The sequence below is a fragment of the Burkholderia sp. BCC1998 genome (assembly GCF_905339875.1).
Classification (GTDB): Bacteria; Pseudomonadota; Gammaproteobacteria; order Burkholderiales; family Burkholderiaceae; genus Burkholderia.
This window is the reverse complement of record NZ_CAJPHE010000006.1, coordinates 56,731-114,401: the sequence shown is the minus strand read 5'-3', so window position 1 is coordinate 114,401 and position 57,671 is coordinate 56,731. Positions and strand designations below refer to the sequence as shown.

General features: G+C 67.0%; 44 protein-coding genes and 1 pseudogene (2 of these 45 only partly in view). 11 read left to right on the top strand and 34 right to left on the bottom strand.

The window, feature by feature from the left end:
* Positions 1 to 964, bottom strand: the 5' portion of a protein-coding gene (locus U5A56_RS13175; protein WP_321922743.1) for an amidohydrolase family protein. The gene continues 236 nt to the left of window position 1, outside the view; 964 of the gene's 1,200 nt are visible here — the first part of the coding sequence; it begins with the start codon at positions 962 to 964; its stop codon lies beyond the left edge, outside the window.
* 451 nt (positions 965 to 1,415) lie between these two features.
* On the opposite strand from U5A56_RS13175, the gene U5A56_RS13170 reads away from it, so the two are divergent.
* The 3 genes from U5A56_RS13170 (at position 1,416) to U5A56_RS13160 (ending at position 3,264) form a co-directional block, all read left to right on the top strand.
* Positions 1,416 to 2,030, top strand: a complete 615-nt coding sequence (locus U5A56_RS13170) for a glycine zipper 2TM domain-containing protein (protein ID WP_044844961.1) — start codon at positions 1,416 to 1,418, stop codon at positions 2,028 to 2,030.
* Positions 2,031 to 2,482: 452 nt separating this feature from the next.
* On the top strand, positions 2,483 to 2,761 hold the full coding sequence (locus U5A56_RS13165) for a hypothetical protein (RefSeq protein WP_321922740.1): 279 nt from the start codon (positions 2,483 to 2,485) through the stop codon (positions 2,759 to 2,761).
* Entirely contained in the window at positions 2,758 to 3,264 is a 507-nt protein-coding gene (locus U5A56_RS13160; protein ID WP_321922739.1) for a GNAT family N-acetyltransferase, read from the top strand. Before U5A56_RS13165 ends, U5A56_RS13160 begins: the two co-directional genes overlap by 4 nt.
* A 58-nt stretch (positions 3,265 to 3,322) precedes the next feature.
* On the opposite strand, the pseudogene U5A56_RS37165 reads toward U5A56_RS13160, so the two are convergent.
* Positions 3,323 to 3,502: pseudogene (locus U5A56_RS37165) on the bottom strand (hypothetical protein); the annotation flags it as partial.
* A gap of 341 nt (positions 3,503 to 3,843) precedes the next feature.
* Between U5A56_RS37165 and U5A56_RS13150 the strand changes: the two are divergent.
* Positions 3,844 to 5,202: an aspartate aminotransferase family protein gene (locus U5A56_RS13150; RefSeq protein WP_321798000.1), complete on the top strand. Its 1,359-nt coding sequence runs from the start codon at positions 3,844 to 3,846 to the stop codon at positions 5,200 to 5,202.
* Positions 5,203 to 5,468: 266 nt separating this feature from the next.
* Here the strand turns inward: U5A56_RS13150 and U5A56_RS13145 are convergent, their stop codons facing one another.
* The 5 genes from U5A56_RS13145 to U5A56_RS13125 all read right to left on the bottom strand — a co-directional run bounded on the left by U5A56_RS13145 (position 5,469) and on the right by U5A56_RS13125 (position 11,537).
* Positions 5,469 to 6,764: a serine hydrolase gene (locus tag U5A56_RS13145; protein ID WP_321922738.1), complete on the bottom strand. Its 1,296-nt coding sequence runs from the start codon at positions 6,762 to 6,764 to the stop codon at positions 5,469 to 5,471.
* Entirely contained in the window at positions 6,764 to 7,963 is a 1,200-nt protein-coding gene (locus U5A56_RS13140; RefSeq protein ID WP_321922735.1) for a serine hydrolase, read from the bottom strand. Before U5A56_RS13140 ends, U5A56_RS13145 begins: the two co-directional genes overlap by 1 nt.
* Positions 7,964 to 8,032: 69 nt before the next feature.
* Entirely contained in the window at positions 8,033 to 9,448 is a 1,416-nt protein-coding gene (gene hydA, locus U5A56_RS13135) for a dihydropyrimidinase (RefSeq protein WP_321922734.1), read from the bottom strand.
* A 10-nt stretch (positions 9,449 to 9,458) separates the two neighbouring features.
* Positions 9,459 to 10,187, bottom strand: a complete 729-nt coding sequence (locus U5A56_RS13130; protein WP_321922732.1) for an aspartate/glutamate racemase family protein — start codon at positions 10,185 to 10,187, stop codon at positions 9,459 to 9,461.
* Positions 10,188 to 10,238: 51 nt separating this feature from the next.
* Complete coding sequence (locus tag U5A56_RS13125; protein WP_044847365.1) at positions 10,239 to 11,537, bottom strand: MFS transporter; 1,299 nt, start codon at positions 11,535 to 11,537, stop codon at positions 10,239 to 10,241.
* Between the two features lie 172 nt (positions 11,538 to 11,709).
* Here U5A56_RS13125 and U5A56_RS13120 point away from each other — a divergent pair, with 172 nt between their 5' ends.
* Positions 11,710 to 12,423 carry a GntR family transcriptional regulator gene (locus tag U5A56_RS13120; RefSeq protein ID WP_124666302.1) on the top strand — a complete coding sequence of 238 codons (714 nt, stop codon included), beginning with the start codon at positions 11,710 to 11,712 and terminating at the stop codon, positions 12,421 to 12,423.
* Between the two features lie 59 nt (positions 12,424 to 12,482).
* Here U5A56_RS13120 and U5A56_RS13115 read toward each other — a convergent pair whose 3' ends face one another.
* Positions 12,483 to 13,667 carry a M20 aminoacylase family protein gene (locus U5A56_RS13115; RefSeq protein ID WP_321922729.1) on the bottom strand — a complete coding sequence of 395 codons (1,185 nt, stop codon included), beginning with the start codon at positions 13,665 to 13,667 and terminating at the stop codon, positions 12,483 to 12,485.
* A gap of 38 nt (positions 13,668 to 13,705) precedes the next feature.
* Complete coding sequence (locus U5A56_RS13110) at positions 13,706 to 14,992, bottom strand: diaminopropionate ammonia-lyase (RefSeq protein WP_321922727.1); 1,287 nt, start codon at positions 14,990 to 14,992, stop codon at positions 13,706 to 13,708.
* A 181-nt stretch (positions 14,993 to 15,173) separates the two neighbouring features.
* Here U5A56_RS13110 and U5A56_RS13105 point away from each other — a divergent pair, with 181 nt between their 5' ends.
* Positions 15,174 to 15,650, top strand: coding sequence for an Lrp/AsnC family transcriptional regulator (locus tag U5A56_RS13105; protein ID WP_044847368.1), 477 nt, complete (start codon positions 15,174 to 15,176; stop codon positions 15,648 to 15,650).
* Between the two features lie 10 nt (positions 15,651 to 15,660).
* Here U5A56_RS13105 and U5A56_RS13100 read toward each other — a convergent pair whose 3' ends face one another.
* The 9 genes from U5A56_RS13100 to U5A56_RS13060 form a co-directional block, all read right to left on the bottom strand.
* A complete protein-coding gene (locus U5A56_RS13100) occupies positions 15,661 to 16,278 on the bottom strand; it encodes a 3'-5' exonuclease (protein ID WP_321922725.1) in 618 nt (205 codons plus the stop codon).
* Between the two features lie 231 nt (positions 16,279 to 16,509).
* Positions 16,510 to 18,234, bottom strand: a complete 1,725-nt coding sequence (locus tag U5A56_RS13095) for a tannase/feruloyl esterase family alpha/beta hydrolase (protein ID WP_321922723.1) — start codon at positions 18,232 to 18,234, stop codon at positions 16,510 to 16,512.
* A gap of 28 nt (positions 18,235 to 18,262) precedes the next feature.
* Complete coding sequence (locus tag U5A56_RS13090; protein WP_321922721.1) at positions 18,263 to 19,402, bottom strand: porin; 1,140 nt, start codon at positions 19,400 to 19,402, stop codon at positions 18,263 to 18,265.
* Between the two features lie 67 nt (positions 19,403 to 19,469).
* Positions 19,470 to 20,675 (bottom strand): 3-(3-hydroxy-phenyl)propionate transporter MhpT, encoded by a 1,206-nt coding sequence (gene mhpT / locus U5A56_RS13085; protein ID WP_321922719.1) that lies wholly within the window; start codon positions 20,673 to 20,675, stop codon positions 19,470 to 19,472.
* A 273-nt stretch (positions 20,676 to 20,948) separates the two neighbouring features.
* The gene (locus U5A56_RS13080) at positions 20,949 to 21,443 is read right to left on the bottom strand and encodes a MarR family winged helix-turn-helix transcriptional regulator (protein ID WP_027790251.1); all 495 of its coding nucleotides are present in this window, start codon (positions 21,441 to 21,443) and stop codon (positions 20,949 to 20,951) included.
* Between the two features lie 117 nt (positions 21,444 to 21,560).
* Positions 21,561 to 23,309 carry an acyl-CoA dehydrogenase gene (locus U5A56_RS13075; RefSeq protein WP_321922717.1) on the bottom strand — a complete coding sequence of 583 codons (1,749 nt, stop codon included), beginning with the start codon at positions 23,307 to 23,309 and terminating at the stop codon, positions 21,561 to 21,563.
* 10 nt (positions 23,310 to 23,319) lie between these two features.
* Positions 23,320 to 25,224, bottom strand: coding sequence for a feruloyl-CoA synthase (locus tag U5A56_RS13070; RefSeq protein WP_321922715.1), 1,905 nt, complete (start codon positions 25,222 to 25,224; stop codon positions 23,320 to 23,322).
* A gap of 101 nt (positions 25,225 to 25,325) precedes the next feature.
* Positions 25,326 to 26,777, bottom strand: a complete 1,452-nt coding sequence (locus tag U5A56_RS13065; protein ID WP_321922713.1) for an aldehyde dehydrogenase — start codon at positions 26,775 to 26,777, stop codon at positions 25,326 to 25,328.
* A gap of 43 nt (positions 26,778 to 26,820) precedes the next feature.
* Positions 26,821 to 27,648 (bottom strand): p-hydroxycinnamoyl CoA hydratase/lyase, encoded by an 828-nt coding sequence (locus U5A56_RS13060; protein ID WP_021163522.1) that lies wholly within the window; start codon positions 27,646 to 27,648, stop codon positions 26,821 to 26,823.
* Positions 27,649 to 27,817: 169 nt separating this feature from the next.
* Between U5A56_RS13060 and U5A56_RS13055 the strand changes: the two genes are divergently transcribed.
* Positions 27,818 to 28,708: an amidohydrolase family protein gene (locus U5A56_RS13055; RefSeq protein ID WP_321922712.1), complete on the top strand. Its 891-nt coding sequence runs from the start codon at positions 27,818 to 27,820 to the stop codon at positions 28,706 to 28,708.
* A 72-nt stretch (positions 28,709 to 28,780) separates the two neighbouring features.
* Here U5A56_RS13055 and U5A56_RS13050 read toward each other — a convergent pair whose 3' ends face one another.
* The 8 genes from U5A56_RS13050 to U5A56_RS13015 form a co-directional block, all read right to left on the bottom strand.
* On the bottom strand, positions 28,781 to 29,683 hold the full coding sequence (locus U5A56_RS13050; RefSeq protein WP_321922711.1) for an SMP-30/gluconolactonase/LRE family protein: 903 nt from the start codon (positions 29,681 to 29,683) through the stop codon (positions 28,781 to 28,783).
* Positions 29,684 to 29,734: 51 nt separating this feature from the next.
* Positions 29,735 to 30,754, bottom strand: a complete 1,020-nt coding sequence (gene araH, locus U5A56_RS13045; protein WP_044847378.1) for an L-arabinose ABC transporter permease AraH — start codon at positions 30,752 to 30,754, stop codon at positions 29,735 to 29,737.
* 30 nt (positions 30,755 to 30,784) lie between these two features.
* Positions 30,785 to 32,347: an L-arabinose ABC transporter ATP-binding protein AraG gene (araG, locus tag U5A56_RS13040; RefSeq protein ID WP_044847396.1), complete on the bottom strand. Its 1,563-nt coding sequence runs from the start codon at positions 32,345 to 32,347 to the stop codon at positions 30,785 to 30,787.
* A gap of 20 nt (positions 32,348 to 32,367) precedes the next feature.
* Positions 32,368 to 33,381, bottom strand: coding sequence for an arabinose ABC transporter substrate-binding protein (locus U5A56_RS13035; RefSeq protein WP_321798033.1), 1,014 nt, complete (start codon positions 33,379 to 33,381; stop codon positions 32,368 to 32,370).
* Between the two features lie 87 nt (positions 33,382 to 33,468).
* Positions 33,469 to 34,398, bottom strand: coding sequence for a Gfo/Idh/MocA family oxidoreductase (locus tag U5A56_RS13030; RefSeq protein WP_321922709.1), 930 nt, complete (start codon positions 34,396 to 34,398; stop codon positions 33,469 to 33,471).
* A 24-nt stretch (positions 34,399 to 34,422) separates the two neighbouring features.
* Positions 34,423 to 35,352 (bottom strand): dihydrodipicolinate synthase family protein, encoded by a 930-nt coding sequence (locus tag U5A56_RS13025; protein WP_321922707.1) that lies wholly within the window; start codon positions 35,350 to 35,352, stop codon positions 34,423 to 34,425.
* Between the two features lie 50 nt (positions 35,353 to 35,402).
* The gene (locus U5A56_RS13020; RefSeq protein ID WP_321922705.1) at positions 35,403 to 36,761 is read right to left on the bottom strand and encodes an MFS transporter; all 1,359 of its coding nucleotides are present in this window, start codon (positions 36,759 to 36,761) and stop codon (positions 35,403 to 35,405) included.
* A 331-nt stretch (positions 36,762 to 37,092) separates the two neighbouring features.
* Positions 37,093 to 38,844, bottom strand: coding sequence for an IlvD/Edd family dehydratase (locus tag U5A56_RS13015; protein WP_124485999.1), 1,752 nt, complete (start codon positions 38,842 to 38,844; stop codon positions 37,093 to 37,095).
* Positions 38,845 to 38,958: 114 nt separating this feature from the next.
* Between U5A56_RS13015 and U5A56_RS13010 the strand changes: the two genes are divergently transcribed.
* Positions 38,959 to 39,909, top strand: a complete 951-nt coding sequence (locus U5A56_RS13010; protein WP_044847384.1) for a LysR substrate-binding domain-containing protein — start codon at positions 38,959 to 38,961, stop codon at positions 39,907 to 39,909.
* A gap of 165 nt (positions 39,910 to 40,074) precedes the next feature.
* On the opposite strand, the gene U5A56_RS13005 is transcribed toward U5A56_RS13010, so the two are convergent.
* From U5A56_RS13005 to U5A56_RS12980, 6 genes are all read right to left on the bottom strand, one after another.
* Positions 40,075 to 41,811 (bottom strand): ShlB/FhaC/HecB family hemolysin secretion/activation protein, encoded by a 1,737-nt coding sequence (locus U5A56_RS13005; RefSeq protein WP_321922703.1) that lies wholly within the window; start codon positions 41,809 to 41,811, stop codon positions 40,075 to 40,077.
* Positions 41,812 to 41,886: 75 nt separating this feature from the next.
* Positions 41,887 to 42,117, bottom strand: coding sequence for a hypothetical protein (locus tag U5A56_RS13000; RefSeq protein ID WP_321922701.1), 231 nt, complete (start codon positions 42,115 to 42,117; stop codon positions 41,887 to 41,889).
* A 198-nt stretch (positions 42,118 to 42,315) separates the two neighbouring features.
* Complete coding sequence (locus tag U5A56_RS12995) at positions 42,316 to 42,579, bottom strand: hypothetical protein (protein WP_321798044.1); 264 nt, start codon at positions 42,577 to 42,579, stop codon at positions 42,316 to 42,318.
* A gap of 206 nt (positions 42,580 to 42,785) precedes the next feature.
* The gene (locus U5A56_RS12990; protein WP_321922699.1) at positions 42,786 to 43,052 is read right to left on the bottom strand and encodes a hypothetical protein; all 267 of its coding nucleotides are present in this window, start codon (positions 43,050 to 43,052) and stop codon (positions 42,786 to 42,788) included.
* Positions 43,049 to 52,174, bottom strand: coding sequence for a hemagglutinin repeat-containing protein (locus U5A56_RS12985; protein ID WP_321922697.1), 9,126 nt, complete (start codon positions 52,172 to 52,174; stop codon positions 43,049 to 43,051). The genes U5A56_RS12990 and U5A56_RS12985 overlap by 4 nt, the downstream gene beginning before the upstream one ends.
* Positions 52,175 to 52,586: 412 nt before the next feature.
* Positions 52,587 to 53,063, bottom strand: a complete 477-nt coding sequence (locus U5A56_RS12980; RefSeq protein WP_321922693.1) for an OsmC family protein — start codon at positions 53,061 to 53,063, stop codon at positions 52,587 to 52,589.
* A 94-nt stretch (positions 53,064 to 53,157) separates the two neighbouring features.
* Here U5A56_RS12980 and U5A56_RS12975 point away from each other — a divergent pair, with 94 nt between their 5' ends.
* Positions 53,158 to 53,814 (top strand): GntR family transcriptional regulator, encoded by a 657-nt coding sequence (locus tag U5A56_RS12975; RefSeq protein ID WP_321922691.1) that lies wholly within the window; start codon positions 53,158 to 53,160, stop codon positions 53,812 to 53,814.
* Between the two features lie 54 nt (positions 53,815 to 53,868).
* Here U5A56_RS12975 and U5A56_RS12970 read toward each other — a convergent pair whose 3' ends face one another.
* Both U5A56_RS12970 and U5A56_RS12965 read right to left on the bottom strand, forming a co-directional pair.
* Positions 53,869 to 53,997 carry a hypothetical protein gene (locus U5A56_RS12970; RefSeq protein ID WP_321922690.1) on the bottom strand — a complete coding sequence of 43 codons (129 nt, stop codon included), beginning with the start codon at positions 53,995 to 53,997 and terminating at the stop codon, positions 53,869 to 53,871.
* A gap of 43 nt (positions 53,998 to 54,040) precedes the next feature.
* A complete protein-coding gene (locus U5A56_RS12965) occupies positions 54,041 to 55,075 on the bottom strand; it encodes a LacI family DNA-binding transcriptional regulator (RefSeq protein ID WP_039318647.1) in 1,035 nt (344 codons plus the stop codon).
* 190 nt (positions 55,076 to 55,265) lie between these two features.
* Here U5A56_RS12965 and U5A56_RS12960 point away from each other — a divergent pair, with 190 nt between their 5' ends.
* Together U5A56_RS12960 and U5A56_RS12955 are read left to right on the top strand one after the other, a co-directional pair.
* Entirely contained in the window at positions 55,266 to 56,414 is a 1,149-nt protein-coding gene (locus tag U5A56_RS12960; protein WP_321798057.1) for a sn-glycerol-3-phosphate ABC transporter ATP-binding protein UgpC, read from the top strand.
* Between the two features lie 9 nt (positions 56,415 to 56,423).
* A protein-coding gene (locus U5A56_RS12955; RefSeq protein WP_321922689.1) for a beta-galactosidase crosses the window boundary here: on the top strand, positions 56,424 to 57,671 show its 5' portion. 747 nt of this gene lie beyond the right edge of the window; 1,248 of the gene's 1,995 nt are visible here — the first part of the coding sequence; the start codon lies at positions 56,424 to 56,426; its stop codon lies off the right edge, out of view.

The window sequence follows — 57,671 nt, the reverse complement described above, 5'->3', positions numbered from 1 at the left end:
AGCCCGAGCGGTAGCCGACCATCATCGCGCGCTGCAGCATGTCGCCGTTGCCGTACGGCCACCACGCGTCGCGAATGTTGTCGTTGCCGGCGAACACGTGGACGCCCGCGTTGCGCAGTTGCTGAACCGGCGGGAATGCGCAGTCGCCCGGCGCGTTGGTCAGGATCGACACGCCGGCGTCGGCGAGTGCGGCGGCCGCACGCTCGACGTCGCCATGTTCGACCTGGCCGAGCGCATACGCGTGGCTCACGTTCACGCGGCCGCCGAGGCCGGCCGCGCGCGTGCGCGCCGCGATCCGCAGCAGTTGCGCGACGCCGGTCTCGCCCGGTTCGTGCAGGTGGATGTCGATCTTCGCGCCGCGCTTCTCGGCGATGCCGAACACGATGTCGAGCTGGCCGTCCGCGTCGCCGTCGAGCGTCGTCGGGTCGATCCCGCCGACCACGTCCGCGCCTTCGCGCACGGCCGCATCGAGGATCGCGGCGGTGCCCGGGCACGTCACCACGCCGGCCTGCGGAAACGCGACCAGTTCGATGTCGACGATCCCGCGCCACTGTTCGCGCGCGGCCATCACGGCGTGCAGGTTCGACAGGCCGGTCGTCGCGTCGACGTCGACGTGGCTGCGCATCGCGATCGTGCCGAACGCGGCGGCCTGCGCGATCAGCGCATTCGCGCGCTCGACGATCGGCGGCGCGGCCGCGAGCTGGCGCTTCTCGACCACGAGTCGCTCGCGCAGCGACTCGACCGATTGGTGCGGCACCCAGCGGTCGCCGACGAAACTCTTGTCGAGATGGATGTGGCCGTCGACGAAGCCGGACAGCACGACGCGGCCGCCGAGGTCGATCGTTTCGGCGCCGGGCGCGGCAGTGCAAGCGGCGCCGATCGCGACGAAGCGGCCGTCATGGACGACGAGGTTGACGGGCCGGCCGCCGGCATCGACGGCGTTGGTGAAGAAGCGATCGGTCATGAGTCGGAATGAGTGGGGCGGCCGCTGCGCGACGCCGACGCGGACAGGGGAAGGCACCGCAGCCGGCACGGCGCGACCGTTGGCAGGGATGTGCGGTCACGATATCGGACGGGGCGGCCAGTGGCCAATTAAATGTCGCGATGCCGGGCATTCGATTTCGCGATATGCGGGCGAGCTGCCTGTCGGGCGTGGCGCGAAGATGGGGCGTGATCACCGCGCGGGCGTGCGCCGGTGCCGATCGTCGCGCAATCGGCGCCCTCACGCGGCTGCCGGACGGCGAACCGCATCGTCGAATCTCGGCCGCGCCGCACCGCGATTTGCGCGGCAACAGACTTTACACGTTGTTACCCGGCCGCACCGGACGCGCATCCGCCCATTCCTTATACTCACGCCGAGTTCGCCACCCGTCCCGGTATTCGTCGGCGAACACGTTGCCGATGCAGGAAACATCATGATGCGCATGCCTTCCACGAAGACCGTTCTGTTCGCCACGCTCGTCGCCGTGGCGGCGCTTCCGCTGACCGCCTGTGTCGCGCCGGGCTACTACGGCGCGCAACCGGGCTATCCGCAGCAGCAGTACGCGACGCCCGGCTACGCGCAACCCGCGTATTCGCAACCGGGCTACGTGCAGCCGCAGCAGCCGGCCTATCCGAACCAGGCGCCGCAGTACGACCAGTACGGCAACCCGCAGCCTTACGGCGGCCAGTACGGCAACGGCTACGGCACGCAATACGGCACCGTCGCGAACATCCAGCCGATCAACGGCTCGGTCGGCACGTCGGGCGTCGCCGGCACCGTCGTCGGTGCGCTGGTCGGCGGCCTGGTGGGCAACCAGTTCGGCCGCGGCCACGGCCGCGATGCGGCCACCGTGATCGGCGCGCTCGGCGGCGCCGTCGCCGGCAACCAGATCGGTCAGCAGATGGGCGCGGCCCAACCGCCGAGCAGCTACCGGATCGACGTGCGGGTAAGCGACGGCTCGACGCGCTCGTTCGACGTGCAGTCGCCGGGCGACCTGCGTCCGGGCGATCGTGTGCAGATCAACGGGAATCAGTTGTCGCGGTATTGATGCGGGTCGCATGCGCCTGAGTTGATCGGGTGCATCACACGTATCGCGCGCACATCACGTCGCAGAGGCGGTATTGATGCGGGTCGCGTGCGCCTGAGTTGATCGGGTGCATCACACGTATCGCGGACACCTCACGTCGCAGAGGTGGTATCGATGCGGGTCGCATGCGCCTGAGTTGATCGGGTGCATCACACGTATCGCGGACACCGCACGTCGCGGAGGCGGTGTCGATGCGGGTCGCATGCGCCTGAGTTGATCGGGTGCATCACATATATCGCGGACACTTCACGTCGCGGACGTATTTCGCGTGCTCAGCGGTGCTTCGGCGCAACGGCGGGCACGCGCTTCACTTCATCCCCCTTCCACGAGTCGGCGCGGCATGCCTGTCGCGCACGGCACTGCGTCGTCACGTTCCTCACGTCGCGCGCCACCCGCGGTCGCGGTCGCATCCAATGCAACGGCAGGTGCGTTCGCATCATCCGGCTCATTTCCGCGTGCATGCGTTCGGCGCCGCGTGCGATTGCCCGCAGACTTCGCGAACACGCATCGATTCTCCACGCGTCATCCCCGCCATCATTCGCGCCTCGGTACAGCGCTTCACGCCTGTCGATGCGGCATGTCGAACGCACCAGCAAATGCGTGTGTTTCCGATTAGCATGGTCGATGCCCTGCCGCGCACCGCGCCGCAGATTCCGACCTTCCGGCACACCAACGACAACACCGACCGATGATCACGATCCGCCTGCTCGATGCCGCCGACGCGGCGCAATTCCAGTCCGTCCGCCTGCGCGCGGTCGCCACGTCGCCAACTTCGTTCCTGCCGACCCGCGACGAGGAAGCCGGCGTCCCGGTCGACGAATTCGCGACGCGCATCACGCCCACCCACGAGCGCGCCGTGTTCGGCGCATTCGCCGACGCATCGCTCGTCGGCATCACGGGCGTGCGCCGCGACGCGCGCGCCAAGGTCGCGCACAAGGCGACGATCTGGGGCGTGTTCGTCGACCCCGCGTACCGCGGCCGCGGCATTGCGCAATCGCTGCTCGATAGCGCGACCGTGCACGCGGTACAGGCTTGGGAATGCAGGCAACTGATGCTGTGCGTCAACGAGATCAACGGCACCGCGGAACGGCTGTATGCGTCGCAGGGGTTCGTCCGGTTCGGCACGGAACCGCGCTCGCTGTTCGTCGACGGCCGCTTCTACGATGAACACCACATGGTCAAGACGCTCGCATGATGCGTCGCGATCGCATGCATCGGCCGTCCGCACGCGATCGCACTCCTGCCCCGTCACGTCACCGCGTTTCGCCGATCGTCGTGTTGACCGCCTGCCCGGCGATCGACACGTTCGTCAGCGTCATCGCGCTCACGTTGAATGCATGGATCGGCCCCGGCGACGTGACGGTCGGCGAGCGCGCCGGTCCAGCCGATGAAGGCGCGACGCGAGCGATCGGACGGGTGAAGACGAAGGGCGGCGGCTTGCGGCCGTGGGTGCGACTCCTTCAGCGGTTCAGGTATCGACACGCCGGGCGGCATATCTCTACTCATACGTCGTCACACCACATTGCGAAGTCCAGACATGGTCGCCACCGCGTACATGACGGTCGTTTACCCCACTTTTACCGATACCTCGCCCCGTATGTGTGCGCACACTCACTTCCTGATCGGCCTACATAGATATCCGTTGTCGTATGTTTATGCGCAAAAACTCCACGTCTGACGGATACACGGTCGAGTCCGAATCGACCACGCGCATGGAATATGACAAGCTCGCGGAGACCTCACTCTTCCATTCAAACCGTCACAGGAGCCTCAATTGCAGACCCGCCACGGAGTCGACCTCATCCGCGCCCGCGCGCTGTTCGATCGCGAGCGCCGTGCATTCACCGAAGCCATGCCGATCTCCCGCGCGTTGTCCGCGGAAGCGTCCGAGCATTTGCTGTTCGGCGTGCCGCTGCACTGGATGCAGGACTGGTCGACCCCGTTCTCGCTGGTCGTGAAGGAGGCGCGCGGCGCGACCTTCACCGACGTCGACGGTCATCGTTACGCGGACTTCTGTCTCGGCGACACGGGTGCGATGTTCGGCCATGCGCCCGAGCCGGTCGCACGCGCGCTCGCCGAACAGGCGACGCGCGGCTACACGACGATGCTGCCGAGCGAGGACGCCGCCTGGGTGTCGCGCGAACTCGCGCGCCGCTTCAGGCTGCCGGTCTGGCAGTTCGCGCTGAGCGCGAGCGACGCGAATCGCTTCGTGCTGCGCTGGGCGCGCGCGGCCACCGGCCGCAACACGATCGTCGTGTTCAACGGCTGCTATCACGGTACGGTCGACGACGTGTTCGTCGATCTCGTCGACGGCCGCCCGGTGCAGCGCGACAGCCTGCTCGGGCAGTCCTACGACCTGCTCGCGAACACACGCGTGGTCGAGTTCAACGATCTGGCCGCGCTCGAGGCGGCGCTGAAGGATGGCGACGTCGCATGCGTGCTCGCCGAGCCGGCAATGACGAACATCGGGATGGTGCTGCCCGAGCCGGGCTTCTGGGAGGCGGCGCGCGACCTCACGCGCCGCTACGGCACGCTGCTCGTGATCGACGAAACCCACACGATCAGCAGCGGCCCGGGCGGCTACGCGGCCGCGCACGGTCTCGAACCGGACGCGCTGGTGGTCGGCAAGCCGATCGCGGGCGGCGTGCCGTGCGCGGTGTACGGGTTCAGCGCCGACTTCGCGGAACGCGCGAAACAGGCGAAGCTGAGCGCACCGCCCGGCCATTCCGGGATCGGCACGACGCTCACCGCGAACATGCTCGCGATGCATGCGATGCGCGCGACGCTCGCCGACGTCGCGACCGATGCCGCGTATGCGCATATGTTCGCGCTCGCCGCGCGGCTCGCGGCCGGGCTCGAACAGGCGATCGCAAAACACGGGCTGCCGTGGTGCGTGACGCGCATCGGCGCACGCACCGAGTTCCAGTTCACGCCGGTGCCGCCACGCAACGGCACGATCGCGGGCGAGCAGCTCGACAGCGAACTCGAGCACATCGTGCATCTGTATCTGCTGAACCGCGGCGTGCTGATCACGCCGTTCCACAACATGATGCTCGTATGTCCGCAGACGACAGCCGACGATGTCGACACGCTCGTCGCGCAGTTCGACGCGTGCCTGGGTGAACTGGTGTGATGTGAGACACGCGGTGCGTCCGGCTCGCCTGCATCGGGCCGACCGGACGCATGCCCGACGCTACTTCAGCAGATCCGTCGAATCGACCGGCGTGCCCAGCGCGCCCACGGAGCCCGCACTCACTTCCCGCTCCGCACGCAGCGCCCCACACGTATCGATGCGGCCACTTCAGCAAATCGGTCGAATCGACCTGCGCGCCCAGCACGCCCACGGAGCACGCACTCACTTCCCGCTCCGCACGCAGCGCCGCACACGTATCGACGCGCCTACTTCGGCAGATCGGTCGGATCGACCTGCGTGCCGGGCACGCCCGCGGTGCGCGCACTCACTTCGAGTTCGTCGCGCAGCGCCGCACGCGTATCGCCGCCGCCCTGCCCCGACACCGCACCGCCATCGAGCGACGGCAGGATGTAACCGTTCACCATCCGCCGGAACAGCTTCACGTTCTCCGCGTCGCGCAGGCCGCCGTCCACCGGCAGCACGCCCGTCATCACGATCACCGTATTGCGCTTCGGCAGCACCGTGATGAATTGCCCCTTGAAGCCCATCGCGTCGAATTCCGGCTCGCTGTCGACGATGTTGTTGATCCACCAGTAGTAGCCGAATTGCGGCGACACGCGCGGCGCCGTCATCTGCGCGATCCACGCCTGCGGCACCACCTGCCGCCCCTGCCAGCGCCCGCCGTCGAGCACGAGCATGCCGATCTTCGCCATGTCGACGGCACGCAGCCGCAGCCCCCAGCCGGCCGACACGAGCCCCGTGCGGTCCGCACGCTCCCATGCCGCGCGCCTCATGTCGAGCGGGCCGAACAGATTCGTGCGCGCATAGCGCTCGACGGGCTCGCCGGCCGCCGCGCTCAACATCGCCGACGCGAGAATCGGGTTCACGTCGGTGTACTCGAATACGGTGCCCGGCGCGACCTTCGGCGCGGCCGACGCGGCGAGCTTCAGCCGGTCCGGCGCCGTGTAGTAGATCGGATCGTCCTTCGGGCTGAAGTCGTAATGCAGGCCGCTCGACATCGACAGCACGTGTTTCAGCTCGATGCCGCGCTTGTCCGCGAGCGCGCCGCCGAGCTCGGGGCGCCACGCGGCGAGCCGCGCGGCCACCGGCTCGTCGAGCTGCACGGCGCCCTGTTCGACCAGGATGCCGGCGACGAGCGACGTCACGGCCTTCGTCACCGAGTACAGCTCGTAGGTCGAGTCGCGCGACGCGTTCGCGCCGTAGCGCTCGAAGATCAGCTTGCCGTCCTTCACGACGAGCAGGCTGTACACGTCGAGCTTCTGCTCGCGGATCCAGCGCGACAGCGCGACGAGCCTGCGCGAATCGACGCCGACGTCTTCGGGCGCGGCCGCCGCGATGCCGGTTTCATGCAGCGGCGGCAGCGGCAACGCGTCGGCCGCGTGCGCCACGGACAGTATCGGTGCCGATGCCGACGCCAGCGCCCCGCCGCCGATCAGCAACGCGGCAACCCGCGCGAGCAGCCGGCGCATGAACGGCGCAGCGGGCCGCCGCGCATCGGAACGCCACGCGGACGAATGGTCACTGAAGTTTGCAATCCTCATCAAATCTCCGGTGCATCGTTGAACGCGGTGGCGGTACCCGGCACTCCCTTCGTCTGCCGGCTGCGCTTGAGTTCGTCGCGCAGCGCCTGCGTGGCTGCCGCGCTTTCGACCGGCGGCCGCGGGGGCGTGAGCGCCGGCAGGATGTAGTCGCCGACCATCCGCCGATAGAGGTTCAGGTAGGTCGCGTCGCGCAAGCCGCCGTCGGTCGGCAGCAGGCTCGTCATCACGACGACTGCGCGCTGCGCGGGCAGCACCGTGATGAACTGCCCCTTGAAGCCCATCGCGCCGAATTCCGGCGTGCCGTGCTCGACGACATGGCCGATCCAGCAGTAGTAGCCGTAGTCGGCCGCGGCCGGCGATGGCGTCGTCATCTGCCGGACCCAGCCGGCCGGCACGACCTGCTTGCCGTTCCAGCGGCCGTTGTCGAGCAGCAGCATGCCGATCTTCGCCATGTCGACGGCACGCAGCCGCAGGCCCCAGCCGCCCGCCACCGCGCCGGTGCCGTCGGCGCCGCTCCAGCGGTAGTGCGCGAAGCCGAGCGGCTCGAACAGCCGCCTGCGCGCGAAGTCGTCCTCCCGCTCCCGCGCGGCGATCGACACGGCCGTGCCGACCAGCACCGGGTTCACGTCGATGTAGTCGAAGTGCGTGCCGGGCGGCTGCGCGGCGCGGCTCGTCACGGCAACCTGCAGCCGGTCGGGCGCGTCGTAGTACAGCGGATCGGTGCCTTCGCGCGTCGTGTAGCGCAACCCGCTCGACATCGACATCAGGTGCCGCAGCTCGATATCCTGCTTGTCCGCGAGTTCGCTCGCGAGATCGGGCCGCGCGGCCGCGATCAGCGGCGCGACCTTCGTCGACGGGCCAAGCTTGCCTTCGCCGTCGAGAATGCCGGCGAGCAGCGCGGTGATCGTCTTCGTCACCGAATACAGCTCGTAGTTGTTGTCGCGCGTGAGGCCGTCGCCGTAGCGCTCGAACACGATCTTGCCGTCCTTCACGACGACGAGGCTGCGCACGTCCATCCGGTCGCGGCGCAGCCATTCGGACAGCCGCACGAGCGGCGCCGAATCGACGCCGGCCGACTCGGGCACGACGCTTGGCGGGTCCTGCGGCGCGCCGCCGGCAGCCAGCGCCGGGCCGCCGCCGCATGACCCGGCGACGATCGCCGCGGCCGCGAGGCCGCGCATTGCGAGGGAAACGCTCATCGTAGCTCCTGTTGAAACGGCGCCCGCCGCGTCGCGCGGGCGCTCATATCGCAATCGCATCGCGCGACGTCAATCAAGACACGGCTTGCCGGCCGGCAGGAACTGCCCGCGCCCCGGCTCCGCGGCGAGCAGCCGGCCGTCCTCGACGAGCAGCTCGCCGCGCGACAGGCAATGACGCGGCCAGCCCGTCACCTCGGTCCCTTCATAAGGCGTGTAGTCGACCGCATGATGCAGCGACGCATTCGCGATCCGCACGCGCTTGTCCGGATCCCACACGACGATATCCGCATCGGCGCCGACCGCGATCGTCCCCTTGCGCGGATACAGCCCGTACAGCTTCGCGGGCCGCAGTGACGTCAGCTCGACGAACTGATGCAGCGACAGCTTCCCCTTGCGCACGCCATCGAACAACAACGGCAGCCGCGTCTCGAGACCGGGAATCCCGTTCGGGATATGGTCGAACGAGACGGCCTGCCCGCCCGGATGCTTGCCGCACGGATCGTCGTAGTTGAACGGCGCGTGATCGGACGAGAATACCGAGAACACGCCCTGCTTCAGCGCCTTCCACACCGCCTGCTGGTTGGCCGGATCGCGCGGCGGCGGGCTGCATACGCATTTCGCGCCTTCGTAGCCGTCGTGACCGTGATGACCGAGATCGGCGGCCGTCAGATACAGGTACTGCGGGCAGGTTTCGGCCAGGATCGGCAGGCCGCGCGATTGTCCCCAGCGGATCTGCTCGATCGCCTCGGCGCCCGACACGTGCACGATCAGGATCGGCACGTCCACGAGTTCCGCGAACGCGATCGCGCGATGCGTCGCCTCGCGCTCGACCACGGCCGGCCGCGCGTGCGCATGAAAATGCGGCGCGACGTGGCCGTCGCCGAGCAGCCGCTCGGTCAGCCAGCCGATGCAGTCCGAATTCTCCGCATGCACCATCACGAGCGCGCCGTGCTCGCGCGCGACCGACAGCACGTCGAGCATTTGCCGATCGTTCAGCTTCAGGTCGTCGTAGGTCATGTACACCTTGAACGACGTGTAGCCGTTCGCAATCAGCCGCGGCAGCTCCTCGGCCAACACGTGCGGCGTCGGATCGGCGACGATCAGGTGAAAACCATAGTCGATCAGCGCGCGCCCTTCCGCGCGCCGGTGATAGTCGTCGACGGCCGCCTGCAGCGACTGCCCCTTCGCCTGCGCGGCGAACGGCACGACGGTGGTCGTGCCGCCGCACAGCGCCGAGCGCGTGCCGGACAGGAAATCGTCGGCCATCTTCAGCCCGTCGGGCATCGGCTGGTCGAGATGGCAATGCGCATCGACGCCGCCCGGCAGCACGAGCATCCCGCTCGCGTCGAGCTCGCGCGGCGCGCGCGGCAGCCCGTGGCCGAGCATGGCCACGCGCCCCGCGCGAATGCCGATGTCGCACGAGAACCGGTCCGCCGCCGTCACGACGTCCGCGTGACGGATCACGAAATCGAGATCGTTCGACATGACTCGCGCCTCAGATCACGTCGCTGAAGAGACGCCCCCAGCCCTTCACCTGCCGCGTGTCGTAGTCGGCGAGCTGCAGCGACTTCCACACGACGGTCGAGATCGTGTCGTAGATCGGAATGCCCGTCTCTTCCTCGAGCGCCGGCACCAGGTGCGCGGCGTTCAGGTTCGTGCAGAAGATCGAGATCGCGCGCGGGCCGGCCTTCGCCACTTCGCGCACCATCCCGCCGATCTGGTCGCCCGTCACTTCGGAGAACGAGAAATTGACCTTCAGGTTCAGGTGGCGCTCGGCGATGCAGTTCAGCCCCGAGCGGCGATAGTTGTCGACGATCTTCGTCTGCACGTCGTCGAGATACGGCGTGACGAGGCCGAACTCGTGCGCGTTCGTCTTCTTCAGGATCTCGTTGAGCGCGAGCACCGACGTCGTGGCCGGAATGCCGGTCGCTGCGGTGATGCGCTCGCACAGCCGCTCGTCGGCCTCGAAGCCGAGCCAGCCGGACGACGTGCCGTTCCACGCGATCACGTCGACCTTCGCGTCGGCGAGCAGCATCGCGGCCTGGATGATCTTGTCGTCGTCGAACTGGCCGAGCGCCTGGCCCGTCAGCGAGATTTCGGTGACGGGAAAGCGCGCGAAGTGCGCGGACACGCCCGGCAGGCCGGCGACCATCGAGCTCGTCAGCGGTTCGAGCGACGTGTTGGACGAAGGGGTGAGCATGCCGAGCAGGGTACGTTTCTTCATGGTGGTTTTCTCTCTACCAGTAAATGCAGTCGATGCAGTGAAAGGGGTCGGTCAGACGGGGAGCTTGTTTTCGTAGTCGATCGCGCTGGAGCACACGAGCAGGCCGACGCCGGCCGCCGCGAACACCATCAGCGCAAGGAAGTAGGAACCGGTGAACTGCACGATCGCGCCGACGAGGATCGGCACGGTGATGCCGCCGATGTTGCCGCCGAGGTTCATGAGGCCGCCGAGGAAGCCGATCTTGTTGCGTGTGCCGAGCGACGACGGGATGCACCAGTACAGCCCGCACCAGCGCAGGAAGAACAGCGTCGTCGACAGCAGCGCGACGCACACGACCGGGCTCTTCACGTAGGCGACGGAAAAGATCGACACGGTCGCGATCACCGCGGCGATGCCGAACAGCGTGCGCATCACGACGTTCGGGCGCCCGCCCGCGGCCTTCCACTTGTCGGCGATCCAGCCGCCGAGCAATTCGCCGACGAAGCCGCAGAAAAAGATGATGAAGGTCGACCCGCCCATCTGCTTGATGTCGAAGCCGTGCACCTTGTGCAGGTAGTTCGGCATCCACGTGAGCAGCCCGTAGAACACGCTGTTGAAGCACATCCAGCCGAAGAACATGCACCACACCGAGCGGTACTTGAAGAAGTCGCGCGAGCGCCCCGATGCACCGGCCGGCTCGGCCGCGAGGTCGCTCGCGTGCGACGCCTCGATGTAGTCGGCCTCGAGATCGTTGACGCCCGGATGCTCGCGCGGCGTATTGCGGATGTAGTACCACGCGAGGAAACCAGCCAGCACGGTGCCGACGCCGGCCACCGCGAACGCGAGCCGCCACGAGCCGAGCAGCGCGATCAGGCCGGCGATCAGCACCGCGCCCAGGGCCGCGCCGAGCGGCGCGCCGCCGTCGAGCAGCGTGGCGCCGCGGCCGCGCTCGGTCTGCGTCATCCAGATCGCGTTGAGCTTGCCGCCGGCCGGATAGATCGGCGCTTCGGATGCGCCGAGGCCGAGGCGCGTGAGCAGCAGCGACGGCGCGTTCGTGCACAGCGCGGCGATCGCCTGGAAGAAGCCCCAGAACACGGTCGCCGTCGCGATCACGATACGCGGCTTGAACCGGTCGGCCAGCATCCCGCCCGGGATCTGCATCACCGCATAGGTCCAGAAAAATGAACTGAGGATCAGGCCCTCCATTGCCGGCCCGATCTTGAACTCCTGCGAGATGTAAGGCATGGCGACGGACAGCGACGCGCGATCGACGTAGTTGATCGCGATGAGGCTCAGCATGACGACGAATATCTTCCAGCGGACGGCGGACTTGCCGACCGTCAGGGCAGCGACACCGGAGGTTGAAGACATGAACGGACTCCAGGGATGAACGAGGATGGTCAGGACGTCGCGCAACGTTGAGCCGAGTATAGGATTAGAAATTTATAATTACCGTTAGCGTAAACGCTTGGTTTCATTGAATTTGTTTTATCACTATCGTGGTGCAGGGTAAGCCCCGATATCGTGATAAGCTTGCGCCATCATGAGCCAGACACCCCGCAATCCCCTGCTTCTGCGCACGCGCGGCATGGCCGCGGAGATCGCCGCGCGCCTGCGCGTGATGATCGACGAGGGCGAACTGCCGCCCGGCGCGCGGATCGACGAAAAGGAACTGAGCCTCGCGTTCGACGTGTCGAAGACGCCGCTGCGCGAAGCGCTGAAGGTGCTCGTCGCGGAAGGCGCCGTCACGCATCGCCAGTACATCGGCTATCGCGTCGCGTCGATCGACATCGACGATCTCGTGTCGACGTTCGAGCTGCTGCACGGGCTCGAGGCGATGGCGGGCGAATTGCTGCGCAAGCGGATCGGCACGTCGACGCTCGCCGCGCTGCAGGCGAAGCACCGACGGATGGTCGAGTGTCACGAGGCCGGCAAGCGGGTCGAGTATTTCCGGCTGAACCAGCAGATTCATCAGATGATCATCGACGCGGCCGGCAACCCGGTGCTGTCGGGCATTTATGCGTCGCTGATGTCGAAGGTGCACCGCGCGCGCGGCGCCGCGAACGCGGACACGCTGCGCTGGGCCGAATCGCTGCACGAGCACGAAGCGATCATGGCCGCGCTCGCCGATCCCGACCACGCGCGGCTGCCGCAGGTGCTGCGCAGCCATTCGGAGAACACCGCGCGCGAAGTGCTGGCGATCCTCGATCGCACCGGCACGGCCGACGTGTCGGCCAAGCGGGCGGCCGAAGCGTAACGGCCTGCCGACGAACCGAACACGTAGCGGGGGCCTGCGAACAGACCGTCGACGGCCTGCTACGCCGCCTTCAACGCCCGCCGCGCCACCTCCGCGAAATACCGCGCGCCGACCGGCAGAATCTCGTCGTTGAAATCGTACGCCGCGTTGTGCAGCGGCACCCCGCCGCGCGCGGCCGCTTCGCCGTTGCCGATGAACACGAAGTTGCCGGGCACCGCCTGCAGGAACGCGCCGAAGTCTTCCGAGATCATCATCGGCTGCACGTCGGCGTTCACCGCGTCGGCGCCCGCGACGTGCGCCGCGGCCTCGACGGCCGTGTCGACCCATTCCGGGGAATTCACCGTCGGCGCGAACTCGTGCGTGTATTCGAACGTGCAGGTCGCACCGTGCGTGCGGCAGATCCCTTCGCTGATCTCGCGCATCCGCGTTTCGAGCAGCGTTTGCACGTCGCGCGCATAGCTGCGCGTGTCGCCCTTGATCGTCACCGTCGACGGCAGCACGTTGCGCAGCCCGTCGGTGATGAACTCGGTGCACGAGATCACCGCCTGCAGGCCCGGATCGAGATTGCGCGACACGATCGTCTGCAGCGCGAGCACGATCTGCGAGCCGATCACGATCGGATCGATGCCCATGTGCGGGCGCGCCGCATGCGTGCCGCGCCCGTCGATCCGGATCACGAAGTTGTCCTCGCTCGCCATGATGCCGCCCGCGCGCGTCGCGAACGTGCCGGCGCGCATGCCCGGCATGTTGTGCGCGCCGAAGATCGCGTCGACCGGGAAACGCTCGAGCAGCCCGTCGGCCATCATCGCCTTCGCGCCGCGGCCATGTTCCTCGGCCGGCTGGAAGATGAAGCGCACGGTGCCGTCGAAGTCCTTGCGCTCGGCCAGCAGTTGCGCGGCGCCGAGCACCATCGACATGTGGCCGTCGTGCCCGCACGCGTGCATCTTGCCCGGCGTGCGCGACGCATGTTCGCGGCCCGGCGCGTGCTCGGCGATGTTCAGCGCGTCCATGTCCGCGCGGATGCCGATCGCGCGCGTGCCGGTGCCGACCGTCAGGTTCGCGACGAGCCCCGTGCCGCCGATCCCGCGCTGCACGTCGAGCCCGAGCGTCGTCAGGATCCGCGCGACGTAGTCCGACGTGTTCACTTCCTCGAAACCCGTCTCCGGGTGCTGGTGCAGATGCCGGCGCCAGGTTTTCAGCCGGCCCTGCAGCGTGCTTTCCGCCATTGCGTCCAGTGCGTCCATCGTGCTTGCCTCGTCGGTCGTCATGTCGTTCGGGTCGCTCAGGTTTCTGCGGCCGCGCGGGTCCGCGTCAGCCAGTCGCGCTGGCGCGCCAGCACCGCGTCGGCCGTCTCGCCGACACACCGCCGGTAGACGGTCGGCGCGGTCGCGCCTTCCGTGTTGATCGCCAGCACGCGCGCGTTCGCATCGAGCCCGACCTGGCGTGCGAGCGCCGGATCGCGCATCAGCACGGTCAGCCCCGCGATGCCCGCCGCGCCCGACTCGCCGGACACGAACGGCACGTCACGTTCGCTGCCGACGGCCAGCGCGCGCATCGCCTGCACCGCGTCGTCGTCGTCGATCAGCATGAAGTGATCGATGCCCGGCTCGAGAAAGTCCCATGCGAGCGGCGACGCCTCGCCGCACGCGAGCCCCGCCATCACCGAGTCGACGCTGCCGGTCGCCTTCGTCGCGCGCCCGGCGAGCGCGCTCTGGTACAGGCAATCGGCCTGGCGCGGCTCGACGACGATGAAATGCGGCCGCCGTGCGCCGGCATGCTCCCACAGATAGCTCGCGACACCGGCCGCAAGGCCGCCGACGCCGCCCTGCAGGAACACGTGCGTGAACGGCCGGTGATCGCCGTTGCCGTTGCCGCTGCCGTCGCCATCGCCATCGCCGAGGTTGCCCTCTCCCGCCGCCTGCGCGAGCGCCTCGGCCGCGATCAGGCCGTAGCCCTGCATCACGTCGCGCGGAATCGCCTCGTAGCCGTCGTACGACGTATCCGACACCACATGCCAGCCGTTCGCGTCCGCGAGCTGCGCGGCATGCACGACCGATTCGTCGTAGTTGCCGGCGATCCGCACGATCCGCGCGCCGTGCGCGGCAATCGCATGCTCGCGCTCCGCGTCGACGTGCGCGTGCAGCACGATCACGCAGCGGCAGCCGATCGCGCGCGCGGCGGCGGCCAGCGCGCGGCCGTGATTGCCGTCGGTCGCGCTGATCACCGTCAGGTCGGCCAGCGACGCCGCGTAGCGGCCCGTGACGAGCCCCTGCGGATCGAGCGGCTCGTTGCGCCGCAACCGCTTCACGAGCCGCATCAGCGCGATCGGCGCGCCGAGCGCTTTGAAGCTGCCGAGCGGCGAACGGCATGCCTCGTCCTTCACGCTGACACTCGCGACGCCGAGTCGCGCGGCCAGATCCGGCAGCGCGCGCAACGGCGTGCGGGCCGCACCGACGAGCGGCCAGTGTGCGAGCCACGCGCCGCTCTCGTCGGCCGCGGCGATGTTCATGATGCGGCGCAGCGTGTCGGGATAGTCGGTGCGCGACGCGCGGGGATTGGCGATCAGCATGGCGGGAAGGGCTCCGGAAATGGGCCGCGCGGGCGGCCCGGCGGTGGATGCGGTGCGGGCGCATACGGGTTGCGCGCGCCGTCGGTCCGAAAAATAATATTGCGCGTCCCGGTCAATAAAATCGCCAAATCGGCGCTCCGGACGCAAAAATTTCTCATTCTTTCGAGGCTGCCGCGCCATCATGCCCACCCCACTCGATGCGTTCGATCGCAAGCTGCTGATGGAAGTCCAGCGCGACGCGCACACGCCGCAGACCGAACTCGGCGCCCGCGTGAACCTGTCGACCGCCGCCGTGAACCGCCGCCTGCGGCGGCTCGCCGAAGACGGCGTGATCGAGCGCTACACGGCGGTCGTCGCGCCGGAGAAGGTCGATCATCCGCTGACGATCGTCGTGAACGTCGAGGTCGAGCGCGAGCAGATCGACCAGCTCGACGCGATGAAGCGGACCTTCGAGCGCTGCCCGCAGATCCAGCAGTGCTACTACGTGACCGGGGAATGGGATTTCGTGCTGATCCTCGCCGTGCGCAACATGGATCAGTACAACGCGCTCACGCGCGAGCTGTTCTTCGCGAACAACAACGTGAAGCGCTTCAAGACGCTCGTGAGCATGAGCCGCGTGAAGGTCGGGCTCGAGGTGCCGGTGGATCCCGGCGAGTGACGCTCGAACGTCAGCGCCTGTCGGCAGCCAATGAACCGAAAAACGTCGCGACCTTCGCCTTGCTCGTCGTCTGCAATCGCGACATGAGCCCGTGATCGACCTGCCGCAACCCGTAAGTCTCGCCGATGTCGCGCTGCATCCGGCACCACAGATGGCTCGCGATCTCCGCGTCGACCATCGCGCGGTGGGCACGGCCCGTCTGCGGCAAGCGCAGCATGGTCGCGAGGTTCGACAGCCGGTGACTTTGCGCGTGCGGGTAGAGGCGCCGCGCGACGAGCATCGTGCACGCGAACGCATGCTCGGCCGCCATCCCGAGCATCCCGAGTTCGGACTGCCAGAACCGCTTGTCGAAGCCGGCGTTGTGCGCGACGACGGGATGGCTGCCGACGAACGCGGCGGCTTCCTTCATGACCTTCTCCACCGGCGGCGCCGACGCGATCATGTCGTTCGTGATCCCCGTGAGCGCGACGACGTCGGACGGAATGCGACGGCCGGCGTTCATCAGGCTCTGGTAACGGTCGACGATCTCGCCGTCGCGGAGAAGGATCACGGCGATCTCGGTCGCCCTGTCGCCCATGTTCGGAGAAAGCCCGGTTGTTTCGAAGTCGAGTACCGCTACGGTTTGCATGGTCGAATCGGAGGAAGGATAGCTGGCGGCGCACGTCGGCCGGGACGTGTCTCGCCGACGCGAAAGCGCCACAGTGTATCCCCGGATGCCGCGTCGGGCGGCAAACTCGATCGTCATGCGCGGCGCACCGCCGTTTCCATCCGGACGGACCGGCACGCTCGCGCCATCCGCCGCCGAACAGCGGCGAATGTACCGAAGCTTCCGCGCGTCGGTACATCCCTCTTCCCTACATCATCGACAACTGAAGCTCGCCGCCGAATTCACGTCGCCCGAGCCGTTGTAGCGCGCGACCTGCGGATACGGGCACAACGGCCGCGTGCGTCCCGCGCCCCACGACGTCGGCACGTCCGCGTTCGGCACCGCGTTCGTCGTGTCGCGCGCCGTGGCGACGATCGCCGCGGGCGCCTGCCCCTGCTCGACCCACGCGACGAGCGGCGTCAGCATGTCGAACTGGTCGGCCGCCGGCCCGCCCGAGCAGTGGTTCATGCCCGGCACCGGATAGAAGCGCGCGAAGCCCGACGCGTCGCCGCCGTTCGCCTGCGCGAGCCGCCCGTACCAGTCGCTCGTGTCGTTGAACGAGAACACCGGGTCGCCGGTGCCGTGATAGACGAGCAGCTTCGCGCCGCGCGACTTCAGCGCGGACAGGTTGGTCTCGTCGGGCGGCGTCATGAACGACCACGACGATTGCGTGTACACGCCGTTCGTCGCGAAGATCGCCGGCGCGTCGTTGTCCATGTCGAAGCCGAGCGCGAAGCCGGCGAGGTTCGCGAGCGTCGCGGCGGTTTTCGGCGGCGTCATGAACGTGAACGCCATCGCGGCCGGGTCGAGCATGACCGAATTCGACTGTTTCCATGCGGCCCAGCCGGGGCCCGAGATGCCCGGATCGTACGGAAAACTCGCATAGAGCGCCGTGCCCGCGCTGTTGCGCGCGCCCGCGAACACGTTCTCGAGCGCGCTCTTCTGCGCGGTCGTGAGGCACGCGCCGGTGCGCGTGGCGTTCGCGCAGGTCGGGATGTCCGTCTCGACGCTGAAATGCGCCTGGCACGCGGCGACGTCCTGCACCATCCCGTCGGCCACGCCATCGAGCGCATCGCACTTGTCGAGAATCTTCGCGCCGACGAACCGGCGCTCCGCATCGGTGAAGCCGCTGCGGATGTCGGGCAGCCCGTTCGTCCCGGTCGCCGACGCGATCTTCGCGAACTGCTGCGCGCCGTACATCTCGCCGATCGCCGCCTTCGGCAGATGGAAGCCCGGATCGCCCGCGATGATCCCGTCGTAGTCGCCCGCGTTGCGCACGGCCGTGACCATCGCGTGCCGGCCGCCGTTCGAGCAGCCGCCGAAATAGCTGCGGTCGGGCGTCTTCCCGTATGCGAGCCGGATCACCTGCTTCGCCATCGGCGTGAGCGCGTCGACCGCGCTGTAGCCGTAATCGAGCCGCGCCTGCGGATCGAGGCCGAACAGCGGGTTCTGCGCGGCGCTGTGCCCGGAATCCGAGCTGATCACCGCGAAGCCCATGTTCAGCGCATCGGTCAGCGGCCCGCCGCCGCCGACCTCGCCGGTCGCGGTCACGACGTTGCCGTCGAGCCCGCCGTTCGCCTGGTAGAAGAAGCGACCGTTCCACGCTTTCGGCAAGCGCATCTCGAAGCCGATCGCATAGGTCTTGCCGTCCACCGCGCTCACGCGCTCGTTCATCTTCCCTTCGATCACGCAGTGCTCGGCGATCGGCTTGCCGGCCACCGTCAGCGTACCGGCGGCCGCGGTCGTCACCGACGTGAACGACGTGTTCGCATACGCGAGCTTCGCGGCGAGCGCGTCGCACGTCTGCGCCATCGCGGCCGGCGTCGCGGCGCTCAGGTGCGTCGGCGTGGCGCTGACCGAATCGTCGCCGCCGCAGCCGGCGAGCATGGCCGCCGCGGACAGCGGCGCAATACAGAGGAATGCAGATTTCCTGTTCAAGATAGCTCCCGTTCGTCTGGCTGCCGGATCAGAACATGTGCCGCACGCCGACCATCGCGCCGAGCTGCCCCATCCCTGCGCCGGGTGTCGTGCCGGGCCCGCCGCCGCTGACCGCGTAGCGTGCATGCGCGCTGTTCCACAGATACGACGATTGCGCGTAGACGGCCGTGCGCTTGCTCAGCAGATAGGTCGCGCGCAGCGTGGCCATCGTCGCGCGCGTGTCGTGCGCGCTGTTGACGATCCGGTAGCCTTCGCCGTCGACGACGAAATCGGGTTTCACCGCATACGACGCGCCAAGGAAGAACAGGTCCGAATGCGCGCCCGGCGCGGCCGGCGAACCGGTCGACACGCGCCGCCCGATCCAGCCCGCGCCGATCCGCGCGCCTGCCGCCTGCGCATACGCGCTCACGTGCGTGCGCGCGTCCTTGCCGCCGCTGCTCGTGAAAGGAACGGGCGCCACGCCATCGAAGAAGTTCGCGGCCGCGCCGGTGCCGCCGCGCTGCTCCTCGTACGACGCCGCCGCGCCGAAATACGCGCTGTCGTACTTGAGCATCACCGACCAGTTGCGGCACTGGACGGCATCGCCCGGCACCTGCCCCGCGCAGGTGCCCTGCCCCGGCGAGTTGCCGGTGCCCGCGCCGTCGCGGCCGAACGAATACGCGGCGCCGAGCGTCACGCCGCGATAGGTGCCGACGTAGGTCACCGCGTTGTCGGCGCGGCCGTTCGGCACGTACGCGTCGAACGAGCCGAGCCCGTAGATGTCGGGGCCGATGATGTCCGCGCCCTGCAGCGCGAGATAGGTCATCGTGTACTGGCGGCCGAACGCGAGCGTGCCGAAGCCGCTCTTCAGCCCGACGAACGCCTGCCGCCCGAACAGCCGGCCGCCCTGGCCGAGATCGCCGCCGCGCACGTTGAAGCCGCTTTCGAGCGTGAACACCGCCTGGTAGCCGCCGCCGAGATCCTCGGTGCCGCGCAGGCCCCAGCGCGACGGCAGCTCGCCCGTCACGCCCGGCATGCGCACGACGTGGTCGCCAGCCGCGTTCGCGTGCGACACGAACTCGACGCCCGTATCGATGATCCCGTACAGCGTCACGCTCGACTGCGCGTGCGCGCCGGTCGCGGCGAGCGCGCATGCGCCGGCCGCCAGCAAGGCTTTGGTGTGCTTCATGGTGTTCGTCTCCAGACCTGTGTCGTAATCGCGCTCTACCGGCGCTCGTGGTTGAAATGGGAAGAAATCAGTCGTGCGCCTGCGGGCGCCGGATCAGCACCAGCGCAGCGACGGCGGCGACGAGCGTGACGGGAATGCTCGCGCCGATCACGACCGACGCGCTGCGGCCCATTGCGAGCAGTTCGGCGGCGGCGAGCGGCCCGACCACCGAGCCGAGGCGGCCGACGGCAACGGCGGAGCCGACGCCGGTGCCGCGCATCGCGGTCGGGTAATAGATCGCGGCCAGCGCATACAGCACCGACTGGCCGCCGACGACGAACATCCCGGCCGCGAACGCGGCGGCGGACAGCCACAGGAGTCCGGGCGCGATCGCCAGCGCGGCAAGCGACAGCACGATCCCCGCGTACATGCCGCCGACCACGCGCGATGGACGCAAGCGGTCCATCGACATGCCGATGCCGAGCACGCCGAGGCCGCTGCCGATGTTGAAGAAGATCTGCACGATACCGGCCTGGCTGCGAGCGAGCCCCTTCGCGGCCATCAGCGACGGCAGCCAGTTCAGCAGGAAATACAGCACGATCAGCGTGCAGAAGTAGCTGAGCCACAACGCCAGTGTCGTGCCGGTGCGCGAGCCGCCGAACAGCGTCTGTCCGACGCCGGGGCGCGCCGCGCCCGATGCGCTGACGTCGAGGAACGCACGCGATTCGGGCAGCAGTGCGAGCAGCAGCGGCGCGAGCAGCAGCGGGCCGACGCCCCCGACATAGAAAATGTGCCGCCATTCGGTGTCGCCTGCGAGCAGCACGCCGATCAGCGACGCGATCACGCCGCCGAACGGAATCCCGCAGTACATCACGGCCACCGCGCTGCTGCGCGAGCGTGCGTCGACCGCTTCCGACGACAATGCAATGAGGTTCGGCATCGCGCCGCCGAGGCCGAGGCCGGTCAGCGCACGAACGGCGACCAGCATCGCGAAGCTCGACACCTGCGCGGTCGCGATCGACAGCAGCCCGAACAGGCAGACCGACGCGATCAGCACGTGCTTGCGGCCAACCCGGTCGGCCAGCCAGCCGCCGAGCATCGCGCCCGGCAGCAGGCCGAACGTGCCCGCGCTGAACGCAAGCCCCATCTGTGAAACCGAGAGCCCGAATTCGTGGGCCATGCGCGGTGCCGCGACGCCGACCGACTGCAGGTCGAGCCCCTCGAGCAATGCGATCGCGAAACACAGGCCGAGCGTCGTCGCGACGGCCGGCCTTGCGGCAACGGAAGTGTCCATGTCGTCTCCTAACCGTGACTCGCGCGGCATACGCGGAACGCATGCGCGGTGTCCTTGCTTTATCGTGATCGGGTCTCGTCCATTTATCAGGTAACCTGATTAAGAACCCGAAAGAAAATCCCGTCGAGGGACGGGATGATTTAATAACAGGTAACCTGATATTTCAAGTGTCGCGAGCGCGGTGTTAACCCGCAACCCGTTCGCAACCCGGGCCACACTGCGGCTTGGCCCGGCGCGGCCGGCGGAACCGGAACGAAAGACGCGGCGGCGTGCTCAGTCGCGCAGGTTGCGCACGAACAGTTCGAGCGTACGGTGAACCTGCGCGACGTCGTCGGCGCTCACGTCGTCGCCGAGCATCCGGCGTTCGAGCGGCCGCAGCACCTGCTCGCATTCGCGCAGGATTGCCGAGCCCTCGTCGGTCAGACGCAGCAGGATCACGCGGCCATGGCTGGGATCGGCCTCGCGCGTCACGAAGCCGCGGGCGGCCATCGCAACCATCACTTCGTTCGCGGATTGCGGCGTGATGAACGAGCGCACCGCGAGCTGCGCATTGGACAGCGCGCCGCGCGCCTCGAGCACCGACAGCGCCGTGTACTGCGCGAGCGTCACACCGAGCGGCGCGAGCGCATCGCTCATCTGGCGGCGCAGCAGCCGGTCGAGATTGCCGATCAGGTAGGTAAGCCGCTGCTGCGAACGCATGCGCGGCCTGGCTTCGCTGGCGCGGGCCGTGCGTTTCGTGCCGGCCGGTTTGACGGGTGTCGAACTCATGAACGTGTCGGAAGGAGGATCGCGGGCCATCTTACCTCACGCGGTCCGTATATCGGCCCGCACGGCGTGCCGGCCGGCGAGCCGCCCCGGGCCGTCCACGCCCGGCTCGGACGAACCTTATGCCGCGGCAGCCGGCAACGCCGCGCGGCAGCCCGCGTCCACCAGCGCGAGCCGGTGTGCGAATGCCGCGAGCGGATAGTCGAAGAAGTAGGTGCCGACCGCGCGCTTGCCCGCACGGAACGAATCGTCCCCCGGCGCATCGCCGACGATGCGCAGCGTGCGCGCCCACGCGAACGCGAGGAGCAGCCAGCCGACCAGCGCGAGATAGTCGTCCGCGACCCGGTAGGGCAGATCCGGATCGTGCTCGCTCGCGCGGATCACGCCGGCCGTCACGCGCTCGAGCTCCGCGCACAGCGTGGCGACGCGCGCCCCGGCGTCCCTCGCCCGCTCGTCCGCCGCCTGGACGCTCTGCGCGGCTTCCGCGCGAATCAACTCGAGCAGCGCATGCAGCGCCTCGCCGCGATCCCCCAGCACCTTGCGCACCAGCAGATCGATCGCCTGGATCTCGTTGGTCCCTTCGTACAGCATCGACACGCGGCAATCGCGCACCGTCTGTTCGATCCCGTATTCGTGAACGTAGCCGTAGCCGCCGAATACCTGCAGCGCGTTCGACGCGGCCGCGAAGCCGTTCGCGGTGAAGAACGCCTTGGCAATCGGAGTGAGCAACGATGCCAGCCGCGACGCCGCGAGCCGTGCCGGCGGCTGCGGATCGTGCGCGGCGACGTCGAGCCAGTGCGCGATCCAGTAGCCGATCGCGCGCTCGCCTTCGACGATCGCCTGCGCATCGAGCAGGATGCGGCGGATCGCGGCATGTTGCGCGATCGGCGCCGCCCTGCCCTGCGCGCGTTCGCGCGCATAGGCCGACGCGGCCTGCCACGCGCTCTGCGCATGCCCGACACCCTGCATGGCGACCTGCAGGCGCGCCGCGTTCATCATCACGAACATCGATGCGAGCCCGCGATGCGGCTCGCCGACGAGCCAGCCCGTGGCCGCGTCGAAACGCATCGTGCAGGTCGGGCTTGCCTTCAGCCCCATCTTCTTCTCGATGCCGTCGCACCAGACGCCGTTGCGCACACGGCCGCCCGGCGCGTCGAGCCACTTCGGCACGACGAACAGCGACAGCCCCTTCGTTCCCGCCGGCGCATCGGGCAGCCGCGCGAGCACGAGGTGCACGATATTGTCGGTCAGGTCGTGCTCGCCGCCGGTGATGAACAGCTTGCTGCCGCTGATTCGGTAGCCGTCGGCGGCCGGGTCCGGCACTGCCTGCGTGCGCAGCAGGCCGAGATCGCTGCCCGCCTGTGGCTCGGTGATGCACATCGTCGTCAGCCACTCGCCGCTCGCGATCTTCGGCAGCACGTCGCGCTTCAGGCGCTCGCCGCCGTGCGCGCGCAGGCACGCCACCGCGCCGTGCGTGAGCCCCGGCGACATCAGCCACGCGTGGTTCGCCCCCGCGAGCATCTCCTGCAGCGCGACGTCGAGCAGATGCGGCAGCCCCTGGCCGCCGCAATCGGCGTCGAGCGCCAGCGTCGGCCAGCCGGCGTCGACGTAGTCGCGGTACGCATCGCGAAAGCCCGCCGGCATCGTCACTCCGGCACCGTCGAACCGGCAGCCCTCGAGATCGCCGGTCGAATCGAGCGGCGCGATGCGTTCGACCACGAAGCGGGCGGCTTCGTCGAGCACTTGCCCGGCAGTCGACAGGTCGAGCTCCGCCCAGTCGGGCACGCGGCGCCACAGCGCCGGCGCATCGAGCCATTCGCCGATCACGAACAGCATGTCGCGCAATGGCGCGCAATACGCGTTGCTCATCGCGCGCACCTCATGCCCGGCGCGCCGTGGCGGCGACGATCACGCCCGTGTCGGCCGCGCCCGGTTCGTACATCGCGTCGACCACCGCCGCACGGTGCATGAGCACCGCACGCTGGTTGATCGAGCCCTTGTCGGTGACTTCGCCGAGATCGAGCGAAGGCGGCGTATCGAGCACGCACAGCCGCGTGACGAACGTCGCGCTGCCGGTCGCATCGCGGTTCAGGCGCTCGAGCAGGTCCGCGAAGAACGCCCGCACCGCGGGCGCCTGCAGGATGGTGCGCACGTCGGCATCCGGTGCCGCGCCGGCCAGGCGACGGCAATCGTCGACGCGCGGGAAGATCATCACGCCGACGTCGTCGCGGTTCATCCCCGTGACGACCGCGTCCTGCACGTACGGCGCGCCGTTCGATACGACCCGCGCGCGCATGGGCCCGACGCTCACGAAGGTGCCGGACGATAGCTTGAAATCCTCCGCGATGCGCCCGTCGAACATCAGGCCGATCTCCGGCCGCGCGGGATCGACGAAACGCACCGCATCGCCGCTGCGGTAGTAGCCCTCCTCGTCGAATACCTCGCGCGCGTCGTCGCCGCTCGCGCGCCAATAACCGGCCATCACGTTCGGCCCGCGAAAGCGCGCCTCGAGCTTGCCGTCGACCGGCACCAGCTTCGCGTCGCAGCCGGGCGCGGGCAGGCCGATGTAGCCGGCCCCCGACACCGGCCCGGTGGTGAACATGCACGATGGCGCGGCCTCGGTCATCCCGAGGCCCGCCATGATCCGGATGCGCTCGCCGCAATGCGCGAGCGTCACGCGCTCGAGCCGGTCCCACGCGGCCTGCGACAGTCCGGCGCCCGCGAAGAAATACATCCTCACGCGCGAGAAGAAGGTTTCGCGCAGCGCGGCATCCGTTTCGAGCGCCGCGGTCAGCTCTTCCCAGCCCTTCGGCACGTTGAAATACACGGTGGGCGCGATCTCGCGCAGGTTGCGCAGCGTCTCGCCGAACTTGCCGGCGACCGGCTTGCCGTCGTCGATGTACAGCGTGCCGCCGTTGTACAGCGCGATGCCGACGTTATGGCTGCCGCCGAACGTGTGATTCCACGGCAGCCAGTCGACCAGCACCGGCGGCTCCAGACCGAACTGCGGAAACGTCTCGAGCAGCATCTGCTGGTTGCTGCACAGCATCCGGTGCGTGGTCGGCACCGCCTTGGGCAGCCGTGTCGATCCCGACGTGAACAGGAATTTCGCGATCGTGTCGCCGGTGATCGCATCGTGCGCGGCATCGACGCTGCCCGGTGTCGTGTCGAGCAGCGACGAGAAACGCGTGACGCCGTCCATCCCGTCGGGTGCCGACACGACCACGCGCTCGACATCAGGCGGCACCGACGCGTCGAGCGCGGCACGAAACGCCGCGCCGTCCGACGCGAAGACCAGCCCCGGCGTGAGCAGGGCGAGCGCGTGGCGCAGCTTGCCGTAATCGCTCGACACGAGCGAATACGCGGGCGACAGCGGCGCATGCGGAATGCCGGCCCACATCGCGCCGAACGCGAGTTGCAGATGTTCGAGGTCGTTGCCCGACAGGATCGCGACGGGCCGCTCGGCCGACAGCCCGCGATCGAGCAGCGCCTGGCCGATCGCACGGGCGCGCTCGAGCATCTGCGCATACGTGATGCCGATCCACGTACCGTCGGGCCCGCGCCGCGCGACCAGCCAGCGGTCCGGATGCGCGCGCGCGCCGCTCGCGAGCCGGTCGGTCAGCCGGTGCGGGTACGCGCCGAGCGGGGTCGTCGCGCGCAAGGTCCAGCAGCCGTCACGTTGCACGATCTCCGGCGGCGCCGTGCCGATCGCCACGGGACGATAGCCGGCGGGAACGCGCTGTGCGGCAGCCGCGTCGCGCAGTTGGGTCGGATCCGCATCCAAGTTCTGTCTCCGGTCGGTTCCGCCCCGCGCGCGTGCGCGCGCCGGGCGGAGACTTCATTGTGTCGTTGTCTTAACTCGGGCGCCGCGGCGCCCGGGACTGCTCAGATCGGGTAGTGACGCGGCGTGGTCTGGACCGTGATCCAGCGCAGGTCGGTAAACTCGGCGATCGACGCCTTGCTGCCGAACCGGCCGTAGCCGCTTGCCTTCACGCCGCCGAACGGCATCTGCGCCTCGTCGTGCACCGTCGGCCCGTTGATGTGGCAGATGCCCGATTCGATCTGCTTCGCGACCTGCATCGCGCGCGCGATATCGCGGCTGAACACCGCCGCCGACAGCCCGTACTCGCTGTCGTTCGCGGCCGCGAGCGCGGCGGCGTCGCCGTCGACGCGCTGCACGGTCACCACCGGCCCGAACGATTCGTCCGCATACAGCTGCATGTCGCGCGTGACACCGTCGACGATCGTCGGCTGCATCACCGCGCCGTCGACTTCACAGCCGAGCGGCAGCGCGGCGCCGTGCTCGCGCGCGTCGTCCACCATTGCCGCGATCCGCTGCGCGGCGGCCGCGCTCTCGAGCGTACCCAGCACGGCGCCCGGCGCGGCCGGGTTGCCGGCCTTCAGCGTGCGTGCCTTCGCGACGAGCCGTTCGACGAACGCATCGGCGACCTTGCGATCGACGATCACGCGCTCGGTCGACATGCAGATCTGCCCCTGGTTGAAGAACGCGCCGAATGCGACTGCCTCGACCGCCGCGTCGAGATCGGCGTCGTCGAGCACGAGCACCGGCGCCTTGCCGCCGAGTTCAAGCAGCGCCGGCTTCAGGTGCTGCGCGCCGAGCGTCGCGACGATGCGGCCGACGCGTGTCGAACCGGTGAAGTTCACGCGGCGCACCGCCGGGTTCGCGATCAGCCGCTCGACGATCGCCGGCGCATCCTGCGGCGCATGCGTGATCACGTTGACCACGCCGTCGCCGAGCCCTGCGTCGTGCAGCACGCTGCCGATCAGCCGGTGCACGCCCGGGCAACCCTCGGACGCCTTCAGCACCACCGTGTTGCCGCATGCGAGCGGCATCGCGAGCGCACGGGTCGCGAGAATCACCGGCGCATTCCACGGCGCGATCCCGAGCACGACACCGCACGGCTGGCGCACGGCCATCGCGAGGCTGCCGGGCACGTCCGACGGGATCACCGCGCCGTCGATCTGCGTGGTCATCGCGGCCGCCTCGCGCAGCATGTTCGCCGCGAGCATCACGTTGAAGCCGTACCAGTTCGCCATCGCACCGGTTTCCGCGCGGCCGGTTTCGATGAATTCGCCCGCGCGCGCGTCCATCCGGTCGGCCGCCGCGAGCAGCCGCCGACGGCGCTCGGTCGGCGCGAGCGCGGCCCACGCGGGGAATGCGCGCGCCGCTGCCGCGACCGCGGCGTCCGCGTCGGCAAGCGTCGCCGCGGCGGCGCGCGACGCAACCTGTCCCGTCGCCGGATCGATCCGGTCGAAGGTCCCGCCGTCCGACGCGCCGCGCGACACGCCGTCGATCAACAAACTCACTTCGTGCATTTCCGTGTCTCCACTCGGATCCGGTTGCGTGCGGCGGCGCGCGTCAGCGCTTGTACGCCTGCAGGCCCGGCTTGATGCTCTTGTCGTCGAGGAACTGCTTGAGGCCCTGCTCGCGCCCGCCTTCCGGATCGCGGTAGTTCGCCTGGTCGAGCTTCGCGTACAGGTAGTCCTCGTTCTGCTCCCAGGTCAGCTCGCGGCAACGCTTGAAGCCGTGCTTCGCGTTACGGATCACGACCGGGTTCTTGTCGAGCAGCTTCGCGGCCAGCGCGCGCACCTCGTCGCGCAGCTGCGCGCGCGGCACGCTCTTGTTGACGAGCCCCATCTGCGCGGCCTGCGGGCCGGTGAAGGTGTCGCCGGTCATGATGTAGTAGAGCGCCTGGCGATGTCCCACGGTGTCGGCCATCGCCTTGCTGACGAGGTTGCCCGGCGGGATGCCCCAGTTGATTTCCGACAGGCCGAACACCGCTTCGTCGGCCGCGATCGCGAGGTCGCACGCGACGAGCGGCGAGAAGCCGCCACCGAAGCACCAGCCGTTGACCATCGCGATCGTCGGCTTCGCATACATGCGCAGCAATTGCCACTGCCAGCGGCTCGCGTCGCGGCGAATCTTTTCCTGCAGGATTTCGGGGCCCGCGTCGACTTCGCGGAAATATTCCTTCAGGTCCATCCCGGCCGTCCAGGCGTCGCCCTCGCCGGTCAGCACGAGCACCTGCGCCTCGGCATCGAGTTCGATCGCCTCCAGCACGTCGATCATCTCCGCGTTCAGCGTCGGGCTCATCGCATTGCGCTTGTCCGGACGGTTCAGCGTCACCCATGCGATCCCGCCCTCGACCTCGACCTTCACCGTTTTCCAGCGCCCTTCGTAACCCATTTTCGTTCTCCAATGACGATGCCGCCCTGTGCGACTCGCGACCAATTTACTATCAGGTAACCTGATATGTAAAGTAGAATGGAAGTGGCTCCGGACAAACCCCTAAACGGGCCCGGACAGCCGATTTCGCGCCGTGCCGGCCGACGAATCACGACATGAGGAGACACGCTTGGACATCGACAACCTGATCGCCATCGACACGCACGTGCACGCCGAAGTGTCGTGCTGCCAGCCGCCGGACCTGTTCGCGAAGGCATTCGACGACGCGGCCGACAAGTACTTCGGCACCGTGCTGAAGCAGGGCCGTCGGCCGACCATTCCGGAGACGATCGCGTATTACCGCGAGCGCCGGATCGGTTTCGTGATGTTCACCGTCGACTGCGAGACGAACATCGGCCGGCGGCGCATTCCGAACGAGGAAATCGCGCAATTCGCGCAGGACAACGCCGACGTGATGATCGCGTTCGCGAGCATCGACCCGCACAAGGGCCGCTTCGGCGCGCGCGAGGCGCGCCGCCTGATCGACGAGCATGGCGTGAGGGGCTTCAAGTTCCACCCGACGATGCAGGGATGCTTCCCGAACGACCGGCTCGCATATCCGATCTACGAGGTGATCGCGGAATACGGGTTGCCGGCCGTATTCCACAGCGGGCATTCGGGGATGGGATCGGGGATGCGCGGCGGCGGCGGGCTGCGTCTGAAGTATTCCGAACCGATTCACCTCGACGACGTCGCGGCCGACTTCCCGGACATGAAGATCGTGATCGCGCACCCTTCATGGCCGTGGCAGGAGCAGGCGCTGTCGATCGCGCTGCACAAGCCGAACGTCTACATCGACCTGTCGGGATGGTCGCCGAAGTACTTCTCGCCGGAGCTGGTGAAATACGCGAACACGCTGCTCAGGCACAAGGTGCTGTTCGCGTCCGATTTTCCGCTGATCCGGCCGGACCGCTGGCTCGAGGATTTTCAGGGCGCCGGGTTCCGGCCCGACGTGCATTCGCTGATTCTGAAAGACAACGCAGTCGCGTTGCTGGGGCTGCAGGCCGCGCAGCAGTCGTGACCCGTCCGGCCGTGACGGCGCCGGCAGCGCGCGGCGGCACGACCGACCGCGCTGCCGCCCGCACCGGCGCGCTCAGTTCGCGGGCTTGCCCGCGAATCGCGCGGTCGGCAACCCCGCGTAGCGCGTCCGGGCGACGAACACGCCGCCGGCATCGGCATCGCTCGCCAGCGCGTCGTCGCCCAACCCGACACGCGCGCTCGTCACGTACAACCGGCCTTCACCGTCGATTGCAACGCAGCTCGGCTGCGCGGTCGGCACGGCCACGCGGTCCGTCTCGACGCCGTCCGGCCCGTAACGCACCACCCGCCGGCCACCCCATTGCGCGTTCCACAGCCCGCCGTCGCGATCCATCGTCGAGCCGTCCGGGTCGCCATCAGCATCGGTCAGTCGCGCGAACGGCCGCACGTTGGCCACGTCGCCGCCCGCGCGGTAATCGCAGACGAGAATCTCGCGCACCATCGAATCGCAGAAATGCATCTTCGCGCCGTCCGGCGAGAACGCGATGCTGTTCGCGATCGCGGCCGCCGGCAATGCAAGCCGTTCGAGCGTGAGGTCCGGATTGAGCCGGTAGAAGCCGCCGACCGCGCGCGGCGGATCGCCGCCTTCGTCCTTCATCCCGAACACGAACGCGCCGAACGGATCGCCGCGGCCGTCGTTCAGCCGCGTCGGCAGGTCGGGTTCGACGTCGACGATCCGCATGAATTCGCCGCTGCGCAGATCGAAGAACGCGAGATGCGTCGCAAGCCCGACCAGCAGCACGTCGGGATCATGCGTGAGCGCGAAGCACGCGAGCCGTTCGGGCATCGGCCACTGCGCGAGGTCCGAGCCGTCCGCGCGGCAGCGCCACAGCCGCGCGCCTTCGATGTCCGTCCAGTACAGCGCGTGCGTCGCGTCGCACCACGTCGCGCCTTCGCCGAGCGTGTTGCGGCTGTCGACCAGCAGCGCCGCCGCCGTGCCCGGATGAGTCTGTTGCATGCCGTCTCCCGATATCTTTCGCATTCGCAAGCGGCCGCGCGTGCGTCAGGGTCAGATCTTCATCGCGCGCCGCTGGTTGCGACGATACTGGTCGAACAGCACCGCGAGCAACAGAATTCCGCCGCGTATCAGATATTGGTAAAAGGTCGGCACGTTCAAGAGGCTCATCGCATCCTGCACGGAGCCCATGATCAGCACGCCGACCAGCACGCCGGAGATCGTCGCGACGCCGCCCGTCAGCGACACGCCGCCGAGCACGCACGCGGAGATCACGCCGAGTTCGAGACCGACCGACGTCTTCGGGTCGCCGAGGCTCATCCGCGACGCGAGCATCACGCCGGCGAAGCCGGTCACGAGGCCCTGCAGCACGAACACCGCGATCTTGATGCGCATCACCGGCAGCCCCGCGAGCAGCGCGGCCTCGCCGTTGCCGCCGACCGCCAGCACGTTCTTGCCGAACACGGTCTTGCGCAACAGGAAGCCGAACACGACGAAGCCGACGATGTTGCTCCAGATCGGATACGAGATGCCGAGGAACGACCCGCCGCCGAGATCGAAGAAGCGCTCCTCGGAGATCATCACCGCGTCGCCGTTCGACGTGATGAACGCGAGCCCGCGCACGACTTCCATCATTGCGAGTGTGACGATCAGCGAGTTGATCCGCCAGCGCGCGATCAGCACGCCGTTCACGAGCCCGACCGCGCCGCCCGCGAGCACGCCGGCGGCGATGCCGAGCACGACGCTGTGCGTCGCGGTGATCAGCGTCGACGCGACGACGCCCGAGAACGCGACGATCGACGCGACCGACAGGTCGACTTCGCCGAGCGCGAGCACGAACATCATCGTCACCGCGATCGAGCCGATCAGCGTGACCGACAGCAGCAGGCCCTGGATGTTGCGCGGCGTGAGGAAGTCCGGCACGGTCAGCGACAGCGTCGCGAACAGCACGAGAAACACCATCACGATGCCGGAGCGGTTGATCAGTTGCCACACGCCGCCGCGCGCTCGCGCGGGCGCGGCTGCGGCATCGGGGGACGGGGAAGTGCGTTGGGGTTGCATTGCCTGGCTCATAACGTTTGCTTTCCGGTTGACTGCAGGCCGCTAGCGCGGCAGCGCGAGCTTGATCAGCGCGTCGGGTGTCGCCTGCGCCTTCGCGACCTCGCCCGCGATCCGTCCTTCCTTCATCACGATGACGCGGTCCGCCACGCCGATCACCTCGGCCAGATCGCTCGACACGATGATCACCGTGCGGCCCGCTTCCGCGAGTTCGTAGAACAGGTTGTAGATTTCCGCGCGCGCGCCGACGTCGATGCCGCGCGTCGGCTCGTCCATCAGGAACACGTCGATGCGCTCGGCCAGCCAGCGCGCGAGCACGACCTTCTGCTGGTTGCCGCCCGACAGCGCGCCGATCGGCGTCTCGCCGTCGCGGGTCTTGATCGCGAGCCGCTCGATGTATTGCTGCGCCAGCTCGCGTTCGCGCCGCGCGTCGAGCAGCACGCGCGCCGGGCTGAAATGACGGCGCGCGCTGATGTTCAGGTTGTCGGCCACCGACGCGATCGCGACGATGCCTTCCTGCTTGCGGTCCTCGGGGCACAGCGCGATGCCGGCGCGCACCGCGTGCCGCGGGCTCGCGAACGCCACGCGCTTGCCGCCCAGCTCGACATGCCCGCCCGTGGGCCGCGCCGCGCCGTACAGCAGCTTCATCAGCTCCGAGCGGCCCGCGCCGACGAGCCCGAAGAAGCCGACGATCTCGCCCCGCCGCGCGGCGAACGACACCGGCTCGGACAGGCCGGGCCCGACGAGCCCCTTCGCCTCGATCAGCACGTCGCCGGCCGTGCGCGGCCGGTAGCCGTACACGTCCTCGATCGAGCGGCCGACCATGCAGCCGATCAGGCGGTCGCGGTCGAGCTCGGCGACCGATTCGAACGTCTCGATCCGGCGGCCGTCGCGGAACACCGTCACGCGATCGCACAGCGCGTCGACTTCCTCCATCCGGTGCGTGACGTAGATGATCGCGCGTCCCTCGGCACGCAGCGAACGGATGATGCGGAACAGCTGCGTCGTCTCGCGCGCGGACAGCGAACTCGTCGGCTCGTCGAACGCGATCACGCGCGCGTCGCGCATCAGCGCCTTGCCGATCTCGATCATCTGGCGCTGGCCGATCGACAAATACTTCACCGGGATGTCCGGATCGATGTGCTCGCCGAGCCGCTCCAGCGCATCGAGCGCGCGCACGGCAAGCGCGCGCTCGTCGACCACGCCGAGCCGGCTCGGCAGCTGGCCGAGCATCAGGTTCTCGGCGACCGTCAGCTCGGGTACCAGATGCAGCTCCTGGTAGATGATCGCGATGCCGGCCTCGAGCGCGGCGCGCGTCGACGCGAAGCGCTGCACCGTGCCGTTCAGCGTCAGCGTGCCGGCCTGCGGCTGGTTCACGCCGGACAGCACCTTCAGCAGCGTCGACTTGCCCGCGCCGTTCTCGCCCATCAGCCCGTGCACCTCGCCCGCGCGCACCGACAGCGACACGCCGTCGAGCGCACGCACGCCCGGGAACGTCACCGTGATGCCGTCGAGCGCGAGCAGCGCGCCGCCGGGCGGCGGCGGCGCGGTGCCGGGCGTGGCCACGTCGTCGTGGCGCGAACTGGCCGTCATCATCTGCATCGTCATCGCGTCGTCGCCCCGCACGCTCAGATGCCGAGCTCGGCGCGCACGGCCTGCCAGTTCGCGCGCGTCATCAGCTTGCCGCTCGTCTGCGTGTCGGCCGGCGGCGCCTTGCCGTTGCGGATCCAGTCGACGAGGTTCTGCGTGCTGTCCTTGCCGTGATTCGTCGAGCTGACCGCGATCGTCCCGTAGAAGCCGGTCGGCTCCTTCTTCTGGAACTCGGCGAACGCCTCGCCCGCGCCGTTGATGCCGACGCCGATCACGTCCGCGGCCGGGATGTGCAGCTGTTCGGTCGCGCGTACCGCGCCGAGCACGGTTTCCTCGTTCAGTGCGTAGACCACCCACTTCTTGATGTTCGGATGGCGCGCGAGCACGGGCGCTGCCGCGCTGAAGCCGCCTTCGTCGTCGGTCGTCTTCTGCGGCGCGTCGAAGATGTTTTCCTTGCGGAAGCCGTTCGCGAGCAGCGCCTGCGTCGCGCCGTCGGTGCGCAGCTTCGCGGTCGGCAGCTCGTAGTTGGTGACGCGCAGCGCGCCGACTTCCTCCGGCTTCCAGCCGCGCCGCTTCATCTCGTCGGCGATCGCCTGACCGACCTGGTTGCCGATCTTGGTCGCCGACATCCCGAGGTGCGGCACGTTCGGCAGCGGCTTGCCGGTCGAGTCGACGAGCTGGTCGTCGACCGTCACGAACTTCATGTTGTAGCGCTTCGCGCGCGACGCGATCGCCGGCCCGAGGCGCACGTCGGGTGCGCAGATCACGAAGCCCTGCGCGCCTTGCGAGCCGAGGTTGTCGATCGCGGCAAGCACCTTCTCGCCGTCCGGCGTGCCGATCTTCACGACCGAGAAGTTCTCCTTCTGGCCGAGCGCGGACGCCGCGTTCTGCTCGTTGATGAACCATGCCTGCTCGGGCATCTTCACCAGGAAGCCGATCTTCAGCGGCGCGTCGGCGTGCGCGGCGCCCTGCATCCCGAGCGGCGCGAGGCAAAGCGCGGCCAGCAGCGCGCGCAACGTGTGGCGGCGGATCGTGTGGGTCGTGCGGTTCATGCGGTGTCTCCTTGTCTGTTGGCTTGGGTCTTCAACTCTCGTCGTGCGCGTTTCGTCGTGCGCGGTCGCGCTCGCGGCGGCACGGTGTCAGCGGCCGAACGCGTCGGTCCCGACGCGCCGCCCGAACAGGAACGCGTCGGCGACGAGCCGCAACGGCCGCACGTCGACGTCGCTTGCGCCGCGCGCGATCAGCGCGCGGAACTGCGCATACAGCGCCGGGTACTCGCGCTGCGGCCCGAGCTCGACCGGCTCGCCCGCAATCGACAATTGCGCGCCGCCGCGGCTGATCGCGAGCACGCCGTCCGACGTGTCGACCGCGATCTCCCATTGCTCGACGGGGCCGTGCCGCCAGTCGAATTCCGCGCGCACGGGCACGCCGTGCGTATCGGCGCATTCGAGGTCGGCCGCGATCGGCATCTGCGCGTCGCTCGGCACGTAGAGCGTCGCCTCGCGTAGCACGAGCTCGCGCGGCAGGATCCGCGTAACGATCGACAGCGCGTTGATGCCGGGATCGAACACGCCGAGGCCGCCGGGCTCCCAGATCCACTGCTGGCCCGGATGCCAGCGCCGCACGTCTTCCTTCCAGCGCACCTGCACCGCGCGGATCGTGCGCGTCGCGAGCCACGCGCGCGCCGGTTCCACCGCGCTGGCGCAGCGCGAATGCCAGGTCGCGAACAGCGTGAGGCCGCGTTCGCGCGCGAGCGCGTCCAGCGCGGCGACTTCGCCGAGTGTCGCGCCCGGCGGCTTCTCGAGCATCACGTGCTTGCCGGCCTCGAGCGCGGCACGTGCCTGCGCGTAGCGCACCTGCGGCGGCGCGCACAGCGACACGGCGTCGAGCTCGGGCTCGGCGGCCAGCAGCGCGCCCAGGTCCTGGTAGTTGCGCACGCCGTCGACTTCCGCATGACGGCTCGCGCACGCGATCAGCACGAAACCCGGTTCGGCGGCGATCGCCGGCAAATGCTGGTCGCGCGCGATCTTGCCGACCCCGATCACGCCCAGTGAAATCACGTCGCTCATCTGCGTTTCTCCTTCGCCACTTGCTCAGTGCGCCCAGCGCAGCACGAGCGGATCGAGCCGGCGCGCGATCGCGAGCAGCTCCGCGCGCGTGTCCGGGTGCAGTTCCGGCATCGGGTGCCGCGGCCGCTCGCACGCGATCACGCCGCCGGCGCGCATCAGCGCCTTCGCGGTGAGGATCCCGGACTGGCGGTTCTCGTGATTGATCAGCGGCAGCCACGTCTGATAGCGCGCGAACGCCTCGTCGTGCCGCCCTTCGCGGAATGCTTCGAGGATCGGCCGGATGCCGTCCGGAAAGCCGCCGCCCGTCATCGCACCGGTCGCGCCGGCATGCAGGTCGGCGAGCAACGTGATCGCCTCCTCGCCGTCCCACGGCCCTTCGATCGCGTCGCCGCCGAGCCGGATCAGCTCGCGCAGCTTGTTCGCCGCACCCGGCGTCTCGATCTTGAAGTACGCGACCTGCTCGATCTCGCGCGCCATGCGCGCGAGGAACGGCGCGGACAACGCGGTGCCGCTCGCGGGCGCATCCTGGATCATGATCGGGATGTCGATCGCGTCCGACACGCGCGCGAAGAACTCGAAGATCTGCGCTTCGGGCACGCGGAACGTCGCGCCGTGATACGGCGGCATCGCCATCACCATCGCCGCGCCGAGCTGCTGCGCACGCAGGCTGCGCGCCGCGCACACCTGCGTGCCGTAGTGCGACGTCGTGACGATCACCGGCACGCGGCCGGCGACGTGTTCGAGGATCGTGCGCGTGAGCACGTTGCGTTCGTCGTCGGTGATCGCGAACTGCTCGGAGAAGTTCGCGAGGATGCACAGCCCGTCCGAGCCCGCGTCGATCATGAAGTCGACCGCGCGCTTCTGGCTCGCGAGGTCGAGCTCGCCGGTCTCGGAAAACGTCGTCGGGACGACGGGGAAGATGCCGCGATAGCGCGGCGTGCTGCTCGATGTCATGGTTCGGTCCTGCGTCGGTCGAAGCGGCGTTCAGCCGGAAAACACGGGGTTCAGGATTCGCCGGCGAATGTGCCCGCGGCCGGCTCGGGCGCGCGCAGCGCGGCGCGCACCACGAACGTCATCAGCACCGCGAACAGCAACGTCGCCGCGAGGAAGTACAGGCCGGCCGCGAGGCTGCCGGTCGACGCCTTGATCAGGCCGATGCCGTACGGCCCCAGGTAGCCGCCGAGATTCGCGAGCGAATTGATCGCGGCGATGCCGACCGCCGCGCTCGTGCCGGTGAGGAATTCGCCGGGCAGCGCCCATACGACGGCCTGGATCGAATACAGCGAGAACGCGGTCAGGCAGATGAACAGGAACTGCAGCGCCGGTTCGCGCACCCACGCGCTCGCGGCCATCGTCACGGCGGCGGCCGCCGACACGACGACGATGTGCCAGTAACGCTCGCGCTTGCGATCCGAATGACGCGGCACGACGAGCAGGCCGACCACCGCGAACAGGTACGGCACCGCGGACAGCATCCCCGTCGCCGCATCGCCGGTGCCGAACGCGTGGATGATCGTCGGCAGCCACAGCGACAGCCCGTAGATGCACAGCGGAAACGGCAGGAACAGCGCGGCGAGCAGCAGTACGCGGCGGTCACGTAATGCGGCGAGCGGATTGCCGTGCGAATCGGGGCGATACGTGTCGCGATCGGCGGCGAGCTGCCGCGCGATCCAGCGGCGCTCGTCGTCGTTCAGCCAGCGCGCATGCGCGGGCGATTCGGGCAGCAGCCGCAGCGTGGGCCATGCGAGCAGCACGGCCGGCAGGCCGCTGACGACGAACAGCGTCTGCCAGTCCGACAGGCCCAACAGCCCGTGCGTCGACAGCAGCCAACCGGCGAGCGGGCCCGTCACGATGCCGGCGAGCGGCTGCGCAAGGACGAGCAGGCCGATCACGCGGGCACGGTCGCGCATCGGGAACCATTGCGTGAGAAAGTACAGGATGCCGGGATAGAGGCCGGCTTCCGCCGCGCCGAGCAGGAAGCGCAGCACGTAGAAGCTGGCCGGTCCCTGTACCAGCGCCATCGCCATCGTGATCACGCCCCACGTCGCGAGGATGCGTGCGAACCAGACGCGCGCGCCGAAGCGTCCGAGCGCGAGGTTGCTCGGCACCTCGCACAGGAAGTAGCCGATGAAGAACAGTCCGGCGCCGAGTCCGTATGCGGCATCGCCGAGGCCGATCGCCGCGTTCATGTGCAGCTTCGCGAAGCCGACGACGGTACGGTCGACGTAGGCGACCACGTAGATCAGCGCGAGGAACGGCACGAGCTTGCGCGTGAGCAGGCGGGTCAGTTGCCGTTCGTCGACGGCTGCCGGCGAATCGGACTGGTCCGCCACGGCGTGCGCGGGGGGGTACTGCGTCGTCATCTTGTCTCCTGTCGGCGTACGTTGGCGCTTCAGCGCTTACGTACGCCCCATGCTTTGCGGTCGGCCACCGTTAGCGCTTTAGCGCTTACGGGGGCCCCATGCTTCGCGGTCGGCGTACGTTGGCGCCTTAGCGCTTACGTGCGCCCCGAGCTTTACGGTCGGCCTACGTTGGCGCTTTAGCGCTTGCGTACGCCCCATGCTTTGCGGTCGGCCCGCATTAGCGCTTTAGTGCTTGCGTGCCCCCCATGCTTCCGCTCGACCAAGGCCGCCGCGTCAACTCGTTTCCCTCAGGCCCCGCCACAATCCGCGTCCCTGCACGGCTATGCGCCGCTCAATGCGAATGGCTCGGCACGTCCGCGCCGCGCGTGCCGACCAGGAAGTCGAGGTCGCACCCTTCGTCGGCCTGCAGCACGTGATCGATATACAGCCGCGCATAGCCGCCCTTGCCGAGCTGCCCGGCCACGCCCGGCGCCGCGGTCGGATCGACGTCCGACAGGCGCCGCTGCAGTTCGTCATCCGAAATGTCCAGATGCAGCGTGCCGGCCTCGCAGTCGAGCTCGATCCAGTCGCCGTTGCGCACGGCTGCGAGCGGCCCGCCCGCGGCCGCTTCCGGCGCGACGTGCAGCACGACCGTGCCGTATGCGGTGCCGCTCATCCGCGCATCCGAGATCCGCACCATGTCCTTCACGCCCTGGCGCAGCAGCTTCGGCGGCAACCCCATGTTGCCGACCTCGGCCATCCCCGGATAACCGCGCGGCCCGCAGTTCTTCAGCACCAGCACCGAGCTCGCGTCGACGTCGAGCGCTTCGTCGTTGATCGTCGCCTTGTAGTGATCGAGATTCTCGAACACCACCGCGCGGCCGCGATGCTTCAGCAGCTCGGGGCTCGCCGCCGACGGCTTCAGCACCGCGCCGCGTGGCGCGAGATTGCCGCGCAGGATGCAGATCCCGCCGTCGGCGATCAGCGGCCGGTCGAGCGGGCGGATCACCTCGTCGTCGTAGTTCGGCGCTTCGCGCACGTTGTCCCACAGCGACTTGCCGTTGACCGTCAGCGCGTCCGGGTGCGGCAGCAGCCCGCCTTCGCCGAGCCGGCGCAGCACGGCCGGCAGCCCGCCCGCGTAATAGAACTCCTCCATCAGGAAGCGCCCCGACGGCATCAGGTCGACGATCGTCGGCGTGTCGCGGCCAATGCGCATCCAGTCCTCGAGTTCGAGCGGCACGCCGATGCGGCCCGCGATCGCCTTCAGGTGGATCACCGCGTTGGTCGAGCCGCCGATCGCCGCGTTCGCGCGGATCGCGTTCTCGAATGCGGCGCGCGTCAGGACCTTCGACAGCACGAGCCCTTCGAGCGCCATCTCGACGATGCGGATGCCCGACATGTGCGCGAGCACATAGCGGCGCGAATCGACCGCCGGAATCGCCGCGTTGTGCGGCAGCGCGACGCCGAGCGCCTCGGCCATGCACGCCATCGTCGACGCGGTGCCCATCGTGTTGCAGGTGCCGGCAGAGCGCGACATGCCGGCCTCGGCCGACAGGAAGTGGTGCAGGTCGATCTCGCCCGCCTTCAGCGCTTCATGCAGCTGCCACACGGCCGTGCCCGAGCCGATGTTCTTGCCTTCGAGCTTGCCGTTCAGCATCGGGCCGCCCGACACGACGATCGCCGGCACGTCGCAGCTCGCCGCGCCCATCAGCAGCGCGGGGGTCGTCTTGTCGCAACCGGCGAGCAGCACGACCGCGTCGATCGGGTTGCCGCGGATCGCTTCCTCGACGTCCATCGACGCCAGGTTGCGCGTGAGCATCGCCGACGGCCGCAGGTTCGATTCGCCGTTCGAGAACACCGGGAACTCGACCGGGAACCCGCCCGCCTCGGAGATCCCGCGCTTCACGTGCTCCGCGAGCTTGCGGAAGTGCGCGTTGCACGGCGTCAGTTCGGACCACGTGTTGCAGATGCCGATGATCGGCCGGCCGTCGAACTCGTGATCGGGGATGCCCTGGTTCTTCATCCAGCTCCGGTACATGAAGCCGTTCTTGTCGTTGGTGCCGAACCATTGGGTGGAGCGCAGCCTGGGTTTCGTTGCCGACATCGTCAGTCCTGTGGTGACGGGATACCGGCGCAGTCTAGGCAGAATTTTGATAACTGGCTAATGACGTTTTAGGCGATTACGATATCGATTTCGATATCGATATAAACCCGTACGATGCCCGAAGCCAGCCCGTGGGGAAACCGCAGCCGCCTGAAGACCCGCCAGCTCCTGCTGGTCGTCGCGCTCGCCGACGAAGGCAGCATCCACCGCGCGGCGGCCGCGCTGAGCATGACGCAGCCGGCCGCGTCGAAGCTGCTGCGCGAGCTCGAGGAATCAATCGGCGCGGTGCTGTTCGAGCGGCTGCCGCGCGGGATGCGGCCGACGCTGTACGGCGATGCGCTGATCCGCCACGCGCGCGCGGCGCTCGGCAGCCTCGACCAGGCGCGCGAGGAGCTGGCCGCGCTGAAGGCCGGCCATCTCGGGCATGTGGCGGTGGGCGCGATCACGTCGCCGGGGCTGCGGCTCGTGCCGCCGGCCGTCGCGGCCGTCAAGGGGACGCATGCGAACGTGCGCGTGTCGGTGACGATCGACACGAGCAACGTGCTGCTCGAACACCTTGCGCAGGACAAGCTCGACATCGTGCTCGGCCGGCTGTCCGCCGAACACGACAAGCTGCACCTGCGCTACGAGCCGCTGACCGGCGAGCCGGTCGCCGCGGTCGTGCGGCCGGGCCATCCGCTGCTCGCGCAGGCGCCGCTGTCGCTCGCGGACGTGCAGCGCGCCGCGTGGGTCATGCCGCCGGCCGGCAGCGTGCTGCGTCACCGCTTCGAGCTGGTGTTCCAGCGCGCGAGCCTCGCGCCGCCCGCGAACGTGGTCGAGACGGCCGCGCTGCTGTTCATCACGCAGCTGATCGAGCAGAGCGACATGATCGCGGTGCTCGCGGAGGACGTCGCGCTGTACTACGCGCGCCACGGGATCGTCACGGTGCTGCCGCTGGAGATGGATTGCCGGATGGATGATTTCGGGATCATCACGCGCACGGACCGGCTGCCGTCGCCGGCTGTCGAGGTGATGGCCGATGCGATTCGGGCGGCGGCTCGGGAGGTGTACGGGGTCGTGTTGTGAGGCGGGGGCAGGGTTCGCCGCCGCGGCTTGGATCACCGGGGCGCCGGTCGTGGCTCTCCGGCAATAGCGCCACGAGCCAGGCGATCAGAAAAGCCGTCAGTTCTCGATCCTCGCCGGCGTCGTCTCCGACGACGCCGGGCCGAGTGCCGGATTGCGCCCGCTTCATCAGAACTGTGCGGTGACCTGAAAACCAACCGTCACGCGTGCCGTAGGAAACCCAGACGGTTTGTAGATCGGCGTGCCGGCAAACAGGTCGTAACCGTAGGCGCCCAGTCGAGTCGCGACGCTGCCCTTCACGCCGATCACTGCACCCGCCAGTTGCGTGCCGACGAGCGTGACCGGCTGGGGGCCCCACACGCGGCCGTAGTCGATGCCCGCATACACCGCCTGCCCGGTCTGGCCGATCGGCGCCTGCAGTTCGTTGCGCCAGTAGAAGCCACGGGAGGCGGCCAGCATCGTCTCCCCGTCGAATCCGCGTACGGTGTAACGGCTGCCGATCGTCAGGTCGTCGATGTAGTACAGCGTGTTGCCCGTGTACTGCCCGTGGAACGTCGTCACGTAGCGGAACGGCTGCTGCGCGATGGTGAACGGCACCGACAGATTCGCGTCGAGCACGGCCATTTTGTAGCGGTAGGTCGGGCCGCCGTCCGCTGCAAGGCTGTCGTCCTGCGCGCCAAACGCACCGATGCCCTGCCGGTACGCGAGCGTCCCGTCGAACTGCGCATTGCCGAAATAATGGCGATCGGTCAGCCCGAATTCGACGAACGTGTTGTTGCGGCGCTGCTGCGGAATTTCGGTGTCCTCGATGAAGCTCTGGCCGAAGCGGCGCGCCAAGCGGAACTGCGCGCCGAACACATCGTTCTGGCCACGCGACAGCACGCGGTTCAGCTTGAAATCAACCGTCTTCGAATTGCCGCTCGCGATGAAAGTCTGGTTCACGCCGGCGATTTGCTGGTAGTACGTGTTGGTGTAGGCAGACAGCGTCGCGGTCCAGTAGCCCCACGGGATCGAATAGAAGCCGTTCCAGCCGTGTGAGCCGAGACGCTTGTCGCCGAATTCGAGATCCTGGCTCACGCCGATGTTGAAGATGTCGTTCAGGCCAAGGGGATTGTCGATACCGAGCGACAGGTTGCCCTGGAGGCGGCCCGTCGCGCGCGTGCCCGAGTTGTCGATCGAAGCGACGACCGTCCACGGTTTGCCGTGCTTTACGTCGAGCACCACGTCGCTTTCGCCGGGCACGTCGGCCGGCACGATCTGCATCGATACGTCCTGGCTCGTCACGCGCTTCATCTGCTCGAGGCCTTGTTCAAGATCGCGCAGGTTCAGCAGTTCGCCGTCGCGGGTCGGGAAGGCGGTTTTCCATGTGCCGCGGAGTTTTTCGTCGGCAAAACGCACGTGGCGGATTACGCCGGGGATCAGCGAAAACTTGAGGGTGCCGGTCGACAGATCCTGTTCGGGCACAAGCACGCGCGTGGTGACATACCCGCGCGCAAGGATCGCTTGCGACAGGCCCTTGACGAGCATGTCGAGACCCTGTTTGCCGACGCACTGGCCCGAGTAGTGCCCAAGCCATTCACGCGCGAATGCGAAGCGGTCCATCGGCAATGCCGATGCGCCTTGCGATTTAAGGGAAGCGGGCAGTGCATCGGGTACGTCGAGTATGAAACGCTCGATCCGAAAGCAGGGTGATTCGGTAGGGAGCGTTGGGTACTCGGCGCTCGCCGCCACTTCCGATCGCACCCCAGGCGCGGAGACTGCTCGTTCGCGTTCGCGCGCCTCTTCGTGCTGTCGGGTTTGTTGGTCGTTGCCCGGAATGATCAGGCGGGGGGCCTCCTGGGCCGACACGCTGGTCGCGATAAGCAGTAGTGCTGCTGCAGAATTACCCCAGCGAATTGCTCTCATATTTTTTAGAATTTAATTTTTTAATACGATTTCCATCGGAATCGCCTGAATGCCACAAACACCCATCTGATAACCTCAATGGATATTGCAAAACAAAATGCCCAGCCAAATACCGTCAAGATGGCGCCATGATTTGCCGCCTGTTTGGGGGAAAGGGGGGGCTATATTCCAATGTTTCGCCCCCCAATCGATCGCCATCGGGAGGTACTTTATTGCAAAATAAGCAATGACCATTCCAACAACTCGGATACAGGTTCTTTTCCAATCTTGGTCGGATATCAATTGATCAATTCGAGATTGTTTCATTTTTTCGCCGGTTTAGCTGGTACAAGTGATGACGTCCCTGCGGCGACGCCCCCTGACCAAGCACCGACAAGCCCGGGAACTGGATTCGCGACCTTAGGTTGCAAGAAAGCTCGCATTGTTGGATTCAAATTTTCATACACAAATGGCATTCCCACAAAACAACCACCAACCGCACCAATTGTCTGAATGACCCTCACATCAAGAACGACCATCTTCCTTATATGTTTGTTTTGCCTTGCGCCAAACCGAATTACCAAATGGTTTAATTTTCAGCATGTGGGCGCGGCTGAAAAACCCGCCGACAAGAGCCAAGCCAAATCCGATCAACGCAACCACTCCACCAGTGAGCGTTGGGGGGATCAATTTGAAGGCAAAAAACATTAGCGCGAAGCCAACAACAATAAATAACAACCGCACCCAATCAGAAAAATTACCATCCTCGACTATCTTGATTTTTCGCACTTTTACCTCCATTCCCAGAAATACTACTTGCTACAGACTGCCAATAGGAACTTATCCTTGTCCACGTAGTCTCGCGATCCGGCACGGCACCGCTTCGCCAGCCGCACTGGCCGCGGCCATCGCGCCTGCCCCGGAGAATAGTTCTCATGTGTTTTTCTAGATATCTGATCGTTGGCGACAGTTCAGTCGAGCATGTTATCGGCGCATCACTTCTTGTCCGGTTCGTCGGCCTTCACTTCGTAGCTCGCTCGCGCCCTTTTATAACTGTTATCAAAAGGCTTGATCTTCAGCATATGCGCTCGACTGGAAATGCCTCCAATGGCCATCATCGCAAAGCCAAAGATGAATGCCGCAGCCCTGATCCATCGGGGCATTTGGTCAAGTCCAAGCCCGCCCGCAGCCAAGGCTAAACCAATCAAAAAAAGGACAACTCTAAGCCACCCTGAGAAATTACCGTCTTCGATGAGTCTCATTTCTTTCCCTTGTCGGCACTCGGACCGAAAATCGAATTCAACTGCTGGCCAACCCAGTTGCCAATCGTCGTTGAGAATGGCTGCTTTTTTATGACTTCGGATGTGCCATTGATGACCAGCGACGCGATAGGAATTTTGTCTCCAACCACTTGACCACCCAGTGCCAAAGCACCTTCGTAAGTGTATTGACCTGCATTGGGACTTACCAGTTGGGACACGGCGTCGGCTCCGATACCCACGACCGTCGCTCCGTAGGCAATTGTTCCAAACGCTGGAGCAAAGGGTGACGGCACGGCACCCCCCGTTGCCGCAGTCGACGAAATCCACCCTGCGGTATTCGACACCATCGAGGCCGTATCCGCAGTCGTGCTCTTCACATAGTTCGCATCCGACTGGTCGAACTTCGTAAACGGTCCCGTCAGATTGAACCCCCCGCCGCCTGTAGAACGATCATAGTTAAACTGGCTCGGTACCTGAGCAGGCGCAGCCGAGTTCGCGTTTGCCACGATGTATGCCTGCAGATCCGAATTCACCTGTGCTGTCGCCTGGGTCAGAATTGGTTTCCCGTCGGCTGTCGAACCCGCATAAATCCATTTGGCCCCGGAGTCCGTCGGCTCTGGCCCCACCAGCGTCTCCGGCGCAGCTGATTGATGCTTGCCATTAACAGACACACCCATGATTCTCATCTGATCTTCAATCTGCGCTTGGGTATATTTACCTTTGCTCTTCTCTGCTAGCTGCTTCGCGAGCGTCTTTTCTTCAGGATGCAGCTGCCGGTTAAACCGATCCACGTTGTATGCCGAGAACGCTCCCGATTCCCCGCCGACGGCCGCACCAGCCCCTGTCGCAAGCACATTCGCCACGATATTGCCCAGTGCCTGATTCATATTGGCGTTGCCGGTCGGATCGCTGCCTGCGATCGCACTACTCAGCTCATTCAGCTTGCCCGACGCGATCGAAGCAATCGCCGCACCGGCGGCACCACCTACCGCATTTCCGCCCGCCAACCCCGTTACCAACGCCGCACCGGCACCTTGCATCAATGCACGGTTCGCTCCGCCCTCCTTCCAAGCGTCGACACCGGCCTGATCACCGTTCGCGGCGGCGTCTTTCATCATCTTGTCCGCGTAGTCCCCGATCCGGCGCGACACCGCTTCGCCAGCCGCACTGGCCGCAGCCATCATGTCCGCTTGATTGCTCAAGAGATTCTGCATGTCGGGGAGTTTGGCGACCGTACCGTTCGTATTCGTCGTATCGCGGTTCAAGCTCGCCACGTCCTGCTTCTGGTTTGCCGCATCCGTAATCGTGACGGTCCCCGCGCTTACGCCGCTCTTCGTCGTTGCACTATCACTGCCGCTGTCGCTCTGTCCGAGCATGGGCGCGGCGCCGCCCGCATTCTTCCCCGACGCGCTGCCATGCGTGCTGTAATTCATCCCGCCATCGCCTGTCGTCGCGCCTGCGCTGAAGCCGCTTGAACTCGCATCGTAGTGCGACTGATTTTGAATGTCCGAGAAGGACAGCGAACCCGTCGTCAGCGTGCTCTTCGACGCATCCGCTTCACTCGCGATTAGCCCGCCCTTCAGGTCGGTATTGCCAGTGACGTTGATATTGAAGCCGCCATCGCCCGCGTGAATTCCGGCTTGCTCGTTGACGCCCGCATAACTGCCCGTGGCATTGCCCTTGCTCTGGCTGAAGCTCGCACTGGCGCCGCCTTGACTGATGCTGAATCCGCCACCCGAACTCGACTGATGCGCCGCGCTCGTCAGCGTATCCTGCACGCTGACGATGTTCAGATTCCCGCCCACATCGGCATTCACCTGATTGCCCTTCACGTTCGAGCCGATGATGTTCGTGTCGCCGCCCGAGATGATCGTCACGCCGTTTGCTGCATTCACGTGACTGCTGTTCTGCGTGGCCAGATCGCTGTTGCCGTCGCCGTTGGCCTTCGACATCGCCGCCGAAATACCAAAGCCGCCAGTGCCGACCGACACGCCCACGCTCGCGCTCTTCGATTCGTTCGTGCTGCGCGTCGAATCGGTGTCCGTTGTATTGACGATATTGACCTGATTCTTCGCTGCCAGAATCACATCGTTTGCGTTCACGTTCGAGCCGGCGATCGTCACATTGCCACGGCCTGACTGACCATTGCCGGTCGCCGCGAACGCCGCTGTTCCGCCCGCGGTGACGCTGGAGCCACGATTCGTCACACTGTCCTCAGTGAATGCGCTCTCGCTGTGGCTACTGCCGACGCTGACTTCGACTTTGAACTGCGGCGTTTCGCCCGCCCCCAGCGCCCGGACCACATCGCCCGCGGCCACGTTTGCATCCCACGCCGCGCTTGCCGCTGCCATCCCGTGCAACGCTGCCGCACGACCATCCTGGCTATTGCCGGCCGCACGCGATTGCCCCACGGCATTCGACACCGCGTCGATCACCGGCGCCTTCAACGCCAGCGTCAAGCCACTCTTCGATGCTTCCTGCGTCTCGCCGCGGTGATGCGTATCCTGCGCCGCGTCGATCGTCACGTTCGCACCTGTGCCGCTGATGTTCTGCGCGGCAATCAGGTCGCTTCCCGTTACGTGCAGGTCGTTCCCGGCCGTGATGCCGACGGTGCCCTTCAGCGAGCCGATCGTACTGCCGTTGTTCGATACCTCGTTCGTCTGACTGGTCGTCTTCAGCGAGCTACTGCCGACCGACACCGACAGGCCACCACCCGACATCAGTCCCAATTCCTTCTTGTTGTAGTAGCTCGACGACTGCAAGGTATCCCGCGAAGCCGTAATCGTGACATTGCGCGCAGCAGTGAGCGCAACATCGTTCGTTCCAACGATGGTACTGCCCTGAACGTTGACGTCCTTCCCGCTGACGATATTCACGCCGTCCGCCGATACGAGACTGCCCTGATTCAACGTCATGGTCTGGTCGATCCCGCTCGCAATCTTCACGCCGCTCACAACATTGCTATGACTATGCGTTTCATGCGAATTGAGTTCGTGCGTCTCGGTTGCTGCGGCGACGTTCACGTTGCCGGCCGCCAGCAGGTTCGCATTACCCTTGTCGAGGCTGATCGCGCTGCCGGAGAGCGTAATGTCGCTGCCCGACACGATATTGACCGTATCACCGCCCTTGAGCGTGCTCCCGGTCAGCGCCTGATCCGACGTATGCAGCGTCTCCGCGTAGCTGCCGTGACTGTCGCTGCCCGAACTGTTGCTGTTCACGGTCGACGTCGCACTCGCCGCGCCGAGCGTCACATTACCCTTGGCGGCAATCGTGCCGCCTTGGCCCAAATCGACCTGTGCCCCCTTAGCGGTCAGGTCTCCGCCAACGCCGATCATCGATTGCCCGCCGACCGCCACCGAGCTGCCGGTGACTTTGTTGATGTCGGTATTCGACACGCCGTTCGCGCGCTGCACGATCTTGTGCTCGCCCGCCTGGACCGCACCGAGATCCCAGTTGCCGCCGACATTCATCCCGAGGTTGCCGCCGACCGACAGGTTGCCCGCGTTCTGCTGGAAGTTACCACCGGTGACGATCGATGCGTCGCCCGCGACATCCAGTTTGGCGGTCGGTCCGAGCGTCGTCACCACGCTCGTCGCGCCGTCGCGGCTCACGCGCGTATTCGTCTTCGTCGCCGCGTCGAGAATCAGGTCCTTCCCGGCGTCAAGCTGAAGGCTGCCAGCCTTCACATTCGCCGACGTTAGATCAATGTTTTTCTCGGTCTTCAGCGATATCAGCCCGCCGCTTTGCAGCGCGCCGAACGCGTTGTCGATCTGCTTGCCCTGGATCGCCAGCGTGTTGTCCGCCTTGATCGTTCCGCTATTGGTAAATGACTGCGCGTTCTGGAAATCGATGTTCGTCGCGCTGATCAATGGGCCGTTGATATTCTGCTGGCTGGCCTTGGCGAGATACACGACCGGCACGAGCACCGTCTGACCGTCGACCACGCGCGTTTCCATCATGATCACGTTGCTGGTCAGCTTCGACACCTGATCGGCCGACAGGCTCGCGCCAATTGGCAAATCGAGTGACTTCGAAAAATCCGCGCCCGCTGCCATCAGCGATTGGTACATCGTCTGCAGGTCCGCATACGGTCCAAGCACCGCCTTGCCGGTCAGCGCCGTGACTTCGTTACGCACGAGCTGCTGTTCGTAGAAGCCGTCACCAAGTCGCTTCGGAATGTGCGTGAGATCGACGCCGAGCTGGCCGAAGAAGTAGTCACTCGAAATGAAGTTCTTCTGGTTCGTGAAAGCCGGGTTCGTCTCGATCACATAGCTTGCGTTCGGCGCAGTGGTCGGTTTGAACAGCCCGCCCTGCGGAATCGTGAGGTTGTCGAGCACGTTCAGCGCGGTCGCGCTCGCGATGATTGGGTTGACCGGCGCGGGCGGACCTCCGTGCACCGACGACGCCCCCGATTTCGCGCCGCTAGCGTTACCACTCAAATTCGTCGGCGTGAGACCCGGCACGGACTGACCAGGCAGCAAACCGAGCGACGGAATCGATGCGTTACCGGCCGTGTTGTTGACGCTGACACCCGTGCCGGAAATCGTGCCGTTCGAACTCATCGTCGAAAAGTAGCCGGGCAGCGTGTAGTCCTTGATCGACGCCGGTGCCGCCTGCGTATAGCCGCCCGGGCGACTACCGACGAACGGCGCATTGCCGAACGGCAATTTCCAGTCGTATTCGCTGTTGTCGTAGTTGTTGTAGTGATATTGCCCCGAGTAGGAAACCGTCACGCCCGGCAGTGTCTGACCGGATGCTGCCCAGCCGTCGGCGTCGTAGTGGGCCGGCATCTTGATATCGCCGACCGCCGCGAGGTTGCTCCAGTAGTTTTGCAGCGTGCCGACCGACGATGCATCGATCTTGCCGCCCGAAACGATCTGCGCGGCCGGACTGAGGTCCGTCACGGTCGTCGCCGTCGCGCTGTCCGCATAGTACGTCGTGTACTGATACGTGCTGTTCCACTGGCCGCCATGAGGCGGCTCGGTATAGACGCCGCCGATGCTCTCCGGATCCTTCACGCCAACCTGGCCCGTGCGGCCGCTGATCGGAACGCCGAACTGTGCGAGCGATGCCGGATCGATCTGGCTGGTGGAGGTCTTCATCACGCGCCGCGTGCTCGTCACCTTGTCGGCGTGCAGTTCCATGTCTGCGCCGGACTGGATCAGCGCCGATACGTTGTTGACCCGCACCGCATTCGTGTAGTTGCCGCTCGCGTCCTTGCCGCCTGCCAGCACGACCTTGCCCATGCCGAAGATCGCCGTCGTCGCCATCGAATCGGTCGCGGTCGCGTCATCGCGGTTTTCGATGTCGTGCGCGAGGATTTCCAGCGTACCGTTGCTGTCCGATGCACCGATGAGCGCGGTCGGCCCGAGGTTCGAGATCGTATTCGTCGCGTTGAGCGAAACGCTGGCGCCCACGAGCGCACCGGTATTGGTCAGGTTCGTCGATTGCGTGTGCAGCAGGCCGCCGGCCGTCAGGGCACCTACGTTGACGATATTGCCCGCGTTGATGCTCAAGTTGTTGACCGACTGCAGGTTCGCGTTGTTCATGAAGGTGCCCGGCAACGTGAAGCCGAGGTCGTGGCCTACATTGAACTGGGTGTCGGCCGTCGCCGTATAGTCGCCTTGAAGGCTCACGTTGGCGTCATGCGTCGCGCTATATGTACCGCCGACCAGCAGCGTGGCCGCCGCGACCGACAGATCGTGCGTCGAGCTGATCTGGCCATTGGTGTTCGTGATCGTGCCGGTTGTCGTGACGTTCACGTCGCCGTTCGAATTCGTGACGTTGCCAATCGTGCCGCCGCTGTTGTCCAAGGTGTCGCCTTGAACATGCAGCGATGCGCCGCTGAGCTGACCGCCTTGCGTGTTGCTGATCGACGCTGCGCTGACAGTCACATCGCCGTTACCGGTAATCGCGCCCATGCCCGCTACACCGCCGGCGTGGCTGTTGGCGATCTGGCTACCGCCTTGCACCATCATCTTGCCCGCGCCGAGGTCGACAATGGCACCGTCCGCGTTGTCGATCGAGGCCGATTGAATGGCGAGCGTGCTGGTGTCACCCGCAACCGATTGCCCGGCCTGGATGTGCCCGCCCCGGTTTGACAAAGCACCGCCGTTCCTCAACGACAGGGACGCATCAGACCGGAGCAGGCCTTGCGCATTGTTCGCGTCGCCCGCAATGGTCGCGTTAATGCCGCGCTGCGCGGCGAGGATACCGCTCGCGTTGTTCCAGGAAGCCGCGTTGACGACGGCTTGCCCCTTCGTCACGATGGCGCCCCACGCGTTGTTCAGCGCGCTCGATCCGTTGCCTGGCCCGATCGTCAGCGTACCCGTGCCAGCGTGCGTAATGGTGCCGCCTGTGTTGTTCAACTCGGCAGGGGTGAGCGTCAGGTCCGTGCTGTTGGTCTGAATCACGCCGGCAGCCGAGTTGTCGAGCGTGCCGCTGACGTTCATCCCCATCGCCGACGATCCATACTGCGTGATCGTACCGCCGTGGTTCACGAGGTTCACTGCCGTCAGCGCAAGCTGATTGGCTTCGAGCTTGCCGCCGCTGTTGTCGAGCGTCGAATCGGCGGTGACTGACAGGTTTGGTGCAACGGTCGATCCGCCCTGGTTCGTCATCGAGCCGGTGCGGATCGTCGCGTTCGTGCTGGCGCCGAGCTGACCGCGATCGTTCGACAGTGTGCCGCTGGTGACGCTCAGGTCCGTGTTCGATAACAGCTTGCCATTCGCGTTGTTCAACGTGCCGCCGACGGTTGCCGTCAGTCCGTTCTGCGCGTTGATCGAGCCCGCCGTGTTGTTCAATGTGCCGGTTTGCACGACGACGCGCCCGTTGCTCGCGATCGAACCGCCTACGTTCGACACGGAACCCGAACCGCCTCCGAGCATCAGAGTACCGTTGCCTGCATGCGTGATCGTGCCGCCGTCATTAATGAGCGCGGTGGGGGTGAACGTCAGGTCGGTGCTGTTCGTTTGCAGCGTGCCGCCATTCGAGTTGTCGAGCGTACCCGACACGTTCACGCTCATCGTGCCGGCGCCGGTCTGCGTGATCGTGCCGCCATGATTCACGAGGTCAGTCGCGTTCAACGACACCTGGTCGGCCTGCACGGTGCCGGCGCTGTTGTCGAGGGTCGTCGCGCTAACCGTGGCCGTATTGCCGACGATCGCCCCGCCGTCGTTCGCAAGGTACGCACCGGCATCCACCGCGACGTTTTGCGCAGCCTGCAGCGTACCGCCGCTGTTGTCGACCGACTGGCCCGCCACACGCAAATTCGTGTTGGAAGTCATCGCACCGCGGTTGACAACGTTTGCGCCGCGAACCGAAACATCGCCGTTGCCGCCGATGACACCGCCTTGCGCGCCGTTCGAGGTCGTCCCTGCGGCGTTGGTCAATTGACCGCTCGTCGTCACCGACAAGCCATCGCCGTTGAGCGATGTGATCCGCCCTGCCGTGTTATCCAGTGACGCACCGGACACTGTCATGCCGGCCGCGCTTTGAATCGTGCCCTGGTCGTTCGCGATGGCACCGCCATGTAGGTCGGCCGTGCTTTCGGAGACCAGTTCACCGGACTGGTTGGCGATCTGGCCGGCCACGTTGACCGACAGCGGACCCTGCGACGAGACGTTGCCGCTTTGATTCGACAGGCTAGCGCCGGTCAATGCCGTGCTGCCGCCGCTCGACAAGCTGCCGTGATCGTTGATCACCGCGCCGGACGCATTCGCCTGAATCGCGCCTTGTGCGCTCGTCGTTGCGTTCGACAAGTTCACGTCGCCGGCCGTCGCGTTCAGCGAGAGATTGCCGTTCGCCGCCGTCCGGGAGCCGGCAAGCGTCACGCTGGCGCCGGTCAGCGATGCGTTGCCGCCCGCGACGTTCTGGCCGATCGCGCTCAGTTGGCCCGATGCTGTCAGGCTCAGGTCACCACTGTGCCCAACCGTGCCGTCGTTGCTTACGCCCGCGCCGAGCGTGCCGGTCGAGTTGACGCTGCCGGCATTCACTGTCGTATTCTGCTGCGCCGCGAGCGTCCCGCTGTTCGTGAGATCGGCGGTTGTGCTGGCCGACAGCGATTGCTGCGCGTACGTCGTGCCGTCGTTCTGTATGCCGCCGGTCGCCGACAGCGCGAGATTGCCGCTCGCGGTCGTCTTGCCTGTGAGTACGAGCCGGCCGTTCGACTGCAGCGTCAAATCGCCCGCCTGCGCCGCGATCGTACCGGCGCTGGCCACCCCTACGCCATTCTCGTTCGAGGCGAGGAAGATCCGATTGCTGTACATGCCTCCCAACTGACTCACGTCGATTGCAACCGACGACGCGGGGCCGTCGCCAGCGATCGGCGTCGCGGCAAGCGTGTCGTGATTGATCTGGCTCGCGCCGGCGATCACGTTCAGATTCTTCGCGTAGACCGCTGCGTTCACCTGCACCGCGCGCGCAATCAGATCGACCTGATCGATATTGGCCGCATTCAGGCCTGCACCAGCAACGGTCACGAGGCCGCGATTAACGTTGTAGCCGGCAAGCGACCCATCGGCGCCGTAAAACGGCACGCCGGTTGTCAGGGTCGCGCGACTGGTATTGAGAAAGCCCCCGCCGTCGACAAAAATCCCGGACGGGTTAGCCAGCACAAGTTCCGCACGGGCGCCTGCGATCTCGACTGTCCCGCGAATCTGGGACGGATTCGGGCTGTTGACCTGATTGACGATGATCCGCGCGGCCTGCCCGGCTCCGTAGTTCGGGTTGCCATTGATCCAGCCCGCCTGCTGCGTCTGAACCATCGTGGCCGAGTTGTTCAGGATCGCACCGGCCTTCTGCACATCGAACTGGTTGTAGGTGTTGACCGAGACGCCTGCGCTCGACGGCCGCGCCACGTTGACTTGCGGCAAGCCGTTCGGCGTCTGGATCACCTGTGTGCTGGTGCCGGGCGTCGGGACGATCTGCGCACCGGACAAGGCGGGCAGCATGCCGAGCACGGCGACGCCCGCCGCAACGGCGCGCGTGCCGGACGCCGATGAACGCCGTCGTGCACGGGCTTCGCCCGTTGCCGATTTCCTCTCGGAAGTCGCCGTCTCCGCGACGGCCACCACCATACCCCGAAGCCTGGAATACACCAGGCGGTGCGTATTCTTGTTCATTCTCGTCGACGCGGCCCGCGTCCGTTCATTGGTTCTTGAACCCGAGCCTACCGAAGCACCAAAAGAACGACTGTCAACAATTGCCAAACCGTTGAATTGAAACCACAAATTTCGAATTTCAGACGCGTCCAATTGACACGCACCGCGAGCGCCTCAGATTTATTCAATAAGGAATACGAATAATCAATTCGATCGACTTATCGATTTCCGGATACAAACGAGTATCGGTTTTTCTGAGCGATGAACCGCGAGGATCTCTCGTCATACCTCGCCAGCGAAAACACATCGCCTAGGCGAGAGCGCGGGTGCAAGCCGCGGCTTCGGCTTCCCGACCTCTGCCAGCACGAAATGGCACGTCACGCTTGCATTGCTTGGGGAATAGAACGCTTCAACGCCCTCTCCCCGGCATGCATCACGCTTCCGCGACCTCGATCACCGGCTCGCACCGGATCGGGAAGTTCACGGAGTTCGCCACATAGCACTTCGCATGCGCGTCGTGATGCAGCCGCTCGGCGAGCGCACGATCGTCGCCCGCCTGGATCGTCACGCGCGGATGCAGCACGATTTCGGTGAAGCGCCCCGGCCCGGGGCTGTCGAGCATCGTCCCTTCCGCGTCGTCCACATACGCCAGCACGCGGATGCCCGCATCGGAACACAGATGCAGATACCAGAGCTTGTGACACGCCGAGGCCGACGCGAGCAGCAAGTCTTCCGGATTCCAGCGCGCCGCATCGCCGCGGAACGCCGCGTCCGACGAGCCCGGAATGTCCGGCTTCGAACCCGCGCGGATCACGTGATCGCGGCCGTATTCGCGATACCCCGAAGTACCGGTTCCCAGGTTGCCGGTCCACTCCACTGCCACGCGGTACTTGTGTTCGCCATGCGCCATCTCGCTCTCCTTCGATATCGGAACGTGAGGTCGTCATTGTGGCACCGGAATGTCATTTGGTATACCATTATTCCAAAATGAGGAGCACGGGAACATGGAAGCCAGACTCGATTCGACGGCGGACGCGGTGGCCGCATCGTTGCGGGAGATGATCATCAACGGCGAGTTGCAGGCAGGCGAGCGGCTCGTCGAGCGCGACCTCGCCGAACGCTTCGGCATCAGCCGGATTCCGATGCGCGAGGCGATCCAGCGCCTCGAACGCGAAGGATTGCTGGATATCTTCAGGAATCGCGGCGCGGTCGTGCGGATGCTGAGCGCATCCGACGTGCAGGAGATCTACGACATGCGCACGCTGCTCGAAGGCGACGCGATCTACCGCAGCGTGAAGCGGCTCGACGACGAAACGCTCGCGCGCGCGGAACTCGTGCACCGGCTGCTCGGCGAATCGAACGTGCCGCGCCGGCAAGGCGAGCTGAACCGCGAATTCCATGCGCTGCTGTATTCATGCTGCGGCAACGAGCGGCAGTTGAAAGCGATCGCGGAGCTGCGCAGCCAGGTCGAGCGCTACGAACGACTTCAGGCAACGTTGCTCGCGGATACGCCGTCATTCCAGGTCGAGCATGAAGAAATCCTGCACGCGTGCCGCGAACGCAACGCACGTGGCGCGCGCGCGATGACGGTCGCGCATCTCGATTCGGCCCGGCGCATCGTGACGCGGCTCGTCGAGGACGATCTGCGCCTTGGGGCGTGATCGAGCCACTCGTGTGATTCCATCTACCGGCCCGCGGCCGGCCTCTACTCAGGCTTAGCCCGTCGGCTTCGGCTTCGGCTTCGGCTTCGGCTTCGGCTTCGGCTTCGGCTTCGGCTTCGGCTTCGGCTTCGGCTTCGGCTTCGGCTTCGGCTTCGGCTTCGGCTTCGGCTTCGGCTTCGGCAAGCATGACACTACGCGACGCACCCCGTGCAGCCGCCTTCGCCCGCTAAGCCATCGCGCGCCGCCCCCGCGCCACCCCCGTCGTCCCGCGCACCACCAGCCTCGGCACCGACGCCGTCCGCACGCGCGATGCATCGTCGACCTGACCGCCCGCCTCGCGCAACGCGTTGAGCAGTTCGACCGCGAGCCCCGCGGCCTCGGCGGTCGGAATCGCGACGGTCGTCAACGTAGGACGCGTATCGCTCGCCAGATGAATATCGGTGATGCCGACGATCGACAGATCGTCGGGCACACGCCGGCCGCGATCGGCGGCCGCGTGCAGCGCGCCGATCGCGGGCAGGTCGTTGGTCGCGACCAGCGCGGTCAGCCCGGGATGCGCGTCGAGCAGCCGGCCCGCCGCACGCACACCGCCTTCGATCGAATCGGGCTCGGCCGCGACGATCGACGCGTCGAGCCCCGCTTCGCGCATCACGTCGACGAAGCCGTCGTAGCGCGCCGCCTGCACGCCGCTCGCCGAGCCGCCGACGATCACGCCGATCGTCTTGTGCCCGAGTTCGACCAGATGCCGCGTCGCAATCCGCCCCGCCTCGCGGAAATCCACCGCGACGCACGGCAAGCCTTCGGGCGGCGCATCGGGCCGCTCCCACAGACACAGCACGACCGGCACGCCGCGCCGCGCGACGTCGACCAGATCCGGCAGGTGCAGGTTCGCGTTGGTCACGAGAATCCCCTCGGAAATCGTGCCGGCGATCTGGTCGAGATACGCGCGCCCCTGCAACGGATCTTCGTTCGTATTGCAGACGATCAGGAATTGCCCGTTACGCCGCACCGCGCGCTCGACCGCGAGCGCGAACTCCGGATAGAACGGGTTCGCGATGCTCGACACCATCAGCGCGACCGTCGGCGCGCGCCCTTCCGCCAGCGCCCGCGCGGCCAGATGCGGCCGGTAGCCGAGCGCCTGCACCGCTTCGAGCACCCGCGCGCGGGTGGCTTCGCCGACCCGGCCGCGGTCGCGCAGCACGTTCGAGACCGTCGCGGCCGTCACGCCGGCGCGACGGGCCACTTCATCCAGTGTCGCCATGATTTGCCCACTATATGAGACGTCGATCCAGTATTTGCTTCGCTCACCGAAGCGGCGCACTATCGCCGCACACCCTGCCGCCCGACCGACGGGCGCGACTCGGCCGCGATCGCGATCGGCTCTTTTTTTGATCGCGTTGCTTAAGCGCTTAAGCATCGACGAAGGCGCATTAGAACATGGAGCGGAGACAATGGCGAGCATCTCGATGCGACGCGTGCAGAAAGCCTATGGCGAGCACGCGCCGGTCATTCGCGACGTCGATCTGGAGATCGGCGCGCACGAGTTCTGCGTGTTCCTCGGCCCGTCCGGCTGCGGCAAGTCGACCCTGCTGCGGATGATCGCGGGCCTCGAGGACCTGAGCGACGGCGAGCTGTCGATCGACGGCCGCCGCGTCGACGACGTGCCGGCCGCCGAGCGCGGCGTCGCGATGGTGTTCCAGAGCTACGCGCTGTTTCCGCACATGACGGTCTACGAGAACATGGCGTTCGGGCTGAAGCTCGCGCGCGTGCCGAAGGCCGAGATCGACCGGAAGGTGCGCGACGCCGCGCGGATCCTGCAGCTCGACACGCTGCTCGAGCGCAAGCCGAAGGCGCTGTCCGGCGGCCAGCGGCAGCGCGTCGCGATCGGCCGCGCGATCGTGCGCGAGCCCGGCGTGTTCCTGTTCGACGAGCCGCTGTCGAACCTCGACGCGGCGCTGCGCGGCCAGACCCGCATCGAGATCGCGAAGCTGCACCGGCAGTTCGAGCGCGCGAGCGTCGTCTACGTGACGCACGACCAGACCGAAGCGATGACGCTCGCCGACAAGATCGTGCTGCTGCACGCCGGCGCGGACACCGCGCGGCACGGCAGCATCGCGCAGGTCGGCGCGCCGCTCGACCTCTATCACCATCCGGCGAGCCGCTTCGTCGCCGGCTTCATCGGCTCGCCGCGGATGAACTTCCTGCCGGCCGTCGTCACCGCCTGCGACGCGCGGCGCACGATCGTCACCGTCGTGTTGTCCGGCGAAACCTTCACGCTGCCGCGCGACGGTTCCGCGCTCGCGGTCGGCGCGGCCGTCACGCTCGGTATCCGCCCCGAACACCTGACGCTCGGCGCCGCGCACGACGCGACGACGCTCGCGCGCGACGTCGCGCTCGTCGAACGCCTCGGCGAGCAGACCTACGTGCACCTCGACCAGCCCGGCGGCACGCCGCTGATCGCGAAGGTGCCCGGCGACGCCCCGCTGCGCCGCGGCGAACGCGTGCACGCGCATGCGCCGGCCGCCGCCTGCCATCTCTTCACCGAAGACGGCCGCGCGGTGCCCGCGTGCGCCGACCTTCCCGTCCACCACTACGCATAAGGATCGGGCATGCGCCTCGGAGTCTGTTACTACCCGGAACACTGGCCGGAATCGATGTGGGCCGACGACGCCCGCCGGATGAAGGCCCTCGGCATCGCGCAGGTGCGGATCGCCGAATTCGCGTGGAGCCGCATCGAGCCGTCGCCGGGCGAATACGACTGGGGCTGGCTCGACCGCGCGATCGACGTGCTCGGCACGGCCGGCCTCGAGATCGTGATGTGCACGCCGACCGCGACACCGCCGAAATGGCTCGTCGACCGTCACCCCGACATCCTCGCGATCGGCGCGGACGGCCGGCCGCGCAAGTTCGGCTCGCGCCGCCACTACGACTTCTCGTCGCCGACCTATCTGGAAGCGTCGCGCCGCATCTGCACCGCGGTCGCCGAACGCTACGGCCGCCACCCGGCCGTGCGCTACTGGCAGACCGACAACGAGCTCGGCTGCCACCAGACGGTCGTCAGCTACTCGCCCGCCGCGCTCGTGCGTTTTCGCGGATGGCTGCAGGCGCGCTACGGCACGATCGACGCGCTGAACCGCGCGTGGGGCACCGTGTTCTGGAGCATGGAATACCGGCATTTCGACGAAGTCGATGCGCCGGTCGGCACCGTGACCGAAGCGCATCCGTCGCACCGCCTCGACTACCGGCGCTTCGCGTCGGATGAAGTCGCGCGCTATCACCGGATGCAGGTCGACGTGATCCGCGCGCATTCGCCGGGCCGCCCGGTCGCGCACAACTTCATGCAGCTCTTCACCGAGTTCGATCATTACGACGTGGCGCGCGACCTCGACGTCGCGACCTGGGACAGCTATCCGCTCGGCGCGCTCGAGGAGCAATGGTTCGCGCCCGACGTGAAGGCGCGCTGGCTGCGCACCGGCCATCCGGATTTCGCGTCGTTCAATCACGACCTCTATCGCGGCATGTCGAAGCTGCCGTTCTGGGTGATGGAGCAGCAGCCGGGCCCCGTGAACTGGGCGCAGTGGAACCCCGCGCCGCTGCCGGGCATGGTGCGGCTGTGGAGCTGGGAAGCGTTCGCGCACGGCGCCGGCTGCGTGTCGTACTTCCGCTGGCGGCAGGCGCCGTTCGCGCAGGAGCAGATGCATGCGGGCCTGCACACGCCCGACGACCGGCTCGACGAAGGCGGCCGCGAAGCGCAGCGCGTCGCGCAGGAGATCGTCGCCGTGCTCGACGCAGGTGCCGATGCCGACGCGAACGGCGCGGTGCGTGCGCCCGTCGCGCTGGTGTTCGACTACGAAGCG

Excerpts from the sequence above, each read along its gene's own strand:
- U5A56_RS13080 (WP_027790251.1), bottom strand. The coding sequence starts at position 21,443 with ATGAGTTCGACACCCGTCAAACCGGCCGGCACGAAACGCACGGCCCGC.
- U5A56_RS13020 (WP_321922705.1), bottom strand. The coding sequence starts at position 36,761 with ATGACGACGCAGTACCCCCCCGCGCACGCCGTGGCGGACCAGTCCGAT.
- araH (WP_044847378.1), bottom strand. The coding sequence starts at position 30,754 with ATGAGCCAGGCAATGCAACCCCAACGCACTTCCCCGTCCCCCGATGCC.
- U5A56_RS13110 (WP_321922727.1), bottom strand. The coding sequence starts at position 14,992 with ATGCTGATCGCCAATCCCCGCGCGTCGCGCACCGACTATCCCGACACG.
- hydA (WP_321922734.1), bottom strand. The coding sequence starts at position 9,448 with ATGTCGAACGATCTCGATTTCGTGATCCGTCACGCGGACGTCGTGACG.
- U5A56_RS13090 (WP_321922721.1), bottom strand. The coding sequence starts at position 19,402 with ATGAAGCACACCAAAGCCTTGCTGGCGGCCGGCGCATGCGCGCTCGCC.
- U5A56_RS13160 (WP_321922739.1), top strand. The coding sequence starts at position 2,758 with ATGATCACGATCCGCCTGCTCGATGCCGCCGACGCGGCGCAATTCCAG.
- U5A56_RS13130 (WP_321922732.1), bottom strand. The coding sequence starts at position 10,187 with ATGAAGAAACGTACCCTGCTCGGCATGCTCACCCCTTCGTCCAACACG.
- U5A56_RS12965 (WP_039318647.1), bottom strand. The coding sequence starts at position 55,075 with ATGGCGACACTGGATGAAGTGGCCCGTCGCGCCGGCGTGACGGCCGCG.
- U5A56_RS12980 (WP_321922693.1), bottom strand. The coding sequence starts at position 53,063 with ATGGCGCATGGCGAACACAAGTACCGCGTGGCAGTGGAGTGGACCGGC.
- U5A56_RS13025 (WP_321922707.1), bottom strand. The coding sequence starts at position 35,352 with ATGACATCGAGCAGCACGCCGCGCTATCGCGGCATCTTCCCCGTCGTC.
- U5A56_RS13015 (WP_124485999.1), bottom strand. The coding sequence starts at position 38,844 with ATGTCGGCAACGAAACCCAGGCTGCGCTCCACCCAATGGTTCGGCACC.
- U5A56_RS13125 (WP_044847365.1), bottom strand. The coding sequence starts at position 11,537 with ATGTCTTCAACCTCCGGTGTCGCTGCCCTGACGGTCGGCAAGTCCGCC.
- U5A56_RS13115 (WP_321922729.1), bottom strand. The coding sequence starts at position 13,667 with ATGGACGCACTGGACGCAATGGCGGAAAGCACGCTGCAGGGCCGGCTG.
- U5A56_RS13105 (WP_044847368.1), top strand. The coding sequence starts at position 15,174 with ATGCCCACCCCACTCGATGCGTTCGATCGCAAGCTGCTGATGGAAGTC.
- U5A56_RS12990 (WP_321922699.1), bottom strand. The coding sequence starts at position 43,052 with ATGAGACTCATCGAAGACGGTAATTTCTCAGGGTGGCTTAGAGTTGTC.
- U5A56_RS13100 (WP_321922725.1), bottom strand. The coding sequence starts at position 16,278 with ATGCAAACCGTAGCGGTACTCGACTTCGAAACAACCGGGCTTTCTCCG.
- U5A56_RS13065 (WP_321922713.1), bottom strand. The coding sequence starts at position 26,777 with ATGCACGAAGTGAGTTTGTTGATCGACGGCGTGTCGCGCGGCGCGTCG.
- araG (WP_044847396.1), bottom strand. The coding sequence starts at position 32,347 with ATGACGATGCAGATGATGACGGCCAGTTCGCGCCACGACGACGTGGCC.
- U5A56_RS13120 (WP_124666302.1), top strand. The coding sequence starts at position 11,710 with ATGAGCCAGACACCCCGCAATCCCCTGCTTCTGCGCACGCGCGGCATG.
- U5A56_RS13145 (WP_321922738.1), bottom strand. The coding sequence starts at position 6,764 with ATGAGGATTGCAAACTTCAGTGACCATTCGTCCGCGTGGCGTTCCGAT.
- U5A56_RS13060 (WP_021163522.1), bottom strand. The coding sequence starts at position 27,648 with ATGGGTTACGAAGGGCGCTGGAAAACGGTGAAGGTCGAGGTCGAGGGC.
- U5A56_RS13005 (WP_321922703.1), bottom strand. The coding sequence starts at position 41,811 with ATGAGAGCAATTCGCTGGGGTAATTCTGCAGCAGCACTACTGCTTATC.
- U5A56_RS13165 (WP_321922740.1), top strand. The coding sequence starts at position 2,483 with ATGCAACGGCAGGTGCGTTCGCATCATCCGGCTCATTTCCGCGTGCAT.
- mhpT (WP_321922719.1), bottom strand. The coding sequence starts at position 20,675 with ATGGACACTTCCGTTGCCGCAAGGCCGGCCGTCGCGACGACGCTCGGC.
- U5A56_RS13170 (WP_044844961.1), top strand. The coding sequence starts at position 1,416 with ATGATGCGCATGCCTTCCACGAAGACCGTTCTGTTCGCCACGCTCGTC.
- U5A56_RS13050 (WP_321922711.1), bottom strand. The coding sequence starts at position 29,683 with ATGCAACAGACTCATCCGGGCACGGCGGCGGCGCTGCTGGTCGACAGC.
- U5A56_RS13075 (WP_321922717.1), bottom strand. The coding sequence starts at position 23,309 with ATGAGCAACGCGTATTGCGCGCCATTGCGCGACATGCTGTTCGTGATC.
- U5A56_RS13140 (WP_321922735.1), bottom strand. The coding sequence starts at position 7,963 with ATGAGCGTTTCCCTCGCAATGCGCGGCCTCGCGGCCGCGGCGATCGTC.
- U5A56_RS12975 (WP_321922691.1), top strand. The coding sequence starts at position 53,158 with ATGGAAGCCAGACTCGATTCGACGGCGGACGCGGTGGCCGCATCGTTG.
- U5A56_RS13010 (WP_044847384.1), top strand. The coding sequence starts at position 38,959 with ATGCCCGAAGCCAGCCCGTGGGGAAACCGCAGCCGCCTGAAGACCCGC.
- U5A56_RS13000 (WP_321922701.1), bottom strand. The coding sequence starts at position 42,117 with ATGAAACAATCTCGAATTGATCAATTGATATCCGACCAAGATTGGAAA.
- U5A56_RS13030 (WP_321922709.1), bottom strand. The coding sequence starts at position 34,398 with ATGAGCGACGTGATTTCACTGGGCGTGATCGGGGTCGGCAAGATCGCG.
- U5A56_RS13035 (WP_321798033.1), bottom strand. The coding sequence starts at position 33,381 with ATGAACCGCACGACCCACACGATCCGCCGCCACACGTTGCGCGCGCTG.
- U5A56_RS12960 (WP_321798057.1), top strand. The coding sequence starts at position 55,266 with ATGGCGAGCATCTCGATGCGACGCGTGCAGAAAGCCTATGGCGAGCAC.
- U5A56_RS12985 (WP_321922697.1), bottom strand. The coding sequence starts at position 52,174 with ATGAACAAGAATACGCACCGCCTGGTGTATTCCAGGCTTCGGGGTATG.